This is a genomic window from Psychrobacter sp. UBA2514, from assembly GCF_002341255.1.
In the GTDB taxonomy this organism is placed as follows: Bacteria; Pseudomonadota; Gammaproteobacteria; order Pseudomonadales; family Moraxellaceae; genus Psychrobacter; species Psychrobacter pacificensis.
Genome location: NZ_DDNS01000012.1, coordinates 139,236 through 189,940, shown reverse-complemented (window position 1 = coordinate 189,940; position 50,705 = coordinate 139,236). Strand labels below are relative to the sequence as shown.

The following is a 50,705-nucleotide window of genomic DNA, read 5'->3' as shown; positions in this document are numbered from 1 at the left end:
CTTTTAATATTGATTGACTATATGATGAGGCTCAAAGCAAGTAATCATCAAGTCAAATAGCAAAACGAAAAACGGACTAATAAATAGTCCGTTTTTTTATATAATGACTTTATGAAAACGATCTAACCAAACTCTTTTAGTAAAGCTTTAGCACTCATTTTACCAAAGTCATTCGCTGCTAACGGCCCATCACCTGAGATCAGTTTTCTGTCTTGATGAGTGCTACCGGTGACCAGTTTATTGCTAATAGTGACACCTAGGTCTTCAAGCTTTTCACCAAAGTACCATGGCATCGTACCAGGCAGATAGCCAATTTTTGGCATTTGCTTATCCATCGCCGTTGGGAATGCGACCATCTTATAACCTTTAAAAATAAAGTCTTTATTAGCGTTATCGTCTTGCTTAGAGCTATCAGGACTTTCTAAATTAGCCGCTAGTAGAGCAGCTGGTCCATGACAAATTGCCAAAGTAAAGAGATCCTTTTTATGACCCCAGCGTAGCAATGCGCCAAGGTTTTTATCTTCCGGCAAGCCGAGCATCGCGCCGTGACCACCGGGAATAAAAATCGCCGCGTAATCAGTGCTGTCTGCCATATCGTTTTTGACAAAGTCAGCGATACTATTGGGATTGTTAAGCTTGGACTTATACTCGCTATAGATTTGTTTAACGTCGTCATCGTCCTCTGGCATCGCCCACTGCTCGACCTTGACCGCCTCGCCTGTTGGCGTAAACACATCGACATCAAAGCCTGCTTTTTTAAAATGTAATAACGGCACCATCATCTCCACCGGATGATTACCGGTATCAAATTTATTGCCGTTCTCCATAGTCATGTACTGCTCTTCGGTACAGACCATCATGATTTTCTTATCGCCCGTATAGGGATTATCGTAATTAGTATGATCGTAGTTGGTTTTATTCGGCGCAGCTATCTTTAGCGATGATGTTGAGGGGATATAAATGCCTGCTTCAGTTTCTTGCGGCTCTAAGCCTAGCGTATTTTTGGCGTTGTCTAAGGTGTCTTTAGCTTTATCTAATAGATCTTGCATATTCATAGTGGCTTCCTTTTTTATGATTTATATTTATTGAGTAGCTATTTATTAAGTAGCTAGAAATGATAAATCTAAGGTAACAAATGAAGACAGCATTAAATAGATGAGAATTTTTATGTTTCGTAAGCTTTGTAAAGCAGGATTGAAAAACTGTTTTAACGGGTTTTCTTTAGTAGCTTACTTGGTGAGCTGCTCGCTTGAAAAATCCTTGTCCACTTATTTAGAGCAAACAGCACGAAAGGCAGCAGGCAGGTATTAATGAGATCATGAATACTTGCTTTGATATCTGTACCTTTTAGAGCCAGAAGGCCTTTTGGCACAATGATGTGACGATTGTCGAAATATTCACCTAGCAGTGCTACGCTAATGACGACTAATAGTGCTAAAAAGGCTCTGATAGTCTGATTCTTAATGATAGGGCGTAAGATAAACATGCTGAGCAGATAGACGCCGACGCCGACGTAAATGTGTAACGCGTCTTTGGCAAGGCCAGTTGTTTCAACAACGTTTATTTTAAAGGCGCTAAAGTCCACTAGAGTATTCCAAATATAAGCGAGCAGAAAATGGTTGAGCGTATCATCGAACCATAATAACCAAAAATTGAAAACGTAAAATGAAAATAATAAGAAATAAAAAGGCAGACTATACAAGTGATAACCTACCCTATTCTGAAGCAAATGTGCAATTTACGTTTACTGCCTATCTACACATTCCACTCGACAAAATTCTTTAGCAGTTGCAAGCCTGCGGTATGGCTCTTCTCAGGATGGAACTGCGTGGCAAATAGGTTGTCTTTGATGATACTGGCACAAAACGGCTGGCCATAATCACAGATAGCGGCGACTTGAGAGTTATCGTTAGGCGCGCAGTAATAACTGTGCACAAAGTAAAAGTGCGCGTTATCCTCAATACCGTGCCAAAGCGGATGGTCAAAATCCATACCACTAATCGTATTCCAGCCCATATGTGGTACTTTTATCGTTGCGCCTTGTTTGTCTTTCCACGTAGGGTCAAACGCTTCTACCGTACCGTTTAAGATGCCAAGGCAATCTGTACCACCATTTTCAGCCGATTGCTCAAATAAGGCCTGCATACCCACGCAAATCGCCATCACCGGCTTGTTGAATATAGCCTTGCGCACGACGTCATCGATGCCAGCATCGGTCATGCCGATCATACAATCACGCATAGCACCAACGCCAGGGAAGACGATTTTATCAGCGGCAGCCACGACTTTGGGGTCGTTAGTGATGGATACCTCCGCGCCGACATTGGTGAGTGCCTTGCTGACCGAGTGCAAGTTACCCATGCCATAATCTAATAGTGCAATTTTGGTCATTAGAATGCCTCTTTGGTCGATGGCAAGGTATTCAATGCCCGCTCATCATACTCACAGGCCATACGCAGCGCGCGAGCAAAAGCTTTAAAGGTAGATTCGATTTGGTGATGGCTATTTTTACCTTTGAGATTATCCAAATGTACGGTCATCCATGAATGATTGACGAAGCCGTAAAAGAATTCGCTAAACAGATCGACATCGAAGGTGCCGACATGCGAGCGCGTAAACGGAATATCCATATGCAAGCCTGGACGTCCTGATAGATCGACGACCGCGCGCGTCAACGACTCATCAAGCGGCGCATAAAAATGTCCGTAACGGCGGATGCCTTTTTTATCGCCCAAAGCTTTGTTAAACGCTTGGCCCAAAGTAATACCGGTATCCTCGACACTATGATGATCATCGATAAAGGTATCGCCGACGCATTTGATGTCTAAGTCAAATAAACCATGACGCTTGATCTGATCAATCATATGATCCAAAAATGGCACGCCAGTATCGACCACACCTTGACCGGTACCATCAAGGTTAACGGTACAAGTGATTTGCGTCTCAGCAGTGTTACGTTCAACAGTGGCGGTGCGCGCTGGGCGACCATACAGGTTTGAATTTTGCGCTTGATTAATATCGGCAGACATAGCTACTCTCTATAAATAAAGGGTGGGGAGTAAATAGACACTTAAATAGACATTAAGGTAATGTAGATATAAGCTTATCATAGCAAAATGGCGTCATGACGGCTATGGCAGGACGGTAAAGCAAGGCGCTATTTGTCTCAATCTGTTAAAATACTGCCTTAAGTTTTATTAGGGCGTGTTGAACATTCACAAATGCGCACTGCTGATCGCTAAAATAGTTCTAGTCTAAGTGAAAATTGCAGGTAATGCTTATTGCATTGGCTAGATTTTCGCAACGACTAGGGCGATTTTAGCATCAGCCCTCACGACAACAACAGGGACAGGACTATTTTTTGCCGCTTTATTGATAAAAATAGACGCTTAGAACAACTAAACTTACCATTTTTATCTGCAAATCGCCTAAAAAATAGTCTCTGTCAGTGCCAAGGTCGAATGTTCAACACGCCCTAATGACGCTTGTTTAGTCGGTTGTTTTACTTAATACGGTTAGCACTCATAAGACAATAGGATACATCATGCCTTTAGAAGCCATTGCGATTAATGATTTAAATGCGCCTTTAATCAAAAAACCTGCTCGCGACAATGAGCTTGCCGAGCGCTTAGAGACCATGTATGACGCTGACGATACGCAGCCTAGCGGCGAGGAGGTATTAAATATCATCGAAAATGGCTTTAAGCGTGGTCAATACCTATATGTTGGCATGTTCAATGACAAGCCCATTGCCGCAGTTGGCTGCTTTGATGATGGGCAGACCAATGCTAAGCGCTTGCAATATCTAACTGTGCATGAGCAAAACAAAGGCCGCGCAATCGATGCGAAGTTCATCAAGATGGTCTATGACGCGGAGGTCAAAAAAGGCGTGCGTCAGTTTGTCCCTGTCGATAACGATATCCATCAGATCATGAGCGACTACGAATTAATCAGAGTTAAAGACTAAGATTTGCATCGAATCTGATTATTTAGCCACAAAAGATAAAAATGTCTTGACAGCACCGCTTATATTTAGTTTAATAGCGTCCTCAGCGAAGACGGCTCGATAGCTCAGTCGGTAGAGCAACGGATTGAAAATCCGTGTGTCGGCAGTTCGATCCTGCCTCGAGCCACCATTTCGTTGATCTCATTTAGCTTTTAAATAAGCACCTAAAACCTCAGACGTTCGCGTTTGAGGTTTTTTTATGCCTGTAAGAAACGCACCTATTCATAACATTTTTACGCTACTTCTCCTCGTGACTTGCTCAGTATACTGAGTAGCACTACTGACAAAGGGTACTATTGATAAAAAGGCAGCTATGATAGGAGCGTTTAGATGAGAGAGTTTGATTACGATTTGGATTATAAGAATCTAGATCTACGTAAGCATCCTGAGCTATACCGTGTCGGCCGCGGCGAGCAAGGCGTGTTGCTTGTTGAGCCTTATAAATCTGAGTTACTACCGCATTGGCGCTTTGCTACCCCTGATATTGCGCATGAGAGCAGTGAAACCATTTATCAGATGTTCTTAGATTATTTAGCAGATGATGACTTCGTTGGCGCGGATATGGCACGTAAGTTCATCCAGATGGGTTACACTCGTGCTCGCCGCTATGCCAACCATAAAGGCGGTAAAAAGTACAAAGGTCCTGTGCCCGATGATAAAAAAGGTCAAAGCGGCGCGCATGGTCGCGAAGAGTTACCACGACAAGCCGAAGACCCGATCAAGGCAGAATCGGCGCGTATTTTTAAGCAAAAATGGGACCAGTGTCGTGAGAACGAAGATTATCTAAGAATGAAAAAAGAACACCGCGCGCGTTATAGTTGATCCAATTTAAGAGTGGTACAAGGCAACCGAGTGCAGATGTATACGTCATACTTCAAGCGAGGTTAACGCTGTAACGCTTTTTAGTGGATTGACTATATAAAGATGTCGAGTAACTGCTAATGCTCATCACCTTGAGAATATAACAACACTAAATTGACCAGTCTTAAAATACTACCGTGCCAAGGTATAACACGGAATATCTAACACAATAAATATAATGATTTTTAATAGTGAGGAACAATGAATAAGCAACTCTTAATTTTTGATTTTGATGGCACACTCATTGATAGCGTGCCCGATTTGGCCGATGCCACCAATGCAATGCTGACCACGCTTGGTAAAGACACCTACCCTATCGAGACGATACGCAATTGGATAGGCAATGGTTCACGAATGCTTGTAGAGCGTGCTTTGGTCGGTGATATCACTGTCCCAGAGGGCGCACTGACCAAAGCCGAGGCCGATCACGCAGAGCAGATATTTTTTGAAGCATATACTAAGATTGGTGGTAGCAAAACCGTTGCTTATCCCGATGTCGATAGTGGCCTTAAACAACTTCACGCGGCTGGCTACACGCTCGCTCTAGTGACCAACAAACCGCTTCGTTTTGTCCCCAAAATATTGCAAACATTCGGCTGGCAAGATCTGTTTAGTGAAGTGATGGGCGGCGACAGTCTATCCACCAAAAAGCCAGATCCAGCGCCCCTACTGCATGTCTGTACTCAATTGGGGATTACTCCTGACCAAGCGATTATGATTGGCGATTCTAGAAACGACATCTTGGCGGGTCAAAACGCCAATATGGACACGCTTGGTCTGTCTTATGGCTATAACTACGGACAAGACATTCGTGAGCTAAATCCAACCGAGGCGTTTGATCATTTTGCGGATTTGGTTACTTGGATTATGAAAGATAACATCTAACCCATAAAAGCCTTTATCAAACGGATGTGATAGTTGGCTCAAACGAAGACTACTCCTTACTACGATAGCTGAGCGCCTCTGACACATGGGCGCTGTTAATATCTGTACTGTTGGCCAAGTCCGCGATAGTACGCGCGACTCGTAACACCCGATGGTAGCCGCGTGCGGATAAATTCAAGCGCTGCTGAGCAAGTTGCAATAGTTGTTTTTCGCTGTCGCCTAATTTGATGTATTCATCGATTTCGCTCGGGCTTAGCTCATTATTGACTTTTTGTTGTCGTTTTAATTGATGCTGATGCGCGGCTGCTACTCGCTCGCGTACTTGTTTGGATGTTTCGCCTGCCTGCGCGCTTTGCAAATCAGCAATCGGCAATGCTGGTACGGTAATATGCAAATCAATACGATCTAATAGTGGCCCTGAGAGTTTGTCTTGATAGCGTTTGATTTGCTCAGGTCGACAGCGGCAGCGCCCTGAGGTATCGCCATCATAACCACACGGGCACGGATTCATAGCAGCGACCAGTTGAAAGTTGGCTGGAAAGGTCATTTGCGAGTTAGCACGGCTAATAGTGATTTGCTTGGCTTCTAACGGCTGGCGCAATACCTCAAGCACGCTCCGATCAAACTCTGGCAATTCATCAAGGAATAACACGCCTTTATTGGCAAGCGTAATCTCGCCCGGTTTGGGCCGTGAGCCGCCGCCAACCAACGCCACGGCTGATATGGTGTGATGCACTTGCCTAAAGGGACGTGTGCCGTAATCGTAATCACTGTCTGCCACTGAATACGTACTAGCTACCTCGAGCGCATCCTCATCACTGAGATCAGGCAATATCGTCGGCAAACGTGAGGCCATGAGCGTTTTGCCAGAACCCGGTGGCCCTATAAACAATAACGAATGACCGCCAGCTGCTGCTATCTCTAGCGCGCGGCGGGCATGGTGCTGTCCTTTGACATCGGCTAAATCCACTTGATAGCCTACATGCTGCGGTGCTGGACTGGGTGTGACCACCTCCAAGCAGTCATAAGATCCGCTTGGATCCGCCAGTGACTGCAAGTGGTTACATACTGCTTTTAGACTCTTCGCTGCCAATATCGTCACACCATCAACGCGACTGGCCTCACGACCATTGTCAATCGGTACGATTAATTGTGGTGCGCTCTGTAAGGTAACATTTTGCTCATTTTTTACAGAGTCACTCGCCTTTGACAACGTTTTCGACAACGTTGATGTCAATCCTTCTGCCTTAATCGCGCGAGCGACAGCCAAGCTACCGGTCACCTGCCGCAGCTCACCGTTGAGTGCCAACTCGCCAATAAACTCAAACCCCGATAATACTTCTGGCTCAAGTTGTCCGCTTGCCGCCAATATCCCAATAGCGATTGGCAAGTCCAGACGCGCGCCATCTTTAGGTAAATCAGCAGGTGCTAAATTAATCGTTAGACGCCGATTGGGAAACTGAAAACCTGAATTAAGAATGGCAGAGCGTACTCTGTCTTTACTCTCGCGCACGGCCGCTTCAGGTAGACCAACGATGGTTAGTGCTGGTAACCCTTGCGATAAGTGAACTTCGATGATGACTTTAGGTGCATGCAAACCGACGACTGAGCGAGTATAGACTTGGGCAAACGACATCAGCGTTTCCTAATATTAGAGATTAATCGATGATAAAGTATTATTTATCAGCGTGCAAATGTCGTGTTTTATAAAAAATATAGGTAGGACATTAAAACAATCATCTCAAACCAAAGCCGTCAATATTAATGCTAAAAACCATCACGATATACCATACTAAAAGTAGGGATTTGGTATAATAATGACCATATTTTAAGACAGTTGCTATAATAGCCAAGCTGTTACTGCAAACGTTATCATCTGGCAGCACAAAAAAGCGATGCTATAGCCACTATGGGTCAAAACGAGGAGTACCGCATGACAGATTATTCAGCACAAACTAACCCGCAGCCCTACAATGATGCGGAAGCGCCGCCGTCGACCACGCGTCCTGTTATGCAACCAGACAACCCTTATGCCAGTACCCGCGGTAGTATTACTAGTAAGCAGCTACCAGCATTCGATGAAGCCATCATCAATAAGTACAATCGTTCAGGTCCGCGTTATACCTCCTACCCAACTGCTCTAGAGTTCACGCCGATACCTGAGAATATTGGCATAAATGGTTTTGAGGCAGTTAGTCTTGAGACGAAAATCTTGCAGAATCGTGAGTCACGCGCGCCATTGTCTTTATACTTTCACATTCCGTTTTGCCGTCACCTTTGCTATTACTGCGCCTGCAATAAGATTATTACCAAAAAAAATAGCGACTCTGGTGATTATCTGCAGTATTTAATGGCTGAGATTGCCCTTAAACGCCGCTTGCTGTCTGTACCAGAAGGTAGCGATAAGCCCTTGGTCAAGCAGCTGCATTTGGGCGGTGGTACGCCAACGTTTTTGCGTGATGAAGAGATGGTTAAGCTGTGGGAGTTTTTACAGACGCAGTTTGAGTTTCTGAGTGATGATGAAGGCGACTACTCTATCGAAATCGACCCGCGTGAGCTGAGTGATAATACGCTAAAGATATTACGAAACCTTGGTTTTAATCGTATCAGCTTAGGCGTGCAAGACTTAGATGAAACGGTACAAATCGCGGTCAATCGTGTGCACTCAGTAGAGCTTATTGAGAATGTATTAACAGAGGCGCGAGGGCTTGGTTTTCATTCTATCAATATCGATCTGATTTATGGTTTGCCGCATCAAACGCCTGACACGTTAGACAAAACGGTACAACGTATCATTGAGATGTCACCAGATCGTCTGTCTGTCTTTAACTATGCGCATCTACCTGAGCGTTTCAAAGCCCAACGTCAGATCAAAGATGAAGACCTACCTAGCCCAGCAGCTAAGCTCGCTATGCTCGGCAACACCGTCAACACGCTAACCGAAGCGGGCTATCAATATATCGGTATCGATCACTTTGCTAAGCCTGACGATGAGCTAGCGATCGCACAGCGCGAAGGCAAATTGCATCGTAATTTTCAGGGCTACACCATCATGGGCGATTGTGATTTATTGGGCTTTGGTGTCTCATCCATCAGTCAAATTGCCAATAGCAATACGCGCTATATCCTGCAAAATGATACTGATTTGCAAAACTATCAAGCTAAGATTGATGCTGCCAAAACCAATCCTACGGTCATGCCCGCGGTAAAATATATTAAGACATCCATCAAAGATCGCTTACGTGAATATGTCATCATGAACCTGCTCTGCCACGACTATCTCGATTTTAAAGATGTGAATCAAAAATTCGGTATCGATGCGATTACCTATTTTATTGATGAGATTCAACAGCTGGGAGAGATGCAAGCAGATAGACTGATTGATATGGATGCAGCAGGTATTCGTGTCTTACCTAGGGGCCGCTTGCTTGGTCGCAATGTTGCCATGGTATTTGATGAATATCTAGAAAAAAAACACAAAAACCGCTTCTCAAAAGTTATCTGACATAACGACTTGGCAGCCAATTATTAGCCATTAAAAAGACCTCAAACGAGGTCTTTTTTAGATATTACTGTGGATACTTATAGCTTTAATTTATCGCCTACCATCCCTTTAACAGTGCTCAAAATATCGGCTGGCAACACCACCATTTTTGAGTTGTCCGACTCTGCAAGCTGACGTATCGACTTGATGTATTGCTCGCCAAGTAAGTAGACAATGGGCATCTCTTCATCGCCCATCGCAGCGGTAATCAAGCGAATTGATTCCTCCGAGCCTTTGGCCAGTACCACTTGCGCTTCGGCATCGCGGCGTGAGGCTTCCAGACGTCCATCTGCTTCCAAAATAGCAGCTTGTTTTTGACCATCAGCACGAGTAACGGTCGCGCGGCGTAGACGCTCTGCCGCGGCCTGCTCTTCCATAGAGGCTTGCATGGTTTGCGAGGGGTTAATGTCTTGAATCTCTACGGTTTTAAGCGTAATACCCCAATCGGCGATGTCTTCTGAGATCGCATGTTTGAGCAAGGCTTTAATCTCATCACGACTCGATAAGGCATTATCCAAATCCATCTCACCAATAATAGAGCGCAAGGAGGTTTGTACCAAATTGCGGATACCATGTTCATAATCTTCAATACCGTAGACCGCTTTGTCTGGACGCAAGATGTTGATATAAGCCACGGCATTGGCGATGATCACAACGTTATCACGGGTGATGACTTCTTGAGATGGGATATCTAGTACGATGTCCTTTGTGGTGACTTTATAAGCGACTCTATCCACAAAAGGAATGATGATACTAAAGCCAGGCTCTAGAGTTTGCTGATATTTACCCAGCCGTTGCACGACCCACTTGTACCCTTGCGGAACAATACAAACGCCTTTAAAAACGGTAAAAATCACCAATGCTATTAATACCAGCATCACGATACCGACGCCATTTAAACTACTCAAGATACTACCCATGTGATTCTCCTTGACCCTTGCTTTATTTGCCAGCGACGTGATTTATGCCCTTTTTTTCTTAATTTAAAAATCTTTAGTACTTGATAACGTTTATTTGCTAGTACCTGACTCTTTGAGATCGGGTTTGTGCAAACTCAGTCTACCCGCTTTAGATTGTTTGGCAGGCACTTGACTGTTAATCGTCGGAGTAATGTTTGGCCGTATGGTTTTGGGTGCTTGGAGGCGCTGCGTGGGTGCAACCACCATCTCATCGCCGACCACCTTTATGACCACCACACGATCACCTGTCTCGACATTCACGCCTGCTGTGCGACATGGCCACTCATCTGCACCCCAAATAGGCACGTTAAAGCGCACCATACCTGAAATGCCTTTTTGCGGTTTGACCACGATCATGCCCGTCTCACCAATAATCAGATCGCTACTTTGCCCCATCTTTTTACGGCTCATTGACAGCGGCTTGATGTATTTGACCCAAGCAAACATAAACAAAACCGATAGCGTAAGCCAGATCAATACCTGAAATAATAGCGGAATGGGCAGCAACCATGCTAAGGCAGCAACGATCACCGCAGCCGCACCAAACCAGAGGCTAGCAAAGGTCGGAATAAATATCTCAGCAATCATCAAAGAGAAGCCTAACACCAACCAATGCCAAGGTTCAATCATCCAGATAGTCTCAATCATCGCTGTCTACTCCTGTATCTGCCTACCTTCCAATGTAGCACAGTTTTGTAGATAATATTATCTTAAAAATCAATTACCTATTATTATTTATGGTGTGGTATTTTGATAAAACAAGCACAATGAATGCTAAAATTGACACAAAAAAAACGACCATATATAATGGTCGTTCTTTATGTTCAACTATGTATGACTACATAATTTTATCTTAGAATTTCAAGTTAGCGCCTACAGTAAGCAGCTTAGTATCTGCATCACTATCCATCATGGCATATTCTGTTTCGACATTGAAGTTAGGATTCACTGCGTAACCAAGACCGATACCACCAGCAATGCCAGTATCACTGACTGAGTCATTGTTACCGTTATCAAAATCAGCTTCTAACTCTGTTTTGGCAACACCAAGTTTACCTTTGGCATATAGTGCAGTATTTGGGAACATATAACGATAAGTACCGTACGCACCATAAGTTTTAGTATCATAGTCGCCAGCATTGTTATCTAGGTCAGCATCATCTGAACCAACATATTCAACTTCCATACCAAAGTTAGGATCAAAGTTGTAACCAGCATATACACCATAAGCAGTTGGATCATCACCGTCTACATCATTGTCAAACTGACCAATCTTAGCACCAACATAAGGTTGGCCTGTATAGCCGTTACCATAGTTAACAGCGGCGTTTGCACCTACAGTAAGTAAAGAACCAGTTGCTAGTGCAAGTATAGTTTTTTGTAGAGTTTTCATTATTAGCTCCTTCAAGTAAATTTGGACAAACAAGTTATTTAGTTGTATTGACCATTTGGCCGTATCGCCTTGTTTGCTAACGATGGGTACATAGTAACAAACTATTTCAGACACTCTGTCAGTGTTTAATGGTATGCGAGTTAAGATTTGAAAGCGTTTATCAGTGCTTGAGTTACAAAGGCTGATATATGAAACTTTTTGTTACACATCCCGTTTTTGTGCAATAATCCCTACTCATTGTGTTCCGCATATACTGACGAATAAAGAAAAAGGACGGCTCTGTATGTCAGCTTTTATCGACGCGCAGCTACAAACTGCGCTCTTACAACTCAAAGACAAACAGCAGTATCGCAAATTACCAGATATCGAACACCACGGACGGTATGTAATCGCTGATGACCATACCCTATTAAATATTGCTAGCAACGATTATCTAGGTTTGGGCAGTGATGCTGAGTTGCAGCGTGAGTTTTTTGAATTTATTCAGCAATCAATGGACTGTTTGCCCAAAATGAGCGCAACATCATCGCGTCTGTTAACTGGCAATGATACACAGCTACAGGCGTTAGAGGATGAGCTACAAGCATGGTATGAAACCGCAGCTGGAATAAATCAAACCGCGACGAAATCTGCGTTGGTATTAAATAGTGGCTACCACGCCAATATCGGGATCTTACCTGCATTGACTGCACTACCAGTGAAGACGGTTATTTTGGCAGACAAACTGGTACATGCCAGTATGATTGATGGTATTAAACTCAGCGAAAGCAAACGCTGTCTGTATCGCCGCTATCGACACAATGATTATGCGCATTTGGCTACTATGCTTATGCAGGTTGAAGAGGATGTGGAGCGTATCATCATCGTCACCGAAAGTATTTTTAGCATGGATGGGGATCGTGCTGATCTACCCGCTTTAGTTAAGCTAAAAGCCACTGACAGTCGTATTGAGCTGTATGTCGATGAAGCCCATGCCGTCGGTGTCCTTGGCGCGCAAGGATTAGGGTTAGCCGAAGAAACAGATACGCTCACTGAGATTGACTACCTAGTGGGTACGTTTGGTAAAGCGTTTGCCTCGGTTGGCGCTTATATTCTATGTGATGAGGTGGTCAAATCATGGCTCATCAATCAGATGCGTCCGCTGATTTTTAGTACCGCGTTGCCACCAATCAATCATGCTTGGACACGGTTTATTTTGGCAAAAATGCCACAGCTACAGACGCGGCGACAGCATTTGGCGCAGATTTCATTACAACTGAGCCAAGCCATTAGCCCTGAATATCGCGTGGCATCGGCAGCAAAAGATCCTATTTACGAGTCACCCATTGTGCCTTATATTTTAGGTGATAATGCTCGTACGATGACAAAGGCAAAACAACTCCAAGACGCTGGATTTTATGCGCTGCCTATCAGGCCACCGACCGTTCCTACTAATACGTCACGTATTCGCTTGGTACTAAACGCAGCCATTACCCATGCTGAGTGCGAGCGCCTAATCATGCAATTATCCATATGACGGCAGCAGTTTTTGATGCTCATTATAAACTTTTATGCGAAAGAACGATTATGGAACACCATCCTGCTATCTCTAAGCTCAGTGCCCGCAAGCAGACCATTGCGCGGCATTTTTCTCAAGCCAGTCAGTACGATAAACATGCTTATATTCAGCAGCAGGTTTGTCAGCACTTATTAATGGCTATCGATAATACCAATCAAGACAGTGTGCTTGAGGTCGGTGCAGGCACGGGACAACTAACGCAGCTACTGGCAAAATATGTACAAAGTGAGCGATGGTCTATCAACGAGTTATGTGAGCAGCAAGCCACTCATTTACAGGAATTGTTGCCACAAGCACAAATCCTTATTGGCGATGCGGAAACCACGGATTTAGGCGGTAAGCATAGCTTAATCATTAGCGCCAATGCGATTCAGTGGTTTGACAATCCACTTAGCTTTATCGCACAGTCAGCCTCACGGCTAAAACCTAATGGACAATTATTACTAAGCACCTTTACCCCAGATAATTTCTTGCAAATAAAAACCCTAACAGGACAAGGACTGCATTATCCAGATATTAGTGAATGGCAATCAGCGCTAGATCAAGCGGGATTTCAACACATAAAGCTATCAACACAGCGTTTCAATGTGCCATTTGCCCAGCCTTATGATGTGCTCAAACATATGAAGATGACAGGTGTATCGACCAATCAAATAGATAGCAATCAAACCTATGACAAGCAAACCTATGACAAGCAAACGATTGGTAAGCAAACGTCTAACACACAGCCTTTTGTCTGGACCAAAACTCGCTTGCAAGCATTCGAGCGCGATTATTGGCAGCAATTTTCGGGCATAGATGAGGACGGTCAACCTTGCGTGTATCTGACTTATGACGTACTAATCGTTGATGCGCATTTACCATAATGGCACGCTTGAAAATATATACTTAAATATCAGGCATAAAAAAACGCATCTCGAAAGATGCGTTTTTTTGATCTAGCTAATTTAATCTAATTAACGATTAAATCAGCCTTAAACATCAAGTCATTGCTTACTTTTTGTCTTCGTCTACTTCAGTAAACTCAGCATCAACGACATCGTCATCCGCTTGGTTGCTACCAGTAGCGTCAGCACCTTGTTGGAACTGGCTTGGATCCATACCCTCGCTACCTGCGCCGCTGTCAGCATAAATCTTCTGGCTAACTGGCAAGAATGCATTGTCTAGCGCTTCAAGCTTGGCTTTGATTTCGTCATGGTCATCTTCTTTCGCCGCCGCTTCAAGCTCAGTGATCGCAGACTCTACTGTTGATTTTTCTTCATCAGTGACTTTATCTTCTGCTTCTTTCAGCGCTTTTTGTACGGCATGGATACGACCATCTGCTTCGTTACGAACTTGCGCTAGATTAGCGAACTTCTCATCTTCAGCAGCATTAGCCTCTGCATCACGAACCATTTGCTCAACTTCTTCGTCCGACAAGCCAGAATCCGCCTTGATCTGGATGCTTTGTGCTTTACCAGTACCTTTATCAGTTGCTGAGATGTTCATGATACCATCAGCGTTGATGTCAAAAGACACTTCGATTTGCGGTAAGCCACGTGGTGCTGGTGGGATATCCGTCAAGTCAAAACGACCAAGCAATTTGTTTTGGTTGGCGATTTTACGCTCACCTTGATATACCTGAATCGTTACTGCTGGCTGGTTGTCTTCAGCGGTTGAGAATACCTGTGATTTCTTGGTAGGAATCATGGTGTTTTTCTCGATAACTGGCGTCATAACACCGCCCATCGTTTCGATACCTAGCGTCAATGGCGTTACATCAAGTAGCAATACGTCAGTTTTATCACCAGACAATACCGCACCTTGGATTGCCGCACCAGCTGCCACAGCTTCATCAGGGTTCACGTCTTTACGTGGCTCTTGACCAAAGAACTCTTGTACTTTTTGTTGTACAAGTGGCATACGAGTCTGACCACCAACCAAGATTACATCGTTGATATCGCCAATTTTTAGGCCAGCATCTTCAAGGGCAGTTTTACAAGGGTCCATGGTGCGCTGTACTAGATCTTCGGTTAGACTTTCAAGCTTAGAGCGGCTGATAGTGATGACCAAGTGCTTAGGACCACTGCTGTCAGCAGTAATATAAGGCAAGTTCACTTCAGTGCTTTGTGCACTTGATAGCTCAATCTTCGCTTTTTCAGCTGCTTCTTTTAGACGTTGCATCGCAAGAGAGTCACCTTTTAGGTTTACATCTTGCTCTTTTTTGAACTCATCTACCAAATAATCGATCAACGCTGAGTCAAAGTCCTCACCACCTAGGAACGTATCACCGTTGGTCGCTAGTACTTCAAACTGTTGCTCGCCATCGACGTCTGCGATTTCGATAATTGAGATATCGAAAGTACCACCACCCAAGTCATATACAGCAACGGTGCTATCGCCTTGCTTTTTGTCCATACCGTAAGCAAGTGCCGCAGCAGTTGGCTCGTTGATGATACGTTTTACATCAAGACCTGCAATTTTACCCGCATCTTTGGTTGCTTGACGCTGTGAGTCATTGAAGTAAGCAGGTACGGTTACAACTGCCTCAGTCACGCTCTCACCAAGATAGTCTTCTGCTGTTTTTTTCATTTTTTTCAAGATTTCAGCAGAAACCTGTGGTGGCGCAAGCTTTTTACCGTTGATTTCTACCCACGCATCGCCGTTGTCTGCTTTAGCGATTTTGTAAGGTACCATACCGATATCTTTTTGCACGACTTTGTCATCAAAACGACGACCGATCAAACGCTTAATCGCAAACAAAGTGTTGCTTGGATTGGTGACCGCTTGACGCTTAGCTGACTGACCAACCAATGTTTCGTCATCTTTATAAGCGACGATTGATGGTGTGGTACGCGTACCTTCAGCATTTTCGATGACTTTAACCTTGTCACCTTCCATTACTGCTACACACGAGTTAGTCGTACCTAAATCAATACCAATTACTTTACCCATAATCAATTGCTCCTAATTTATTTTTAACTATAAATACTTATTTATCCAGACCGTAGTCGGTCACTTGTTGCTATATATCGGTTTGCTTGTTGTATTTTTCAAGGCGATAATCAAGCAAAAACAGTCTTTCATGTGATTTTTTGTGAAAAACCTTCATATTAGTAGGGTTTAACCCCAAAAAATATTATTGACCAACACGTACCATGGCTGGACGTAGTAGACGACCGTTTAAGCTATAGCCTTTTTGTAGGACTGTACCGACGGTGTCAGCTTCTGCTTCTGAATCGATACCCACTGCTTCATGGAAATCAGCGTTAAATTTCTCACCTTCTGGATCGACCACTTCTACGCCGTGACGTGTAAGTACAGAGACCAATGCTTTGTGGGTTAATTTCACCCCTTCAGCGACTGGGTCATTCGCGTCTGCGTTTTCGATAGCGCGCTCTAAGTTATCGACGATATCGAGTAGCTCTTTGGCAAATTTTTGAAGAGCGAATTTTTTACTCTTATCCGCTTCTTGCTCGGCGCGCTTTTGTGCATTGTAAGCTTCAGCGTTGGCGCGAGCAGTGCTTTCTTTGGCTTGCTTCACTTCACCTTCTAACTCAGCGATACGCGCTTTGAACGTATCAAGATCGATCTCGTTTTCGATAGTGGCTTCTTCACCTGAGTTGTTCTGTGGATCAAACTCGTTCATGGTTTCTTCTAAGATGCTGTCTTTGTGATCAACATTATCATGTGCCACTGTTTGATCAAAGTTTTCTTGGTTGGTATTTTGCTCGCTCATGATAGCTCCTTGGAATGTCAATAATAATTGAGATAAGACACAATAAATCAGCCAAACGCTGGCTGTATCATGCCTTTATCAGATACTTAACGGTTATCACTCATTTTTTTTATTAATACGCTCTAATAGCTGCTTGATAAAGGTAATAAGTATAAATTTCAAGCCTAAAGTAAAGGAATTTTTCGCATTTACGACAAATATGGTTAGATCTTTCTTTAAAACAAGTACTCAGCATTTCTGGGCTGTGTCAACTGGTCTCAACATACGTTAACAAAACGTACAAAAAACCGTCAATTACTCTAAATAGGTTACCGTTGCTACCCACGCCATTACTAAATAACACCCTGCTTTACGCACTACTGCCTTATTATTGCTACAAATATTATTCCTTATCTTAAAGTGTACGCTGATGTAACAGTAAACACTCAAAAACAGTTATGAGAGATATTATGTCTAATTTAACACTATCATCAATCAATACCTTACTGAACAAAACATTGATGACGCTGCATTTGGCGTCGAACGATGAGATGATTGGTGAAGTGAAAGACAACGGTGTACAAAAAAAGCGTTTGAGCGTGAAAGAAAAAATGCTCAGTTATAACCCAATGGCACATTGCCAACCACACACTCTGCACTATGCGATGAAAGGTCTTGGCTATCTACCAACACCAGTATTAGAAGGTTTGATTGGTTACTTAAAAGGGCCTCACTCAAAACAATATCAGCACGCCAATGCTCATTTGCGCCTGATCCTCGCGGTGAATAGTCATCTTAAGACGCCATTAGAGCTAACGCCCATGCATGAACTCCGTGAAAGGTTTGCTGCTGATGCGGTGGCGATGCAAGCACCAAGCGTATGGCACCAAGCAGGTGGCAGTATGCTAAGTAACATCAAACCTTTTATCAAAAAGGGTGAAACACCTGTCAATTGGGAAGATAAAACCATAGCCAACGCGGATGATGGCGATATGACCATTCGCTGCTATCAGGCAGGTACCAAGAGTATTGGCGCTAAAAAAAGACGTGCTCATAACCCTGACCAAACAGCCATGTTGTTTTTTCATGGTGGTGGTTTTTGTATCGGTAGTGTCGATACACATCACGAGTTCTGTCACGCAGTCTGTGAGCAGACTGGTTGGCCTGTGGTCAGTGTGGATTACCGCTTGGCTCCTGAGTGTCCTGCACCTGCAGCGTTAAAAGACTGTATCACCGCTTATGCTTGGTTGGCTGAGCATTGCCATACCTTAGGTGCCTTACCGTCACGCATCGTTCTTGCAGGCGATAGCGCAGGTGGTGGCCTTTCTACCTTGATTGCACAGCAACTCACCGCACCAAACGAAAACGCTTGGTTAGATTTGGGTGCAGATGGTCAGAAAATGTTTGATCTATTAAAGAAGCTGCCTGCGCCGCTAGCACAGATGCCGCTGTATCCTGTGACTGATATCGAGACAGATTATCCGAGTTGGGAGCTGTATGGTGAAGGCCTGCTATTGGATCATGCTGATGTGGCAGTATTTGATGCCGCTTGTCTTGAGAATAGTCCGTTGCCACGCATACATATACTCAATTCGCCAATGCTTGGTGATAATAGCAAAGTATGTCCCACCTATATCGTCGCTGCTGAACTCGATGTATTGCGTGATGAGGCATTTGCTTATGCCAAACAGCTAAAGAGTTATAAAGTTCCTGTTGAGACCCATACTGTGCTGGGCGCACCGCACGGCTTTATTCATTTTATGAGCGTGCATCAAGGACTTGGGCAGGAAACAAAAAATATTATTCATGGTTTTGGCGGCTTCGTCCGTGAGGTCATTAGTACAAAATCGCGGCTCGCGGCATAGCGGTTAACTGGAACTAGCTATTTATTAGTATGATCAGAAACGGTAATTAACCAAATCTCTGAGCGTGAGCCCAATCGAAACGGAATACCCCAAAAGCCATAACCCGAGGACACCACAAAATGTCCTCTGCCAATGGCCTCATACCCATAGCCTAATCGGTTGATGGCGCTCACGATAAAGTTGGCGGGGAATACTTGTCCATTGTGAGTGTGTCCTGATACCTGTAGATCGATTGGTAACTGGCTGTGCTCATCAATATCGCTTGGTCTATGATCCAGCAGTATCACTGGCTGTGAAGTATCAACGTTCGCGAGCAAATCCGTTGTCGCGACACGCTGGCGTTTATGATTATCAAAACGTCCAACCAGCCATATAGGCTGACCCTCATGTTCGATACCAAACACGTCATCATTTAATAAATGTACGCCTGCATCGACTAACGCTTGGCTGATTGGCTGTTCGTGCCCATACAAATCATGATTACCCAATGTTGCATAGACGCCGTATGGCAGGCTACTGCATAGCTCAGCTAAGTTTTTTGCCATATTATAGCTATTAAACGCATCTGTATTGTCATCCATGATATCGCCTGGCATAAGCAGCATATCAGCCTGCGAGTCAATCATTAGACAGTTCAACCTATCTATCGCTGCTACGCCAAATAGTCGTCCTAGATGAAGGTCACTCGCGACCGCAATGCGCAGTGGTTTAGCGAGCGGTTTGTTGATACTAATGGACAGCTTACGTACGACTGGCACATAAGCACTATATAAGGCGAAACCGAACAACCCTAAGAATATCACCAATGCAAGCGCTCGTAGGCCAATAAAAATCATATTAGATTCATATGACGAGGCGCCTAAGAGTGATGTTACTAGCCAGTATCCACCATAGAATAGGCTTATCAGCAATGCCGTGAGCAGCATAAAATGCATAACCAACATCCAACCGCTAACCCAGCGGTAGCTATTGGCAAATACTCTTTTGACACTTAATATCAACAATCCATTAGTAATAATAAATATAGCAGACCATATAGCGATCTGAAGCGTTGGCGTGATCCAAGGCTGTAACCACCACTGTAAGCTTAGAGCAGCACCCACACTAAACAGCTGCAAGAGCAAAAAAATGATGATGAAAAATGCGTAACGCATGGATTTTCCTTGAGCGCGATTGTTTTGAAGCATATGAAGTCAAAAGCAGAGGATATTCAGTATAGAAACAACTTCTAATGTTTCACATGAAACAATCATGATGTAACTATTTTTGATCCTCTAATGCCTGTTTGAGTGTCACGTGCTTGAATGCGTAACCTGCATCTGATAGCGCTTGTGGCAGCACCTTTTGACCATCTATTAGTAGCGTCGACATCTCACCAAACATGAGCTTAAGTAAAAACTCTGGCAAGGTAAAAAGTGTCGGCCGATGTAACCATGAGCCAAGCGTTTTAGTAAAAGTATGGTTACTCACAGGATTGGGCGCCGTGAGATTATAGACAAAGGCTGGCGTATCACTTCTTGTCTCTATGATATTATCGTTATGTGAAACTCTTTGTTTATGTCCAAATTGACTGACAAGATGCTGCTCAATAATAAAAATCGCCGCCCCCACCCAATCGTCACGGCTAATCCAGCTCATGATTTGTTGACCATCAGCCAACTGCCCGCCAACGCCAAACTTAAATGGCAGTAGTAATTTGGCCACCATACCACCTTCAGGATGTATCACAACGCCTGTTCGTATAATAGCGACAGGGACATCGTAATCAGTCGCTTTGAGCGCCAAGCTCTCCCACTCCTCACATAAGCGATGGGCAAAGTCTGTCTCAAAACTGCTGTGTTCAGTCAATGGCTTATCACCTTGCGTGCCGTACCAACCGATTGCTGAGCCGCTGACGACTAGTTTTGGCTTTGTTGCCGTACGTTCGATGAAGCTTAATATCGATTGAGTAGGCTTAATACGACTGGCTATTAATTGCTCTTTGCGCTCATCGCTCCAACGCGCGTCAGCAATACCTGCGCCAGCTAAGTTCATTATGACATCAAAGCTCATGTCAGACTTTTTAAGCTCGTCATAAGTCATCATATTAATGTCATCAGGATGAGCTTGATTGCTATCTCTGGTCAACCAAGTAATCATCACCTCTTTACCTTGTGTGCGATACCGTTCGATTAACTCTTGGCTAAATGCACTACCCAAAAACCCTGAGCCACCACTAATTAAAACCTTCATAGCCTACTCCCTATGTGTATCAAATATCGCAGCGATGACCTATTGCTGAAAGATTCATCGTTCAATAAAAATCAGCTCCTTTTAACTATCGTCTACTTTTTTGTCGTTTTTATCAAAATGACTTTTACATACTTTTAGTAAAGCAACGGGAACTAAGGAAGCGGCTTTAGCGATAGCTAGCGCTGAGACGGTATATTTTGCTATGGCTACAGAACGATAACCATAGTAATCTTCAGCTAGTGAAATATGGTTTATCGATGGCGACAGCACAAAAAGACAGTACAAAAGACTAGGCTATAATGGTATGAAAGGTCGTTTATTGCCTACTAACGAATGACTGAGCCTGTCGTTGCATCACGGATTTGGCTGGGTAAGATATAACCTAAAGTATCAGCCTGAAAATAGCCAATCTGCTCACCGAAATAACCATAGGCAGTGTCAAAGGTGCTAGCAGGCGCTTGACCTGATGGGTTGCAGCTAGTCGAAACAATGAAGCCAAATGGGTTATTTTCGCTGACCATCTGTTGGCACAGTTCTCGTATGATAGGATGGGCGATGACCCTGACTGCAATGGTCTGATGCTCACCCATTATCCATGAGGGCATCGTGGTCGAAAGTGTCTGAGGAATGGGTAATAACCAAGTATGCGCTTGGCGATTGTGTAGCTCGCTGTCATTAACATCTGACTGCCAGCTATCGATAATTTGCTGGCGCTGGGCATTATTTAAAGACGCTAGTAGAGGTGACAAACGCTCTACGCTATCGGTAATGACGATCATGCCTTTGGCTTGCGGACGTTGTTTAATATCCAAGATACGCTGCACAGCGGCTTTGTTATAAGGGTCGCAACCAATACCCCAAACGCTTTCTGTTGGGTATGCAAGTAGCTTTGCTTCTTTAAGCCAGTTTGCAGCTTGTGTGGCAGAGTCAGTGATAAAAGGTATAGATTGGCTCATAGCTTACATGATTCATGCTGGAATAGAGACACTAATAATAGCACAAGAGACAGTCTGACTAAGGTAGCGATATTTAGAACCCATTCTACTTATTCTTATGTGGTAGTTAGGAGTATCGATACGCTATACACGTAAATAGCGTCCGCCTTGCACACTGATGACGCCCATTAGTTCAAGTTCCATCAGCTGTCCAATGAGCTGTGGCGCGGATAGTTTGGTTGCGATAATCAGCGCATCTAAATCCTGTCCGTGCCAGTCAAGACGCTCATAAATGTCGATCAAATGCTCAGGTACAATAACCTCACTACGGCTAGATTTTATATTAGAAGATTTTTGCTCACTATGCGCGGTAAGCGAGCGTTTGTCTATATTTGACACAGCGAAGGGATGGCGAATGTCCGACTGAGACTTATCAGAGCGCATCGTTGCCTCCTTTTGTATATACGATCGACGATCATAATCAAGCTGACCATTGACGTCCTCTAACACCTGCTGAGGATGATAAATCAGCGTTGCGCCTTCACGTATCAGATGATGACAACCCTCGGCATTGCTATTATCAATATGACTTGGAATGGCAAAGACTTGTTTGCCTTGCTCAGAGGTTAAACGGGCGGTAATGAGCGAGCCACTTTTGATCGTCGCTTCGGTCACAATCGTGGCTAGACTCAGCCCAGCAACCAGACGGTTACGGCGCGGAAAGGTATGTTTGTGCGGCTGAGTATGCGGTAGTAGCTCACTAATAATGCAGCCACCTTGCTCGATGATTTGAGCAAATAACTGGTCACGATGATTGGGATAATTCACATCAATCCCTGTCCCCATCACGCCGATAGTACGACCTTGATATTCAAGATCAGTCTGCGCCAAAGCTCCTAGATGAGCCCGTTTGTCCACGCCTATTGCCAGACCACTGGTGATGACATACCCTGCCTGTGCCAGATATTGCGCCATATCGAACGTGATTTTTTGGGCATGGGCTGTTGGTTTTCGGCTGCCCACGATAGCAATTTGAGCCTGATGCAGACGCGCGCTATTTCCTCGAAAGAACAATAATGGCGGCGGATCATAAATATGAAGAAGCTGAGCAGGATAGTCGGGCTGACCGGCAAACAATAAACCATAGCGACCGTCTGTAAGTGCTTGCTGGATCTTATCAATAGCAGCACGTGTTTGCTCTGGCTGCTCATGGCGTTTGAGATGGGTATGATGGAGTCCTAACTGCTTCCAAGCGCCTACTGTAGCCTGCCAAGCAAGCTGCGCATCACCATAAGTCGTTATGAGCTTATGATAAGCAGACAATGATGCATTCACCTCATACCATAGCGCCAATATGGCGCGCTGATCATCGGATAAAGAAGAGGTGACTGCGGTCATTGTCATCTGTCTCGTTTGGGCAAACTTAGTAAAATCGCTTCACAAAGCCTTATGTGCTTATAGATAAGGGGGTGGCAATAGCTGATCGCCAACATTGAGTGGTAGTTCAGAGTCAAGTACGTAAGCATAGCTGATGTTGTCAAAGGTATTAAACACCATCACCATACCGCTTGGCTCATTGGGCAAGCGTACCGGCATGTCATTGTCTCTTACGTCCCTGACCAGCGGGCCTTTTTGATAAACGGTCAGTACATCACCTGGTTTGGCACCATGCAAGCTGCCTAAATTGATCGCTACCACGCTGCCTTTAGCGGCAGAGCTGATTGAGTCCATCACCCGCACAATCATACCACCACGACTGACGCTGGCAGGCGTTGGATAAAAGACAGGTGGGATAGCGTTGTCTAGCTCGACAAACACGCGATCGCCTTCACGTACTTCTTTGTCGTAGCTGTCCGTCAGCTGCAGGCTAGTGACGCCATTCGTTTCTGTCGATGTGACAAGACCAGTCGCTACCTGTGTAACCTCTAATCCGATAACCTCTTGAGTTTTGGGATCGACATACAGATCACCCTCGCGGTATACCCCGTAGCGCTGACCCACGATAAGCGGGACGCCTTTGGCATAGACTTTATCCCCGCTTGCGGTGATTAGATTGCGATTTTTGGACGCCAAAATATAAGGAGTAGTGTTGAAATCTTCTGGATTTACAATGAGGGTTTTATCCAGCCAATGCTGAATAGCAGACCATGGTACAGGCGGGATACTATTAGCAGTCGAGGTGATCGCGACGGTGCTGGCAACCACATTACCTGTTAGCTGCTTTTCGATACCTGCACAGCCCTCACCAGTATCAACCCCCACCAAAGTCTTGCCCTGAATCACACACAGAATAAGAATATCATCAGGATAAATAAGGTTTGGATTTTTGATTTGCTTGTTGGTAGCCCAAATCTCTTTCCAGCGCCATGGACTGTCGAGGTAGCGACCTGAGATATCCCATAGCGTATCGCCTTTTTTGACGATATAGCGATTGGGGGCATCTGCTTTTATGGTAGGTGGTGGATTATTGGCGTGGGCTGTGGTCATCAACATGGCACTGCTAAATGTCGTAACTAATAATCCTTTTGCCAGTGCTTTTGCTGTCTTTTTTAAGCTCATCTTCATCGTTATATCCACAATAGGTACCACTGTTTCGGTCACAATAAACCACGCTCGTTTTTTACCAAATCTATATTTTATTTTATAAAAATAACTTAGATTATCAGTAGTTTATAGGTGATTTTATCATAACAACGATAGGGCAGCTGTTCAGTATAATTGGCTAGAAATATTCCAAAAAAGCGTCTAGCAGCATGATGACTCGCCGACGCTGTTTCTAATACTACAATTATCTATACCATAACACAATCATAAACACTTTATTACAATGGTGTAACTTTTATACAAACGCTTCTATCTATAGAAGATGAACTCAAAACGTTTATCGCTTATGCTGGATTTGGCGCAATATGCTGACGAATTTGCTCAGCAACCAATTCAGCTTTGTTCTCTAGTACAGTCACATGTTGTGGCAGGCTCTCTAAGCCTTCCGTGTGAGCCGGACGCTGAATGTCGATTTGCCCCACTGCTTCGATGATAGTGTCTGCAAACTTAACAGGCAAGGCCGTCTCTGCACAGATAATGACTTCGCCTTCACGCTGCAATTCTTTGGCAACCTTTATCCCATCAGCCGTATGTGGATCGACAAGTTCGCCATGCTGTTCATACAATGCTTTGATCGTGTTTAAGCGATCGCTATGGGTTGATTTGCCAGCAGCAAAGCCATAACGCGTATTGACCGCCTCCATCAAATCAGACAAGTCAAAGCCTTGACCTGATTTTACACCGTCAAATAACTCATGAACGCGTGCGCTGTCTTTATCCAGCAACAAGTAAACAAAACGCTCAAAGTTTGAGGCTTTTGAGATATCCATTGATGGACTTGAAGTGACATACGTTTTGTCAGTAGGACGCGGCTGATAAGACCCTTGATTGAAGAAGTCATTGAGGACGTCGTTTTCGTTGGTGGCGACGATCAAACGCTCAACGGGCAAGCCCATTTCACGAGCGATGTGACCGGCACAAATATTACCAAAATTACCTGAAGGAACGCTAAAGCTGACTTTTTCATCATTGCTTGTCGTCACCGCAAAATACGCTTTAAAGTAATAAACGATCTGCGCGAGGATGCGTCCCCAGTTGATAGAGTTGACCGTGCCCAAGTCGTACTGAGCTTTAAAGTCAGCATCTTGTTGCAGCGCTTTGACGATATCCTGACAGTCATCAAACATACCGTCGATGGCGATATTATGAATATTATCGTCGGTCAAGCTGTACATTTGTGCGCGCTGAAACTCACTCATTTTGCCATGCGGTGATAGCATAAAGACTTCGACGTTTTCTTTACCGCGCAGGGCATACTCAGCTGCACTACCCGTGTCGCCACTGGTCGCGCCAATAATAGTGATACGCGCCCCTTTTCTTTTGAGGACATATTCAAAAGCATTGCCCAAGAACTGCATAGCCACGTCTTTGAATGCCAGCGTTGGGCCGTTTGATAATCCTAAAATGTATAAATTGTCTTCGAGCTTGCGGACAGGAACAATGTCATCAGAGCCAAATATATCAGCCGTATAAGTGCGATCAATAATGTCTTTTAGATCCGCATAAGGAATGTCTGTAGCAAAGCGCTGCATAATCGCAAGTGCCAGCTCTGGATAGCTCAGCGTACGCCACTCATCAAGGACAGCGCCGTCAACGGTCGGGTAATGCTCAGGCAACATCAAGCCACCATCTGGCGCAAGCCCCATTAATAGCACTTCACTAAAGTCCATTGGTGCTGTCTGACCACGAGTACTGATATATTTCATTAGATTGTCCTGTCTACAATAATGTTATTCAATAGTTAAAAGCGGTTTATTCAGCAGTCTTTTGCAATAACGCATAATAAAAACCATCGCCACTCTCGCTATCGATTGGCAAGCACTGGCGACCAATCGCTTGGGCAATACCCCAATTGCAGTCCTCAGTAAACTCAATCGCTACCGCATCATTATGATGAGTGATAAAGTCCTGCATTTGCTCGACGTTTTCTTGCTTTAAGATAGAGCACGTGACATACAGCAAATAACCGCCAGCTTTCAATTGTGGCCATAGGTTATGCAAAATATCGGCTTGTAGCAAGGCGGTTTGCTCGATGTCTTTTTCGGTACGCAAAATACTAATATCAGGATGACGGCGAATCACGCCCGTTGCGGTACAAGGAGAATCCAATAATATTGCATCGAATACTGGTTCATTTGTCGCAGCTTTTTTATTTTTACCATGCTGCCATCTGGTGGCATCAGCGCAGACAACGTTAAGGGCGATATTTTTTTCAGCTTGCTCTAAGTCTTGCTGTTTGAGATTGAGACGCTGTAGATTGTCATAGATGCGTTCGATGCGCGGTGCTTCATTATCGATAGCGGTCAGCTTGAGTTTAGAAGCTAAAGGCTTTGCTTCCGCATCATCTTGTTTCACGTGAAACAACGATGAAGAGTCATTTGAGCTGAGTAACTGCAACCAGTGGGCAAGCTTGCCACCAGGCGCCGCGCAAGCATCTAAAATATGTATCTCGTTATTGGTATTTTCCGTATCAGATTTTTCAGCGTTGAGCTTTGCCATTAACGCTTTATTGATGATAGGTGCCGCAAGCTGAGCATGCATATCTTGCACGCTGGCAATGCCTTCGAAAAAATGAGGCAAAGCATTGACAGCGGTAGTCTGATGCAGTCTTAAGCCTTTGGTCGATAGTATTGTAGTAGTCTCTGACGAGTTTGCTACGTTAAAACCAGTCGTTAGCTCAACGATATCTGCATCAATTTCTGCGCCATACAGCGACTGTTGATAATCCTCTACTGAAGTAACTGCAGAGTTGACTCGCAAAAACATCGGTGCCACTTGGCGTAAGCCTTGGGTCAGCGCATCGTACTGCTCACTCCAATCTTGCTTAAGCTGATAGGCAAGCCAATTCGGTAAGCTGTGTTTTTTATCGCACTTTTTACGAAATTTACTTGGGTTCTTAGCGACTTTGCGCAAAATAGCGTTGATTAAACCAGTTGCATGGGCAAACTCAATCTCTTTTGCCGCTTCAACCGTTTCATGAATCGCGGCATGATCTGCCACTTCCAAATACAGTAACTGCACCAAACCCACTTGAATTGTGGTACGAACTTCGACCTCGTCAATAGGGTTGTCCGCTAGCGTGTCGAGCAATCGTGCAAGGGCATGCCATTGGCGTAATGTTGTGAGCAATAAAGCATGCGCAAAACCTTTATCACCATCGTGCAGACTGTTTAGTAATGGGTCAAGCACGCTTGAGAGCGAATGACCATTTTGAATAGCAAGCAAGGTACGAATCACGCGAACGCGAACGCTGCCATTCATGATTAGATTGCTTGATGGCTTGAGCTTGTTGTTTCTAAGTGCATTGTTTCTAGGTGCATTGTTTTTAGACGCGCTATTGGTTTGTCTCATGAAGTTGTAGTTCCTTGACGTATGATTGATCGCGTCTTGTGCTAGTAGGGTTAAATGTCGTTAAAGCTATTTAGATGAAGCTATTTTGATTCTGCTGTGAATTGATCACCGTCGTTTAGCTGATTACCATGACAAAGCTGTTCCGCGGTCATCGGCTTACCACCAGCAAACTGTAATTTAGTTATCGCCAATGTGTTGCTGAGTTGTACGTCATGAGCGGCATTATCATTTGGTTGTTCATCCTCTTGGCCACAAGCGACTAAGATGGCTTTGCGCCCGACACTCACGACTGTACCCGCAGGCTTATCTGTTTTTTGTGTGGTATTGATGGGTAGTGCAGCGAGTATTTTGACGCGTTGCCCATTTAGAAAGGTATAAGCGCCTGGCCACGGCGTCAACCCACGAATTTGGCGCTCGATGGTAGCAGCGGGCTTTGTCCAGTCAACCTCGCCTTCGGTTTTTACGAGCTTTTCGGCATAATTTGCCTGACTGTCATCTTGGGCAACGGCCTGTGATTGATAATGTGATAACTCTTTTAATACTGTTGCGATAGCCGTCGCACCAAGCGCTGCCATCTTATCATGTAGGCTCGCTGCCGTCTCATCAGGCTCTATACTAGCGCTCACCTTATAGAGCATATCACCAGTATCAAGCCCTTTATCCATCTGTATGATGGTGATACCTGTCTCATCATCACCTGCTAATAATGCACGATGAATAGGTGCGGCACCGCGCCAACGTGGCAACAATGAGGCATGAATATTTAGACAACCATGCGTGGGTGTGGTCAATACACCAATAGGCAAAATCAAACCATAGGCGGCGACAATCATAAGATCTGGCTGATACGTACGCAACGTCTGTCGTGCTGCCATGCCCTCTGTGCTGGATTTTTTGAAGGTGACTGGCTGCTCTACCGCAATATCGTTCGCTAATGCCACTTCTTTGACAGCAGAGGCTGATAGCTTTTGGCCGCGTCCTGCTTTGCGATCTGGCTGGGTATATACTGCGACAATATCGATATTAAGGGCGTCTTGCTGGCGAATGAGCGCTTCTAGACTAATGGCAGCAAACTCAGGCGTGCCTGCAAATACCACCCTTAGTCGCTCGGTAGATAGTTTATTATTGTTTATAGATGTATTAGACAGATCAAAAGTGGCAGTAGTCATAGTCTTGCATTATATAAGGTTAATTTGCCCATTATAGGTGAGTTTACGATGTTGTGCCATAATTGTGGTAGTCTCAATCCAGTATGACTAATGACGATTTTTGCCTTTATAATATAAAAAGTGTCATTGCTCTAGTTATCGACCTTTTTATAGAATAAAAATACTTCTTCAGCAATACTCTATAAATAACACACTATTATTCTGCTATAGATAATAAAAAGGTATCAGCACCAAGGTTTTGAATAAATCAATTACTATAACAAACGATGATGATTTCACTATATGTTTTTGTGTCGATATAGGGCCATGCTCTCATGCAACAGTTTAAGTCCTTACAGCGATTATTGATCTTCTATGCATCGACCTTGCTGGTCATGCTATTGCTGTACTATGTCACGTTTTTTGATGGGTTGAGACATCATAGCGAACAACACAGTATAGATACTTTTCATGCATTACAGTACAGTATTACTGAGCATGCCGCGCCTATCGATGTAGAAATAGAAAAAATCCTAAAACAGCCTGCTTTTGACCATATCAGTTATCAGCTTATTTTGATGATGCCATCTGGGCAAACCTATATCCATCGTAAGACTCGACCTAATGAATCAGCTTTTACGACAGTAACGTTTCCAACAGTCAATGCCGCCACTTTTTCTAAGGACAATCAAAGTGCTTATACAGTCAGTAGTAGTGCTTTAACAGGAACGATAAAGCTCGAAAGTGGTCATCAGGTTTATATTGTGTTGCGCTATGAGCCTTTGACTGTCGAATGGACCTCGTACCGTTATTGGCTACCATTAACGGTGGCTCTGATACTATTTTTTATTGCTTTATTTTACATGCTCCACCGTCGAACCAACTGGGAGCAGCTAATAGCTTACACTGATAATTTAAGTGTTCATGCAAAAGAGTCTTATACGCCGCCGCCCTTTTTACAAGAAAAGTCCACCACTGAGTTTTTGCTGCTAGGTCATGCACTGAGCCGTGTCAGTTATCAGCTACACAACGACTATCGACGTATCAAAACATTAAATCATCGTTTGGAGCGCTTGGTTGATCAGGCACCACTGCCAATGCTGATGAGCTTACGTCATGGTCAGATTAGTTTCTATAACCAACGCTTTGAAACAATATTTACACCCTCTACCAAAAACGGACACAGGCATATAATCACTGATTTCGTCATGGGCAAAGACGAGGCTACTCAGCACATACTTCAAACGCTAGCTGGTTTACAAGTCTCGCGTACATTGACCGTCTACGGAATACAAAACAAACAAAACTACCAGTTGCATGCCACTCCATGGTTCGGTGAGCATGGACAAGTTCATGGTTTTACGGTAATGCTTAATGATATCAGTGAGCTAGTTAATCAGAACGAGCAGTTGCAACAGCAAAATAAACAGCTACAGCAAAAGGTTGATGAGTTCAATAAACTTAGGTTTGTCATCGGTCATAAGTTGCGCATACCGCTAGAAGCTATGATCGATATCCTTGAGCCAATCGATCCGAACACATTGAATGCAAGACAAAACAAAACATTAGATACTTTGATTACCACCAGTCAGAACATGCTCACCGCACTCAACGAGACGCTACATATAGGAAATATCGAGGTTAGAAAAACCCGCCTTAATATTGAGCCCGTCGATATTTATAAGCTTGGTCAGGAAGTTAATGAGCTAATCATAAATGATACGAGGCAAAGAGGGCTTGAGCTGATTTACTTTTTTGCCCCAGACTGTCCACGCTCTATTGGTACTGATGACGTGCGTCTCCGGCAGATTTTGCTGAATCTACTGCATAATGCCGTAAAATTCACCCCCTCCGGATATGTCGCACTTATTATAGAACAAACTGACTACGAGCAAATGTCAGAGGCTAACAAAGAGACCTTACAGTCTATCAATAAAAACCTTACCGCAGATGCAGTGAGTTGCTGGGTGCGCTTTAGTGTGCAGGACACTGGTATCGGTATCACATCTGCCAAACAGCATCAGCTCTTGTCGTACTTAAATAAACCCCATAGCCAAGATATCAACCCAGTAGCGCAAAATGCTATCGATGCAGGGTTGGGACTAAAAAACGTCAATAGCTTTGCGCGACTACTAGGCGGCTTTATAGAACTAACCAGTACCGTGAATGAAGGTAGCGTGTTCAACCTTTATTTGCCTTGCCGACGCCCAAACTATCAGTCGGTATATCATCCTAGTCAGCACCTAAATCATATTTGCCTAATCGCGGTCGTCCACCAGCCGCTTGTCGCGCAACATTTACAGCGGCTTTGTGAGCACTTAGCGATATCTAGCACTATTTATACTGCTGTAGACCTAGCGACTATAGAGCAATTAACAGAACGCCTAAGTCAAGATCAGCAAAGCTTGGCACCCATACTTCTACTAGATTATGAGTACTATGATACCAGCGCGATCTTAGTTGGTAATAAGCCCGATACTGACAGCTCAGCGAAACATCAAAACTCATTATCACAAGAGCAGGCTGACCTCACAAAACCCCATTTAACGCACAGCAATCACATAGTCATTAGCATCGATAGACGGCAGGCATTAAATAGCCTACTCGCTCATACATCCTTACCTAAAATACTATTTAGTATGAAACCTGAGCGCCGTATACCCTCTATGTTACTCGATCAATGCGATGGCTTTTTGGCAAAACCTTTAGATAGTGCGCTATTACTGTCTGAAATCCTGCGCTTGACAATGCCAGCTAGAAAAAAGCTAACACAAACACAAGATATTAAAGAGAACATTAGCGAGACAACTGCTCAAGAAGAAAGTTCACAGCCATTATCACCCCTTGTCTTAGTGGTGGAAGATAGTCCAACCAATCAAAAAATAGCCTGCAAAATGCTAAGTAAACTTGGCTATCGCAGTATCGTTGCAGAAGATGGTCAACAAGCGCTTGATATATTAGCCAGCCAGCGTGAGGAGATCTCCCTGATTTTGATGGACTGCCGGATGCCAGTCATGGACGGTCTACAAGCTACTCAGGCAATCCGCGCACAAGGCGACGATATACCTATTGTCGCGCTAACGGCGAATAATACAGAAGAGGATCGCAAGGCGTGCATGCAAGTGGGAATGGATGAGTTTTTATCCAAGCCTATCCATAAAAAGGATCTAGAAACCGTTCTACAAAGCTTTATACCCTAAACGTTAATAAAAAAATCACCCTCTCAACATTATAGTTGATCCAATTTAAGAGCGGTACAAGGCAACCGAGTGCAGATGTATCTGTCATACTTCAAGCGAGGTTAACGCTGTAACGCTTTTATAGTGGATTGACTATACTTTGATTTCGTAATATGGACAGGGTGAATATCTAAACAGGTAAGTACAGCCTCAAACGTTATTTCATAAAGCCATTATCTGCTAAAAAAGCTTCTGTAATTTGGCTTTGAGGATTTGCAGTATTCATACCACCAGATTGTGATTTATTTAGCAAACGCTCCAAATAGCGTGCAACGATATCCACCTCTATATTCACCTTACTGCCTACCAGCCAATGTTTCGCAATATTAGTCACTTGTGCCGTATGCGGGATAATATTTAAAGAAACGATATTGTCACGTACCAGATTGGTAGTCAAACTAATCCCATCTACCGTGATAGAACCTTTGGTCGCTGTATAGTGCGCCAACTCTTGTGGTATCTCAATCTCAATATAAATAGAACGTGCGTCTTGCTGTAGTTTACTGACGACACCTACCCCATCCACGTGACCGGCAACAATATGGCCACCAAAACGAGTCGTTGGTAGCATCGCTTTTTCTAAATTGACCGTATGACCTGCTTTTAATGCTTCTAGCGCTGTTCGAGCAATAGTTTCACGTGAAACGTCAACAGAGTAATGGTTATTACCTAGCTCTACAACAGTCAAACAGATACCGTTCGATGCAATAGAATCACCGAGCTTTACGTCGCTAAAATCTAGGTCGTTAGACTCTATTGTTAAGCGTATATCACCGCCCGTTGGTTGCATCGATTTTACGGTTCCAACGCTTTCTATAATTCCAGTAAACATATCATCCTCATCTCGTTATTATAATGCTGCTATAAACACATCACTTTATTTATCAAATACTTAACCAAATTTCTTAGTACTGTCTTTCTGAGTACACTTCGCAGTGAAACACACGGTAAATGCAGGCGGCCATAGGATAGATTGTGGATAAGTAAGTATAAGTCAATAGAATATTCTTAAAGTCTTTATTAATTATAGAGTTATCCACAATGAGGCTAAATTTAGTTTAGCGCTCGCAACGTAAGATTTAAAAAACATAAGTTATTGATTAATATATAATTTATCATAAAAACTCAAAAATAATCAGCTTTTATGTTTCATGTGGAACAAAGTTATACACAGTTTCATGTGGAACATTTAAAATGGTAACGTACTTATCCACATATAGTTCACATCATAAGCATATTGCGGATAACAAAAACACAAATAAGAAACCTACAAAGGCAATAGCGTTAATTTAAGGTCAGAACCAAGTTTCTCATAATTATAAATATCGAAGCGCAACTGTTGAGCCAGTGAGATAGGATTAAAATTGACCATTGGTCGCGCTTGATCACCAAGTAGACAAGGCGCCTGATAAACAATCAATTCATCGACGAGCTGCTGACTCAAAAAACTTCCCGCAACGCCAGCACCCGCCTCCACCAAGACATCATAACACTGATGGTCTCTGACTAATGTTGCTAGTAAATCAGTGAGATCGTCTGTGCGCCAATAAATCGTATCTGTACGGCGGCACAATTGATAATCAGACTGAGCACTGTGCTCTAAACGCTGACGTCTATCGAGCACTATAATCTGAGGTGATGGTATTTTTTCGGGTAATACGCCTAGTTGATTTGAACGCACGTTGAGCTGCGGATCATCAGCTATCACTGTCTCACTACCGGTTATGATTGCCCCACTTCGTGCGCGTATCTTTTGTACATCTTCGCGGGCTGCGTTTGATGTAATCCATTTTGACTCACCAGATGCCATCGCGGTGCGACCGTCTAGGCTAGTCGCTATTTTTAATCTGACATATGGCATCTGAGTCCGCATGGCTTTTAAAAACCCGCGATTTAATGCTTCTGCCTGCTCCGTCAGTATGCCAACCGTCACTTCAATACCAGCTTGCTTAAGTAGCTTTACCCCGCGACCTGCCACTTGTGGATTGGGGTCTAGACCGGCAATCACAACACGCTTTACATTAGCTTTAATAAGTGCCAACGCACACGGCGGTGTACGCCCTGTATGGCTGCATGGCTCTAGAGTCACATAAGCCGTTGCGCCCACTGCTCGATCGCCTGCTACTTTTAATGCAAATACCTCTGCATGTGGCTCACCAGCTTTCGGATGAAACCCTTGACCGACCACTTCTTCAGCTTGGACGATGACACAACCTACTACTGGATTTGGCCTAGTAGTATATAAACCGAGCTTAGCTTGTTCGATAGCAAGCATCATAAAGTAGCGATCTTGCGCATCTTGAGAGTGATTTATAGTTGGCATAACAGTAGGCTTATGAATGATTGATAATAATTACGGACAATTTTATTTAATAATCTAGGCGCTTTGAACTCAAAATCAGTTTAATAGTTAGACATATTTATTGATGTACCAGCTTATTTGTCATTTGGACGGATATTGGCAATTTCCTGATGAAAAGCATCAATGTCTTGAAAGTCGCGATAGACGCTAGCAAAGCGCACATAGGCAACATCATCTAAAGTTTTTAGCTCACTCATGATGATTTCGCCCAAGACTTTACTACTGATTTCACGCTCACCCATCTGTCTGACGCGTTTTTCAACTCGGCTGATCATTGCTTCTTGCTCATCGATAGTGATGGGGCGCTTTTGCAAAGGCAACAAGATAGACCGACGCAGCTTTTCATTGTCGTAAGGTTCAATCTTATTGCTGGATTTGATAATCCTTGGCATCACCACTTCTACCATCTCAAACGTTGTAAAACGCTCTTGGCAACTGTTGCATGAACGGCGGCGACGCACTTGCGCACCTTCTGCAGCAAGACGTGAGTCAATCACTTTTGTCTCTGATGCATTACAATACGGGCAGTGCATAGCAATTCCTTATTTTATGACTAAGAATAAAAGCAAAACTTATGAGATAGACAAATGTATTGAGTAATAGATAGAGTTATTCAACCGTTATTTACCAATACAAAAACTACCAAATATTTTGCCAAGCAAATCATCAGCACTAAACTCACCTGTAATCTCACCCAAACTCTGCTGGGCCTGACGCAAGCTTTCAGCAACCAACTCACCTGCTTGGAATACCGTCAACTGCTCATGCGCCTCTGTTAAACAGTTGGCTGTCCGTTTGAGAGCATCTATATGACGAGTACGAGCGATTAAGCTATTTTCTGGTGGATGAAAACCTACCTTAGCGCATAGTGCTTCGACTAAATTATCGATACCAGCGCCTGTTTCACATGAAACATTAACTTGTTCGTAGCCTCTATCTTTGATTTCGGCTTGCATCGTAGAGGCAGATTTTTCGCTACTATCATCGCTCAGTAGATCACTTTTATTGGCAATGATGAGTAAACGTTTGGCATCTGGCAGCTCGCCGAATAACTGCTCAGCCAATTGCAACGGCGTGCTTTCTTCTTCAACATCGCGAGTCACATCGTAAACCATCAGCAGCATATCAGCTTGGGTAATGGCGGTACGGGCACGTTCAATGCCGATACGCTCTACGGTATCCTCTGTATCACGTAGGCCTGCCGTATCGGTAAGGTGAAGTGTCAAACCATTGAGCACGACCGTCTCTTGTAACGTATCACGCGTGGTGCCAGCGACATCGGTCACGATAGCACGTTCTTGCCCTGCTAGACGATTTAGCAGGCTTGATTTACCAGCATTTGGCCTACCTGCTAGGACAACATGGATACCATCACGTAAGAGCTGACCTTGCTTTGCCGTAGCTAAGACTTGCTGTATTTTATCTTGCGTTTGCTCAAGTTTGCTCTGTATCACGCCGTCAGATAAAAAATCGACATCTTCTTCATCAGGGAAATCAATGGCAGCTTCAACGTGCAAGCGCAAATGAATCAACTGTTCTAATAGCTGGTTTATTTTTTGGGAGAACTCACCACTTAGTGAACGAATCGCACTACTCGCGGCCGCCGCACTGGTCGCATCAATCGCATCAGCGATCGCCTCTGCCTGCACCAAATCCAACTTATCGTTATCAAAAGCGCGATAAGAAAACTCTCCGGCATTCGCTTGTTTGGCGCCTAATTCAAATACACGTGCAAGCAACTGGTTCTGTAAAATAACGCCGCCATGCCCTTGCAGCTCAATCACATCTTCACCCGTGAATGAGTGCGGACCTTTAAAGAACAGTACGAGCCCTTCATCAATAACGGTGCCATCCGCCTGATAAAAACGGCAGAAGCTAGCCATACGCGGCGTAAAAGCAGATTTACCCGTCAGCGCGCAGGCCATGGCATAAGCACGGCTACCTGACAGACGTATAACACCCACACCCCCTCGCCCAAGTGGCGTTGCAATCGCAGCAATCGTGGCGAGTCCCGATGTATTAGATTTTTCAGAATGATTCGGTGTGGCTAATGCCATCTCTAAGGAATCCACAATAACTCTCAATAACTAAAAATCCCATTATAGACGTCTGTGCTCATAGTGACAAAGCAAACTTTGAAACGCGGCCTAATCGTTGATATTTTCTCTTTAATGTTGATAAGCTGTGGATAACATTTTAGCACTTATAAAAAAAACCACCGCTTGCGCGATGGTTTTTGTTTTTATCCTTCTGATAGAGCGTCAATTAGTCAACTATTTTTACCGTGCGACGTTTCTGCTCTTCTTCGACTTTCTTATTTACAATATATTGCTGAGTCATACTGAACAAGTTGTTCACTGTCCAATATAGTACCAAACCTGCTGGGAAGAATAGCATGAATGCGGTAAAGATAATTGGCAAGAACTTCATCACTTTTGCTTGCATTGGATCTGCTGGCTGCGGATTCAACTGCTGCTGGATGAACATGGAAACACCCATCAATAGCGGCAAGATGAACCAAGGATCCATGGCTGAAAGATCGCGAATCCACAAAATCCAAGGCGCATGACGCAGCTCGACACTCTCTACGAGCACCCAATACAAAGCTAAGAAAATTGGCATCTGCATCAAGATAGGTAGACAACCCGCCATCGGATTGACATTCTCTTCTTTGTAGATGGCCATCATTTCTTGCGACATTTTCATGCGGTCGTCGCCATGCTCTTCTTTTAGCGTTTTTAGTCTCGGCGCAATAGCGCGCATTTTTGCCATTGAATAATAGCTCTTATTAGAGAACCACATCAAAGCAATTTTGACTAAAATGGTGAGGATAATGATTGACCAACCCCAGTTACCCACAACTTTATGCACACCTTCCAAGATAGCAAACAAGACTTTCGATATTGGCCACAATAAACCGTAATCAACCGTCTTATTCAGACCAACTGCCACATCTTTTAGCTCAGACTGTACTTTTGGACCTGCGTACAGTGTGGCATCCAACGTCACTTGCTTATTCGGTGCGACATTGACTGGCTGACTGTTAAAGCCGATAAAGTAGTCGTTACCAGTCTCGCGGGTAAAGAATTTACCCGTGAAGTTTTCAGGCGTCCATGCAGAGACAAAGTAATGCTGTACGATGCCAACCCAACCTTTATCACTGGTCGTCGTCAACTCACCATCGCTGAAGTCTTTAAACTTCAGTTTATTGTATGGATCATCTGGCGTACCCCACGCACCACCTAGATAAGTCGCCATGCTCAGCGCGCCTTTATCAGACATGCCAGGATCTTTACTATCGTCGCGTTTTAGCTGCGCAAACATCTGACCTTGCCACGCATTGGTAGAGGCGTTTTGAATTTTGTAGCTAATATCGATCGGATATTTGTTTTCAGTAAAGGTGAATGTCTTGGTGATTGTCACGCCATCTTTTTTGTAAGTAAGCGGTACTGACAATGTCTGTTGCCCTGCTTCCATTACATAATTGTTGGCGGTGTGGCTATAAATCGCACGGCCTTCTGCCGTATCAATACCATTTTGACCAATCAAGCCAGACTGAGCCACGTATACACGGTTGCTGTTGTTTTCTAGCAATACGAAAGGCTTATCGCTATCGAGCGTCGCGTCATACTGCTTGAGCGCAGCATAGACAATATCACCGCCTTCTGGGTTGATTTTGATTTCATAGCGATCGGTTGTTACCGTGATTAATCCTGTGTCCTTTGCAGGGGTCGCTGTCACAGCTGCGTTATCCACAGGTAGGGTCTGAACCGGAATATCGCCTGCGGCACCAGTGGTAGAAGGAATGTCAGCACCTACTGAACTTGTAGTTTCTGGCACTGCTTCTACAGCTGGTGCATCGGCATAATCATCTCGCCATGCCAAAATCAGCAGATAAGCGGTAATTAGCATCGCAATGATGATCATCACCCGAAATATCTTTTGCATAAACCTTTCCTAGATTAAAAATTAGGGAATGAAAAATTAGGGCATGTGTCATGACTGTATTGCATAGTTATCATCATGATCGATAACCGCGTTGAGAGTCATTTACATAAAATGTGCATCATTTTACTAAAAATCTGCTTCAAATGATACCAAGAGTGTGGATAACTTGTGGGTAAGTCATTGAAGATGATATCTAAAGCCCGAAGTTATGATTTTTATGTTGTCTTCATTAAGTAGTTAAGACGTGGCACATACCCCTGACGATCTCGGTAAACACCCCATCCTCTACTATCGCTACTCGTTGTAGAAGGTATATATTGATACCGATAAGAAGATAAAGGGAGCGGGACAAAATCAATGCCGTGTCCACCAAGCGGATGACATTTACTAAGACGTTTTAACAGCAACCAACTACCTACACGAGTGCCATGCCACGCCAAAGCTTGTTTACCATAGTTTGAACAGGTGGGATAGTAACGGCAGCGAGCAGGTATGATAGGGCTAATTATTTTTTGATAAAATTTTATTATATTTAATATAAAAACAAAAATTATTTTATTTATTAAAACTAATAATTTTTTCATTTTATTTTTTTTCTATTTTTTTAAAAATATTATTTATTTCTTTTTTTAATTCTTTATTATCAATATCCTTTATCGATTTTTTTACTATAAAAACAATATCTTTATTTTCTAATTTAAAAGCTTTTGTACGGAACTGCTCACGGATATGTCGTTTAATCAAATTTCGAACGACAGCAGTAGGCACTTTACGCTTAGTAATCGCCATACCGATACGTGGCTTGTCACAGGCACTGGGTCTCACAAACGCCATCAAGTGGCTCTGATGTATCTTACGCTCAGGTGCGTCAAACACTTCACGAAAAGCTGCTGGTGTCAGTAGGCGCTGCTCTTTAGTAAAATTGGCTGTAGGTGTAGCTAAAAGAGATTTGGGCATGGTATGACCTAATATGATAGGGAATGGCGATATTAAAGATAATAGCAAAATATAGAAACAAAAAAAGCGCCGATGCGGGCGCTTTTAATATATGGCTAAGTGTCAGTTGTGATGATTGACTATTGCAATCTATAAACAATAGGAGCACAACAAGCAATATTAGCCATGCTTATCGCTATCTACTGATTATACAGTTAGACGATGACGTCCTTTAGCACGGCGACGAGCTAAGACCTGACGGCCTTTTTTAGTTGCCATACGAGCACGGAAACCGTGAGTACGTTTACGCTTGATCACGCTTGGTTGGAATGTACGTTTCATAACTCACCTATCAAAATAATGGACTAAATTCGTAATAACGGAGGATTATACCATCCAGTATAGTTTTGGTCAATAAACTAATTTAGCCTGTTTTCAGAGATTCAGTTTCTGCTATCAGATTGCTAGATATTATTTGTTCAATACTTCCGTTTTGTTTAATCAGTGTTTTTAGTTGACAGTAAATAATTTCTGAAGTTATCCACAGTTTTGCATGAAATCTATAATAATAATTAATTAATATATATAGAGTTGTTGTTATTGGGGCTTTACTTATCTGTGGCTAACTCCACTTTATCCTTATTTATCAAAACACTAGGCTATGGGTAAGGTTGTGGATAACCTGTGGGCTAAATATGGATAACTTATCTTGTAGAGTTATCCACAAAACTATCCACAGTCTTATCCCCAAAAAACAAGGTTTTATCCACAGGGTATTTATGTTAGATTAGCCCCTACTTCGTGTGTGGCTTCTCATAACTTTCCAGTGTGACTTTTAACATAGTTAATCACTGTTGATACCAAGTATTTCTGTAGAAGGTCAGGCTATTAAAGTTAATTATTATTGCAAATTATAGGGTTAGTATTTTTCATGATAGACACAGCAAATATTTGGGATAAATGTCTGAACGATTTGCGCTATAACGTTAAAGACAACGTTTTTACCATGTGGCTGAGACCTCTATCAGCTTATCAAGAAGCACAAACTCTGATCATTCTTGCGCCTAATGATTATTTTGTCACGTATATTAAAAAGAACCATCTTCAAGATATTCAGCAATTGGTTGCTAAGCACAGTCAAGGTAGCATTGAGGAGGTTGTTGTCCGTGTTGATAATGCTGGACGTGAGGTAGACGATAGTCAGCAGACAAAAACAGGATCATTATTTTTGGAGGATAAGCCCTCCCCTACTCCATCTGAGCATAAATTTGAATCTATCCATCATAATAATTCAAAAGCAGGTATCGACGCTAATATGCGTCAGGGAGAACTGATCGACTCAGTGGATGCCAAGTCATTAAGCTATCTCAACCCTGACTTTACTTTTGAGACATTCGTCACTGGTAAGTCCAACAATCTGGCCTACAAAGCTTGTTACGAGCTTGGTAAAAAACAATCAAAAAATCGACACAATCCTTTATTTATATATGGACCTTCTGGATTAGGAAAAACGCATTTAATGCATTCTGTAGCACATCGATATCTAAAAAATAATCAAAGTTTTTATTATTTTACTTCTGAAAAATTTATAAACCAATTGGTTTATTCATTAAGAAATAATAAAATAGAAGATTTTAAAAAGAAAATAAAAAAAGTAGATTTATTAATTGTAGATGATATTCACGTCTTAGCAGGAAAGACCAAAAGCAGTAATGAATTTTTAACATTGTTTGCAGATTTTACCAGTGGTGACAAACAACTGATTTTGGCTTCTGATCGTCATCCATCACAAATGACGGAATTTGATGAACGCTTTAGATCGCGATTTTCTTGGGGATTGACAGTCGCAGTTGACCCTCCTGAGATTGATACTCGCGTGCAAATTTTGCAGAAAAAAGCCGCTTCTTATGGCATGGTGCTGCCTAAAGAGTGTGCATTGTTTATCGCTCAAAACGTGGTATCCAATGTCAGACGTTTGGAGGGTGCTCTCAATCAAGTTTTTGCGAATGCCAATTTGACAGGTGCACAGATTACTCTTGAGATGGTGCAATACGCGTTAAAAGACATCGTTGCTATGCGTGTACAAGCCGTAAATATGGATAATATCCGAAAAATAGTCGCTGAATACTATGATGTAACGGTGAAAGACATTATGGGGCGTAAACGTACGCGTAGCATCGCCAGACCTCGCCAAATAGCGATGGCCTTATCGCGTGAGTTAACAGGTGATAGTTTTCCTGAAATTGGTCAATCATTTGGTGGACGTGACCATACTACAGTGATGCACGCTTGCGATAAGGTAAATGAATTACGAGCATCAGATCCAGCGTTTGACAAGGATTATAAGACGCTAGCGTTGATGTTACAGGCAGGTTAGTAGAGTGAGTCTTCACTGTATTTTAGGGAGAAAATATCGTTTATAATATTGAAAATATAAGCAGATAGATGCTCTGTAGATTATAGTCGGTAGACAAGGTATTATTAGACGATTACGTCAAATTTTTATAAAAAAATCATTCAAATAAGAGTAACTAAGCATGCAATTATCGATCAATCGAGAATCGTTACTAAAAGCTATCAACTTGATCGCCAAAGCCGCTGATAAACGCCATAATATGGTGATATTGGGTAATATTAAGCTGCAGTTATCAGAGTCCGAGCTTATCTTGAAAGCCTCAGATTTAGAAGTGGAGCTGACATCGACCTTGAAATTGCCTGCTGGTGCTTGTGTTGAAGCAGGAACAACGACGCTACCTGCAACAAAACTAAAAGATATTTGTAAGTCTTTACCTGCACAAGCCCAAGTTAACCTAGCGACTCAAGCGAATGAGCGTTGTTTGCTTACCAGTGGCAAGAGCCGTTTCACGCTAGGCACCTTACCAAGTGAAGACTATCCAAGCTTGGGCAATCCTGAAAATATCACGCCGTTGAACATCAGCCGTAGTCGATTGACAGATTTGATTCACAAAACTCAGTTTGCGATGGCAATTCAAGATGTACGTTATTATTTGACGGGTATGCTGTTTGATGTTTCACAGCAGCAGCTGACGACCGTTGCGACTGACGGACATAGATTGGCCTTGGCACGTAGCGTTATAGATGTGAGTGCTGATCTGAGCATGCAGGCTATCTTGCCACGTAAGGCAGTGATCGAGCTTGAGCGTTTGGCGACTGAGCTTGGCAAAATGCTAGGGGATAAGGACAATGCAGTGACGCTGAGTTTTGGGCGTGAGTTTTTGCAAGTGAGCTTACCATTTGGCGATGTAGATAGTGCAGGGCAAGTCAGCCAAAACCTAATGGTGACGTTTACTGCCCGTTTGATTGATGGCAAATTCCCTGATTATCGCCGCGTCATGCCAAGCAATACAGATAAGCTCGCGTTATTTAATCAAGAAAAAATGACTGACGTATTACGCCGGGTTGCGATTTTGAGTAATGAGAAGTCGCGCGGTGTGGTCTTTAATTTTGCCAGTGATGGTATGGTAGAGGTACGTGCCAACAATGCTGAGCAAGATGAAGCCGTGGAGATGATACAAGCCAAATATCAGGGCGAACCAATGGAGTTATCATTCAATGCTGCGTATCTACAAGATGTGCTAAGTGTTATTCAAGGTGATTTGCAGATGCATATGAGCCAATCGAATGCTTCAGTGTTGGTCAATCAGCTTAATGATGAGTTCCATCAATACGTCATCATGCCGATGCGTATATAGTCTGATTTTTTGCACATCATACAGCATTGAACCGCGCTAGCATCTTTTAAGTATTTACGCGGACAGCTTAAATTTAAATAAACTTTTGCTTGCTTTGAAAGCTGAAAATAATGGGCGGCTATCGATATCATGATTGAACGTCTACAAGTATCAAATCTGCGCAACCTCACACAAGTTAATTTGCAGTCGACCGTTTGCAACGTTGTCATCGGTGCAAATGGTAGCGGCAAAACCTCTTTACTTGAAGCGATATTCTTATTATCGAGAGGCAAAAGCTTTCGCCATCACCAGCCAAAACGTTATATACAGCATCATCAAAACCATGCAACGGTCTATGCTAAGCTCAATGATGATCGTACGTTGGCCATTCAAAAACAAGCAGATGCGACAACCATTCTGCGTCTTAATCAAGCGACTGTCTACAATCAAAGTATATTGACTGAGCAGCTGCCCACGCTATTGATAGATCCCTCAACGATGGATATGTTAGAGCAGGGTAGTGCCAGTCGTCGCCAGCTATTAGATTGGTTGGTGTTTCACATGAAACAAGGTTTCCACCCACAATGGGTCGCCTATCAACGCCTGTTAAAACAGCGCAATAGTTTACTAAAAAAGACTCGTCAATTGACGCAAGTCCAGCTAGCTGAGCTAAAGTCTTGGGATAAAGGACTAAGTAATCATGCGGCATTGATACATCATTATCGTGAGCAAGTATTTACTGAGTGGCAGCCTTATTTTGCCAAAAGTGTTCTGCAATTGTTGCCGTCTTATGCTGAGAAATTGAGCCTAAGTTATAACGCTGGCTATGACACTAATGTCGCGCTTGATGTACAGCTTAATGAGCGATTAGAGCAGGATTTACAGTTAGGATATACCCGTATAGGCAATCATCGGGCTGATATCCACGTACATTGGCGCTCTGATAATACTGTACGGTCTGATGATGTTATAGATAGTCAGGCGACAAATACAAATACAGCGTCCTCAAACCATGAGGTAAATGCTAAATTACCAACTCTAAAAGAGCAGGCAGCAAATGTATTGTCCCGCGGTGAAAAGAAGCTGCTTATTACTGCGCTACGCTTATCACAACTACCATTACTGCTCAATGATAATAAATATAGCGCTTCGTTCGCTAATAACTCAACATCGAGAGCGACTCCTGTCGTGCTACTAGATGACATCACCGCAGAGCTAGACGATAGGGCGATAGGTATTCTTTTATCAACATTAGCGCAGCTGCCTTGTCAGGTGTTCATGACCAGCTTGACGGATGATATCGTACATCTGGTTAATGAGTTATGGTCAAAACCTAGGTTGTTTCACGTGAAACAAGGTCAGATATGGTCTGTTGATTAATTCCTGTTGATTAATTCTTAATCGCTTATCATCACTTTAAGCATTTTCCTGCCTACTTATAACGCCTTTTATGCGTCCTTTACTGAGTATCACAGTCACGACTATTACTTATACTAGCTATTAGACAAAGACACCGACTCATAAGTCGTAAAACTCCCAGTAAACAGTGACTTACAGACAAAAAAATGCTAAAATAACCCTTTATTTTTGTCCTGTTCTCAGCAATTTATTCGATAGCATCATATAACAGACTTCTATTTTTTATTTCTTTATAAGTAATTGATAATTAAATATTTTATTTATTTCAATAGTTTTAACAATGGCTAGAAAAACAAAGACTATTACTAATAAGTAATTTGCCAATTTTATCTCTATGCAGCCTTTTTTAGGCTAACGGTGGTTAGTAGTTTAGCCGCTCATATGCACTCTAAGTGATGAATAATAGAAGTTGGTTTTAAGATGCCATCATGAGGTGCATTTTTATAAGTGCGCTGATAAAAACGGCTGATTATGGCTAGATTAAGGAATGTACATGAGTGATTCATTACCTATTGACCACGAGCAATTGATAGACGACAGTGCTACTGAAGCCGCTGTATCTACTGTAGTTTCAGAAGTATTACCTTCTGATTATAGTTCTAAGGATATCCGTGTACTACGTGGGCTAGAGGCTGTACGCGTGCGCCCTGGTATGTATATTGGTGACACTGACGATGGCACAGGCTTGCATCATATGGTCTTTGAGGTCGTGGATAACTCTATTGATGAGGCGCTGGCCGGTCACTGTGATCAGATTGATATCATCATTCACGAAGACGAGTCTGTCAGTGTGATGGATAATGGCCGCGGTGTACCAGTCGATATCCATCCAGAGGAAGGGGTGTCAGCGGCGCAGGTCATCATGACAGTCCTGCATGCAGGCGGTAAGTTCGATGATAATAGCTATAAAGTCTCAGGCGGTCTGCATGGTGTTGGGGTATCGGTCGTCAATGCGTTGTCTAAAAAGCTTGAGATGAATATCTGGCGTGAAGGCTATCATTACCGTCAGACCTATACTGATGGTGTACCTGACGCTGATATTCAGCAGATGGAAGCGACCGATCAAACCGGTACGCAAATCCGCTTTTATCCAAGCAGCGACGTATTCACCGGCACAGTCTTTGAATATGATATTTTGGCAAAACGCCTACGCGAGCTGTCATTTTTGAACTCCGGTGTGCGTATCGTTCTGACCGATGAGCGTATTGATAAGCGTCGTGAGTTTGAGCATAAAGGCGGCTTACTAGAGTTTGTCAGCTATATCAATGCAGGTAAAGACGGTATCAATGAAGTATTCCATTTTACCAGTCAGCAAGACGATGGTATCAGTGTCGAAGTCGCGCTGCAGTGGACCGATACGTATAACGAAAAAGTATTGTGTTTCACCAATAACATTCCGCAAAAAGATGGCGGTACGCATTTATCAGGTTTCCGCTCAGCCCTGACACGCGGCTTAAACAGCTACATGGATCGTGAGAATTTATTCAAAAAAGAAAAAGTCGCGGCGACTGGCGATGATGCTCGTGAAGGTCTAACGGCTATTGTCTCGGTGAAAGTGCCTGATCCAAAATTCTCAAGCCAGACCAAAGACAAGCTGGTCTCAAGTGAAGTGAAATCTGCTGTCGAATCAGCGATGCATGATAAGTTCAATGATTATCTGCTAGAAAACCCAAGCGCTGGTAAAGCCATTGCTAATAAAATCATGGAAGCTGCTCGTGCGCGTGATGCGGCCCGTAAAGCGCGAGAGATGACTCGCCGAAAGACGACTCTGGATATTGCAGGTCTGCCGGGTAAGTTGGCTGACTGCCAAGAAAAAGATCCAGTACTATCTGAGCTATATATTGTGGAGGGTGACTCTGCAGGTGGCTCAGCGAAGCAAGGTCGTAGCCGTAAGACTCAAGCGATTTTGCCGCTAAAAGGTAAAATTTTGAACGTTGAGCGTGCACGTTTTGACAAAATGCTATCGTCCGCTGAAGTGGGTAACCTGATCACGGCACTTGGCTGTGGTATCGGCCCTGATGAGTATAATCCAGATAAAGTACGCTACCATAAAATCATCATCATGACCGATGCCGATGTGGATGGCTCACACATTCGTACCCTGCTGCTGACATTCTTTTTCCGTCAAACGCCTGAGCTGATCGAGCGTGGCTATGTATATATCGCCCAGCCGCCGCTATATAAAGTGAAAAAGGGTCGTCAAGAGCTTTATCTCAAAGATGATGAGGCGCTAAAAGCGTATCTATTGTCATCAACCATTGATAGTACCAAGCTACATGTTAGTGCGGATGCGCCTGCTATTACAGGGCAAGCGCTTGAATCATTGCTGAATGATTATAACCAAACTCAGCTGATCAAAGCGCGTTTGCAGATTCGCTTCCCAGCGGTCATCTTGGATGCGTTGACGCATACGCCAAAGCTATCCGTTGATATGACTTATGATGAGTCTGCGATGCAGGACTGGCAAAAAGCCATGCAGGCTCAGCTTGACGTCTTTGGTAGTGAGTTAAATCCTGAGATTGAGTTGGTCAATATTCATGCACCGCAGTCACAAGATATGGATTCAGCGGCTGCCGATCTATTGGGTATGACACCTGCAATTGGCACTGAGGCCACAAGCACCGCAGAAGGCGAAGCATCAGACAATGAGGCTTTATCTACTAAGGCGCAGTGGCTACCACGTGTCACAGTCTATGTGCATCAACTGGCACACCATTATCTGTTAGATGCTAGCTTTATCAACTCAAGTGAGTATGGCAAACTGTTACGTCTATCAAGCGAATGGAACACCCTGCTTGAGAGTGATGCCTTTATCCGCCGTGAAGCAAGTGCGGGCACGACTAAAGATATCCCAGTACGTGACTTCGATTATCTCTGGCAGCAAATGATGCTCGACGCGCGTCGTGGTCTGGCTATCCAGCGCTACAAAGGTCTAGGTGAGATGAACGCCGACCAGCTATGGGATACCACGATGGATCCAGAAAACCGTCGTATGCTACGTGTCACTATCGAAGATGCGATTGCCGCTGATCATATGTTTACCTGCTTGATGGGTGATCATGTCGAGCCGCGTCGTGTCTTCATCGAAGAAAATGCGTTAACCGTCTCAAATCTAGATATCTAATTTTGAAACTGATCAGTAACAATGTATAAAAATACCGCTTCGATAGACGAAGCGGTATTTTTGTTTCACATGAAACCTTTTTTATAAAGCTAATCATACCTACTATTCGAGTTAAGAGAAAATACCATGATTGAAGTAGTGCTGCTCGCGATTGCACTCGCGATGGATGCGTTTGCTGTATCGATAGGACTGGGCGCAAAGTCACAGAAACAAAGCCAGCAATATGTACGTCATCTCGCTATTTATGCCGCATTATATTTCGGTATCGCGCAGGGTGTGATGCCGTTCATTGGGTATTTATTGGGTGCAGCGCTACTGGGTTGGTTGGCGGCGGCCGCGCCTTGGATCGGCGGTATCATCTTAATTGCGCTGGGTGGCAAGATGCTGTACGAAGTGCTCAGTGGTGAGGATGACGAAGACGATATTGACGTGGGTAGTAGTGTCATTAATCATCGCACGATGTTTACGCTAGCGATTGCCACTAGTATCGATGCCATGACAGCTGGATTTACGCTAAATTTATTGGCCTTGAACGCGTGGTTCGCTTGCTTGATTATCGCGGTCGTAACGGCTGTGTTTGGCTGGCTTGGGGTTTATTTGGGACGTCGCTCAGGCACATGGCTAGAGGATAAAGCCGAAGTATTGGGCGGTGTGGTACTGATTGCGATTGGTATCAAAGTCATGTTCTTTGGCTAGTCTATTTATAGTCAATCAATATTAAAAGTGGTACAAGGCAGACGAGTGCAAGTACTACAGTAGTAGGCTAAACGAGTCTAACGCTGTAACACTTTAATAGTGGTTCGACTATAGAGTTTCACTTAGCCTTTATGCAAAAAGCACCGCCTTGAATATCAAAGCGGTGCTTTTTTGTTTCACGTGAAACTTAGGCGTATTATGTATTCAACGACTATTCTTCGTCGGTATCAAAGCGCCACGCGAGTACACGAGTGCTCTTTTGACCTTGGCTCATCTCAATGATACGCATTTGCGCGACATTAAGCTGCTTTAATAGTAGTTGTAAAGGTTTCACGTTTTCAGATTTTGATACTAACGTCGTGAACCAGCCGACATGCTCAGCATAGCTTTGGCTCTCTTTTGCCATCTTGGTCAAAAACGCAATCTCGCCACCTTCACTCCACAGCTCTTTATGCTGACCACCGAAGTTTAGGTTTTGCGCCGCGTTACCTGACTTGGTTGAATGACGGCTGATTTGCTCGCTTTCATTTTTGCCGCGATGACGTTGCAGGTTGTGCTGCTTACGACTGTTGGCTTCCATCGCTTCTTCTAATGAGGCGTGAAACGGAGGGTTACACACCACCACATCGAAATAATCTTGACGATCAATGATGTTTTTAAAGATGAACTTAGGCTCAGGCTGTAGCTTTACTTTGACCGCGCTTTTTAGCTTAGGATTGGCGTCACAAATGAGGGCGGCAGTATTGACCGAAACCGGATCAATATCGCTTGCGGTAAAGCGCCAGCCGTAGCTTTGGCTACCGACAATCGGATAGATCGCACTGGCACCCGTACCGATATCAAGGGCGTAAATCTCTTTACCGATCGGCGGTGTGTTGTCGGCATTCACGTGCGTGGTCTGCGCGAGTAAATCCGCAATATAGTGAATATAATCGGCACGCCCAGGGATTGGCGGACACAGATAGCCGTCAGGAATATCCCAAAACTTCACGCCGTAATAGTGCGCCAGTAGTGCTTTGTTGAGAGTACGAACCGCCTGATGATCCGAGAAATTAATCGTCGGCTCGCCTTTAGGGTTAGTGATGGTATGCTCAGCAAGCTCAGGCAACGCGCGAGTCAATACGGCAAAGTCGTAACGACCTTGATGTGGATTGCGCGGATGCAATTGGCCGAGTTTTTTGGCGGTCGCAGGCGATCGGTTTCTGTGTTTACTATTGGCAGGATTACGGGTCATGGGCTTACTTGTCATAATGTCAGGCTACGATATATGGATATAAGTCAGCAGTGTAGCAGATTTCACCGCTCGCAAATAAGTTATCGATGGCCTATCGATGACGCAAGATCAGGTTGAGCCCCAATACGATCATCGCAGACCCCAACACACGGTCGATCCAATGCTCAAAACGCTGAAATCGTCGATGAATTGCAGGGACAGAGAGTAGCATCACCACGGTGCTAAACCATGCCATCTGTAAGACCATCATCCAGACGCCATAAATCGCCAATTGCCAAAGTGGGATGTCTGGCGATAGCACAAGGGTAAAAATCGCCACAAAATAGACAGGCGCTTTTGGGTTGAAGACATTGCAGAAAAATCCACGGCGCAATGTGGTAAAAGTATCGTTAGGCGTTGTAAATTTGGTATGAGTAGAGGCGTCTTGCTTTGCTTGTAAATGCTCAATAGGTGCGTTTTCCTGCGTTACTGACGCTGTTAGTTCTACTGGCTTTTTAGGTTTGGCCTGAATACCTTGCCACCCCAGATAGATCAGATAGCCACCGCCCAGCCATTTGATCGCGGTCAATAGCGGCTGCGAGTGGGCAATCACCGTTGCCAATCCCAGCACCGAATAAATGATATGCACCGACAGCCCCAAGGTAATACCCAGACTACAAATCAAACCAGTACGCCGACCCTTAGCTAAGGTCTGTTGTGAGACCAACACAAAATCAGGCCCTGGTGAGGCGGCCGCCAGCAAGTGAACGCTAGTGATTAGCAAAAACCCATGCCAAAACTCCATAAAACCCTCTATACCTTGATATTTTACCCAACCTAGTCTGAATCATAGTTGCACTTATCACAAATGAGTTCAACTTTTATCTATTATCGCGCCATTCGAGTCATTGCTATCGCTTGTGTTATGGTTATATGCTGTCTATATTAAATGAAGTATTAAAAATAGTCCTATCGACAAATCGCTATAAATAAGCGAGCAAGATTCGACGATATAACTAGGGCGTGTTGAACATTCGC

41 protein-coding genes and 1 tRNA gene are annotated in these 50,705 nt (G+C 43.7%); 14 read left to right on the top strand and 28 right to left on the bottom strand.

What is annotated here, in order from left to right; all coding sequences use genetic code 11:
* Positions 1-122: 122 nt before the first annotated feature.
* The 4 genes from hchA to hisB all read right to left on the bottom strand — a co-directional run bounded on the left by hchA (position 123) and on the right by hisB (position 3,029).
* Complete coding sequence (hchA, locus tag B3V51_RS04925; protein WP_286708064.1) at positions 123-1,055, bottom strand: glyoxalase III HchA; 933 nt, start codon at positions 1,053-1,055, stop codon at positions 123-125.
* 152 nt (positions 1,056-1,207) lie between these two features.
* The gene (locus B3V51_RS04920) at positions 1,208-1,585 is read right to left on the bottom strand and encodes a hypothetical protein (protein ID WP_212564073.1); all 378 of its coding nucleotides are present in this window, start codon (positions 1,583-1,585) and stop codon (positions 1,208-1,210) included.
* A 170-nt stretch (positions 1,586-1,755) separates the two neighbouring features.
* Positions 1,756-2,391: an imidazole glycerol phosphate synthase subunit HisH gene (gene hisH / locus B3V51_RS04915; RefSeq protein ID WP_286708063.1), complete on the bottom strand. Its 636-nt coding sequence runs from the start codon at positions 2,389-2,391 to the stop codon at positions 1,756-1,758.
* Positions 2,391-3,029, bottom strand: coding sequence for an imidazoleglycerol-phosphate dehydratase HisB (gene hisB, locus B3V51_RS04910; RefSeq protein ID WP_286708062.1), 639 nt, complete (start codon positions 3,027-3,029; stop codon positions 2,391-2,393). Before hisB ends, hisH begins: the two co-directional genes overlap by 1 nt.
* A gap of 515 nt (positions 3,030-3,544) precedes the next feature.
* On the opposite strand from hisB, the gene B3V51_RS04905 reads away from it, so the two are divergent.
* From B3V51_RS04905 to B3V51_RS04890, 4 genes are all read left to right on the top strand, one after another.
* Positions 3,545-3,967: a hypothetical protein gene (locus B3V51_RS04905; protein ID WP_201556975.1), complete on the top strand. Its 423-nt coding sequence runs from the start codon at positions 3,545-3,547 to the stop codon at positions 3,965-3,967.
* Between the two features lie 93 nt (positions 3,968-4,060).
* Positions 4,061-4,136 (top strand) — tRNA-Phe (locus B3V51_RS04900).
* A gap of 200 nt (positions 4,137-4,336) precedes the next feature.
* Positions 4,337-4,828: a DUF4385 domain-containing protein gene (locus tag B3V51_RS04895; protein WP_286708061.1), complete on the top strand. Its 492-nt coding sequence runs from the start codon at positions 4,337-4,339 to the stop codon at positions 4,826-4,828.
* A 240-nt stretch (positions 4,829-5,068) separates the two neighbouring features.
* Positions 5,069-5,752: a phosphoglycolate phosphatase gene (locus B3V51_RS04890; protein WP_186475356.1), complete on the top strand. Its 684-nt coding sequence runs from the start codon at positions 5,069-5,071 to the stop codon at positions 5,750-5,752.
* 49 nt (positions 5,753-5,801) lie between these two features.
* Here the strand turns inward: B3V51_RS04890 and B3V51_RS04885 are convergent, their stop codons facing one another.
* Entirely contained in the window at positions 5,802-7,388 is a 1,587-nt protein-coding gene (locus tag B3V51_RS04885; protein ID WP_286708060.1) for a YifB family Mg chelatase-like AAA ATPase, read from the bottom strand.
* 375 nt (positions 7,389-7,763) lie between these two features.
* Here B3V51_RS04885 and hemN point away from each other — a divergent pair, with 375 nt between their 5' ends.
* The gene (gene hemN, locus B3V51_RS04880; RefSeq protein ID WP_414706364.1) at positions 7,764-9,257 is read left to right on the top strand and encodes an oxygen-independent coproporphyrinogen III oxidase; all 1,494 of its coding nucleotides are present in this window, start codon (positions 7,764-7,766) and stop codon (positions 9,255-9,257) included.
* A gap of 77 nt (positions 9,258-9,334) precedes the next feature.
* Here the strand turns inward: hemN and B3V51_RS04875 are convergent, their stop codons facing one another.
* From B3V51_RS04875 to B3V51_RS04865, 3 genes are all read right to left on the bottom strand, one after another.
* Positions 9,335-10,216, bottom strand: a complete 882-nt coding sequence (locus B3V51_RS04875; RefSeq protein ID WP_093070296.1) for an SPFH domain-containing protein — start codon at positions 10,214-10,216, stop codon at positions 9,335-9,337.
* A gap of 90 nt (positions 10,217-10,306) precedes the next feature.
* A complete protein-coding gene (locus tag B3V51_RS04870) occupies positions 10,307-10,903 on the bottom strand; it encodes an NfeD family protein (protein WP_339605588.1) in 597 nt (198 codons plus the stop codon).
* Between the two features lie 205 nt (positions 10,904-11,108).
* Entirely contained in the window at positions 11,109-11,648 is a 540-nt protein-coding gene (locus B3V51_RS04865) for a porin family protein (protein WP_186475351.1), read from the bottom strand.
* Between the two features lie 283 nt (positions 11,649-11,931).
* On the opposite strand from B3V51_RS04865, the gene B3V51_RS04860 reads away from it, so the two are divergent.
* Together B3V51_RS04860 and B3V51_RS04855 are read left to right on the top strand one after the other, a co-directional pair.
* Positions 11,932-13,164 carry an 8-amino-7-oxononanoate synthase gene (locus B3V51_RS04860; protein WP_277077582.1) on the top strand — a complete coding sequence of 411 codons (1,233 nt, stop codon included), beginning with the start codon at positions 11,932-11,934 and terminating at the stop codon, positions 13,162-13,164.
* A gap of 50 nt (positions 13,165-13,214) precedes the next feature.
* The gene (locus B3V51_RS04855; protein WP_286708058.1) at positions 13,215-14,072 is read left to right on the top strand and encodes a methyltransferase domain-containing protein; all 858 of its coding nucleotides are present in this window, start codon (positions 13,215-13,217) and stop codon (positions 14,070-14,072) included.
* A gap of 127 nt (positions 14,073-14,199) precedes the next feature.
* Here the strand turns inward: B3V51_RS04855 and dnaK are convergent, their stop codons facing one another.
* Both dnaK and grpE read right to left on the bottom strand, forming a co-directional pair.
* Complete coding sequence (gene dnaK, locus B3V51_RS04850) at positions 14,200-16,140, bottom strand: molecular chaperone DnaK (protein WP_071002680.1); 1,941 nt, start codon at positions 16,138-16,140, stop codon at positions 14,200-14,202.
* Between the two features lie 184 nt (positions 16,141-16,324).
* The gene (grpE, locus tag B3V51_RS04845; protein WP_071002679.1) at positions 16,325-16,924 is read right to left on the bottom strand and encodes a nucleotide exchange factor GrpE; all 600 of its coding nucleotides are present in this window, start codon (positions 16,922-16,924) and stop codon (positions 16,325-16,327) included.
* A 449-nt stretch (positions 16,925-17,373) separates the two neighbouring features.
* Here grpE and B3V51_RS04840 point away from each other — a divergent pair, with 449 nt between their 5' ends.
* The gene (locus B3V51_RS04840) at positions 17,374-18,768 is read left to right on the top strand and encodes an alpha/beta hydrolase (protein WP_071002678.1); all 1,395 of its coding nucleotides are present in this window, start codon (positions 17,374-17,376) and stop codon (positions 18,766-18,768) included.
* Positions 18,769-18,785: 17 nt separating this feature from the next.
* On the opposite strand, the gene B3V51_RS04835 is transcribed toward B3V51_RS04840, so the two are convergent.
* From B3V51_RS04835 to fmt, 8 genes are all read right to left on the bottom strand, one after another.
* On the bottom strand, positions 18,786-19,922 hold the full coding sequence (locus tag B3V51_RS04835) for a metallophosphoesterase (protein WP_286708057.1): 1,137 nt from the start codon (positions 19,920-19,922) through the stop codon (positions 18,786-18,788).
* Between the two features lie 106 nt (positions 19,923-20,028).
* A complete protein-coding gene (locus B3V51_RS04830; protein ID WP_286708056.1) occupies positions 20,029-21,000 on the bottom strand; it encodes an epimerase in 972 nt (323 codons plus the stop codon).
* 326 nt (positions 21,001-21,326) lie between these two features.
* The gene (locus tag B3V51_RS04825) at positions 21,327-21,956 is read right to left on the bottom strand and encodes an L-threonylcarbamoyladenylate synthase (protein ID WP_071002675.1); all 630 of its coding nucleotides are present in this window, start codon (positions 21,954-21,956) and stop codon (positions 21,327-21,329) included.
* A 123-nt stretch (positions 21,957-22,079) separates the two neighbouring features.
* The gene (gene dprA / locus B3V51_RS04820; RefSeq protein WP_212564474.1) at positions 22,080-23,333 is read right to left on the bottom strand and encodes a DNA-processing protein DprA; all 1,254 of its coding nucleotides are present in this window, start codon (positions 23,331-23,333) and stop codon (positions 22,080-22,082) included.
* A gap of 57 nt (positions 23,334-23,390) precedes the next feature.
* Positions 23,391-24,500: a LysM peptidoglycan-binding domain-containing protein gene (locus B3V51_RS04815; protein ID WP_212564063.1), complete on the bottom strand. Its 1,110-nt coding sequence runs from the start codon at positions 24,498-24,500 to the stop codon at positions 23,391-23,393.
* A 323-nt stretch (positions 24,501-24,823) separates the two neighbouring features.
* Complete coding sequence (thrC, locus tag B3V51_RS04810) at positions 24,824-26,245, bottom strand: threonine synthase (RefSeq protein WP_212564062.1); 1,422 nt, start codon at positions 26,243-26,245, stop codon at positions 24,824-24,826.
* 46 nt (positions 26,246-26,291) lie between these two features.
* Positions 26,292-27,890 carry a transcription antitermination factor NusB gene (locus B3V51_RS04805; RefSeq protein WP_212564061.1) on the bottom strand — a complete coding sequence of 533 codons (1,599 nt, stop codon included), beginning with the start codon at positions 27,888-27,890 and terminating at the stop codon, positions 26,292-26,294.
* Between the two features lie 80 nt (positions 27,891-27,970).
* Positions 27,971-29,059, bottom strand: a complete 1,089-nt coding sequence (gene fmt / locus B3V51_RS04800) for a methionyl-tRNA formyltransferase (RefSeq protein WP_286708054.1) — start codon at positions 29,057-29,059, stop codon at positions 27,971-27,973.
* A 314-nt stretch (positions 29,060-29,373) separates the two neighbouring features.
* Between fmt and B3V51_RS04795 the strand changes: the two genes are divergently transcribed.
* Positions 29,374-32,238, top strand: a complete 2,865-nt coding sequence (locus B3V51_RS04795) for a response regulator (protein ID WP_286708053.1) — start codon at positions 29,374-29,376, stop codon at positions 32,236-32,238.
* A 196-nt stretch (positions 32,239-32,434) separates the two neighbouring features.
* Here the strand turns inward: B3V51_RS04795 and B3V51_RS04790 are convergent, their stop codons facing one another.
* The 8 genes from B3V51_RS04790 to rpmH all read right to left on the bottom strand — a co-directional run bounded on the left by B3V51_RS04790 (position 32,435) and on the right by rpmH (position 39,865).
* A complete protein-coding gene (locus B3V51_RS04790; RefSeq protein ID WP_071002669.1) occupies positions 32,435-33,109 on the bottom strand; it encodes a riboflavin synthase in 675 nt (224 codons plus the stop codon).
* 435 nt (positions 33,110-33,544) lie between these two features.
* The gene (ribD, locus tag B3V51_RS04785) at positions 33,545-34,600 is read right to left on the bottom strand and encodes a bifunctional diaminohydroxyphosphoribosylaminopyrimidine deaminase/5-amino-6-(5-phosphoribosylamino)uracil reductase RibD (protein ID WP_212564058.1); all 1,056 of its coding nucleotides are present in this window, start codon (positions 34,598-34,600) and stop codon (positions 33,545-33,547) included.
* Between the two features lie 113 nt (positions 34,601-34,713).
* On the bottom strand, positions 34,714-35,172 hold the full coding sequence (nrdR, locus tag B3V51_RS04780) for a transcriptional regulator NrdR (protein ID WP_071002667.1): 459 nt from the start codon (positions 35,170-35,172) through the stop codon (positions 34,714-34,716).
* Positions 35,173-35,259: 87 nt separating this feature from the next.
* A complete protein-coding gene (mnmE, locus tag B3V51_RS04775) occupies positions 35,260-36,696 on the bottom strand; it encodes a tRNA uridine-5-carboxymethylaminomethyl(34) synthesis GTPase MnmE (protein WP_286708068.1) in 1,437 nt (478 codons plus the stop codon).
* Between the two features lie 208 nt (positions 36,697-36,904).
* A complete protein-coding gene (gene yidC, locus B3V51_RS04770) occupies positions 36,905-38,587 on the bottom strand; it encodes a membrane protein insertase YidC (RefSeq protein ID WP_093070251.1) in 1,683 nt (560 codons plus the stop codon).
* Positions 38,588-38,802: 215 nt separating this feature from the next.
* On the bottom strand, positions 38,803-39,171 hold the full coding sequence (gene yidD / locus B3V51_RS04765; RefSeq protein WP_093070248.1) for a membrane protein insertion efficiency factor YidD: 369 nt from the start codon (positions 39,169-39,171) through the stop codon (positions 38,803-38,805).
* Between the two features lies 1 nt (position 39,172).
* Complete coding sequence (gene rnpA / locus B3V51_RS04760; protein WP_093070245.1) at positions 39,173-39,544, bottom strand: ribonuclease P protein component; 372 nt, start codon at positions 39,542-39,544, stop codon at positions 39,173-39,175.
* 186 nt (positions 39,545-39,730) lie between these two features.
* Entirely contained in the window at positions 39,731-39,865 is a 135-nt protein-coding gene (gene rpmH / locus B3V51_RS04755; RefSeq protein ID WP_007394757.1) for a 50S ribosomal protein L34, read from the bottom strand.
* A 589-nt stretch (positions 39,866-40,454) separates the two neighbouring features.
* On the opposite strand from rpmH, the gene dnaA reads away from it, so the two are divergent.
* The 5 genes from dnaA to B3V51_RS04730 all read left to right on the top strand — a co-directional run bounded on the left by dnaA (position 40,455) and on the right by B3V51_RS04730 (position 48,454).
* Positions 40,455-41,900, top strand: a complete 1,446-nt coding sequence (dnaA, locus tag B3V51_RS04750; protein WP_093070242.1) for a chromosomal replication initiator protein DnaA — start codon at positions 40,455-40,457, stop codon at positions 41,898-41,900.
* Positions 41,901-42,060: 160 nt separating this feature from the next.
* Entirely contained in the window at positions 42,061-43,236 is a 1,176-nt protein-coding gene (gene dnaN / locus B3V51_RS04745) for a DNA polymerase III subunit beta (protein ID WP_093070240.1), read from the top strand.
* A gap of 129 nt (positions 43,237-43,365) precedes the next feature.
* Positions 43,366-44,595 carry a DNA replication/repair protein RecF gene (recF, locus tag B3V51_RS04740; RefSeq protein ID WP_093070238.1) on the top strand — a complete coding sequence of 410 codons (1,230 nt, stop codon included), beginning with the start codon at positions 43,366-43,368 and terminating at the stop codon, positions 44,593-44,595.
* A gap of 532 nt (positions 44,596-45,127) precedes the next feature.
* Positions 45,128-47,758 (top strand): DNA topoisomerase (ATP-hydrolyzing) subunit B, encoded by a 2,631-nt coding sequence (gyrB, locus tag B3V51_RS04735; RefSeq protein WP_212564055.1) that lies wholly within the window; start codon positions 45,128-45,130, stop codon positions 47,756-47,758.
* A 126-nt stretch (positions 47,759-47,884) separates the two neighbouring features.
* A complete protein-coding gene (locus B3V51_RS04730) occupies positions 47,885-48,454 on the top strand; it encodes a manganese efflux pump MntP family protein (protein WP_212564054.1) in 570 nt (189 codons plus the stop codon).
* Between the two features lie 211 nt (positions 48,455-48,665).
* Here B3V51_RS04730 and rlmF read toward each other — a convergent pair whose 3' ends face one another.
* Together rlmF and B3V51_RS04720 are read right to left on the bottom strand one after the other, a co-directional pair.
* Positions 48,666-49,703 (bottom strand): 23S rRNA (adenine(1618)-N(6))-methyltransferase RlmF, encoded by a 1,038-nt coding sequence (gene rlmF / locus B3V51_RS04725; RefSeq protein WP_212564053.1) that lies wholly within the window; start codon positions 49,701-49,703, stop codon positions 48,666-48,668.
* Positions 49,704-49,779: 76 nt separating this feature from the next.
* The gene (locus B3V51_RS04720; RefSeq protein ID WP_212564052.1) at positions 49,780-50,472 is read right to left on the bottom strand and encodes a LysE family translocator; all 693 of its coding nucleotides are present in this window, start codon (positions 50,470-50,472) and stop codon (positions 49,780-49,782) included.
* Positions 50,473-50,705 lie beyond the last annotated feature (233 nt).

Excerpts from the sequence above, each read along its gene's own strand:
- hchA (WP_286708064.1), bottom strand. The coding sequence starts at position 1,055 with ATGAATATGCAAGATCTATTAGATAAAGCTAAAGACACCTTAGACAAC.
- hisH (WP_286708063.1), bottom strand. The coding sequence starts at position 2,391 with ATGACCAAAATTGCACTATTAGATTATGGCATGGGTAACTTGCACTCG.
- hisB (WP_286708062.1), bottom strand. The coding sequence starts at position 3,029 with ATGTCTGCCGATATTAATCAAGCGCAAAATTCAAACCTGTATGGTCGC.
- B3V51_RS04905 (WP_201556975.1), top strand. The coding sequence starts at position 3,545 with ATGCCTTTAGAAGCCATTGCGATTAATGATTTAAATGCGCCTTTAATC.
- B3V51_RS04895 (WP_286708061.1), top strand. The coding sequence starts at position 4,337 with ATGAGAGAGTTTGATTACGATTTGGATTATAAGAATCTAGATCTACGT.
- B3V51_RS04890 (WP_186475356.1), top strand. The coding sequence starts at position 5,069 with ATGAATAAGCAACTCTTAATTTTTGATTTTGATGGCACACTCATTGAT.
- B3V51_RS04885 (WP_286708060.1), bottom strand. The coding sequence starts at position 7,388 with ATGTCGTTTGCCCAAGTCTATACTCGCTCAGTCGTCGGTTTGCATGCA.
- hemN (WP_414706364.1), top strand. The coding sequence starts at position 7,764 with ATGCAACCAGACAACCCTTATGCCAGTACCCGCGGTAGTATTACTAGT.
- B3V51_RS04875 (WP_093070296.1), bottom strand. The coding sequence starts at position 10,216 with ATGGGTAGTATCTTGAGTAGTTTAAATGGCGTCGGTATCGTGATGCTG.
- B3V51_RS04870 (WP_339605588.1), bottom strand. The coding sequence starts at position 10,903 with ATGATTGAGACTATCTGGATGATTGAACCTTGGCATTGGTTGGTGTTA.
- B3V51_RS04865 (WP_186475351.1), bottom strand. The coding sequence starts at position 11,648 with ATGAAAACTCTACAAAAAACTATACTTGCACTAGCAACTGGTTCTTTA.
- B3V51_RS04860 (WP_277077582.1), top strand. The coding sequence starts at position 11,932 with ATGTCAGCTTTTATCGACGCGCAGCTACAAACTGCGCTCTTACAACTC.
- B3V51_RS04855 (WP_286708058.1), top strand. The coding sequence starts at position 13,215 with ATGGAACACCATCCTGCTATCTCTAAGCTCAGTGCCCGCAAGCAGACC.
- dnaK (WP_071002680.1), bottom strand. The coding sequence starts at position 16,140 with ATGGGTAAAGTAATTGGTATTGATTTAGGTACGACTAACTCGTGTGTA.
- grpE (WP_071002679.1), bottom strand. The coding sequence starts at position 16,924 with ATGAGCGAGCAAAATACCAACCAAGAAAACTTTGATCAAACAGTGGCA.
- B3V51_RS04840 (WP_071002678.1), top strand. The coding sequence starts at position 17,374 with ATGTCTAATTTAACACTATCATCAATCAATACCTTACTGAACAAAACA.
- B3V51_RS04835 (WP_286708057.1), bottom strand. The coding sequence starts at position 19,922 with ATGCGTTACGCATTTTTCATCATCATTTTTTTGCTCTTGCAGCTGTTT.
- B3V51_RS04830 (WP_286708056.1), bottom strand. The coding sequence starts at position 21,000 with ATGAAGGTTTTAATTAGTGGTGGCTCAGGGTTTTTGGGTAGTGCATTT.
- B3V51_RS04825 (WP_071002675.1), bottom strand. The coding sequence starts at position 21,956 with ATGAGCCAATCTATACCTTTTATCACTGACTCTGCCACACAAGCTGCA.
- dprA (WP_212564474.1), bottom strand. The coding sequence starts at position 23,333 with ATGACCGCAGTCACCTCTTCTTTATCCGATGATCAGCGCGCCATATTG.
- B3V51_RS04815 (WP_212564063.1), bottom strand. The coding sequence starts at position 24,500 with ATGAAGATGAGCTTAAAAAAGACAGCAAAAGCACTGGCAAAAGGATTA.
- thrC (WP_212564062.1), bottom strand. The coding sequence starts at position 26,245 with ATGAAATATATCAGTACTCGTGGTCAGACAGCACCAATGGACTTTAGT.
- B3V51_RS04805 (WP_212564061.1), bottom strand. The coding sequence starts at position 27,890 with ATGAGACAAACCAATAGCGCGTCTAAAAACAATGCACCTAGAAACAAT.
- fmt (WP_286708054.1), bottom strand. The coding sequence starts at position 29,059 with ATGACTACTGCCACTTTTGATCTGTCTAATACATCTATAAACAATAAT.
- B3V51_RS04795 (WP_286708053.1), top strand. The coding sequence starts at position 29,374 with ATGCAACAGTTTAAGTCCTTACAGCGATTATTGATCTTCTATGCATCG.
- B3V51_RS04790 (WP_071002669.1), bottom strand. The coding sequence starts at position 33,109 with ATGTTTACTGGAATTATAGAAAGCGTTGGAACCGTAAAATCGATGCAA.
- ribD (WP_212564058.1), bottom strand. The coding sequence starts at position 34,600 with ATGCCAACTATAAATCACTCTCAAGATGCGCAAGATCGCTACTTTATG.
- nrdR (WP_071002667.1), bottom strand. The coding sequence starts at position 35,172 with ATGCACTGCCCGTATTGTAATGCATCAGAGACAAAAGTGATTGACTCA.
- mnmE (WP_286708068.1), bottom strand. The coding sequence starts at position 36,696 with ATGGCATTAGCCACACCGAATCATTCTGAAAAATCTAATACATCGGGA.
- yidC (WP_093070251.1), bottom strand. The coding sequence starts at position 38,587 with ATGCAAAAGATATTTCGGGTGATGATCATCATTGCGATGCTAATTACC.
- yidD (WP_093070248.1), bottom strand. The coding sequence starts at position 39,171 with ATGAAAAAATTATTAGTTTTAATAAATAAAATAATTTTTGTTTTTATA.
- rnpA (WP_093070245.1), bottom strand. The coding sequence starts at position 39,544 with ATGCCCAAATCTCTTTTAGCTACACCTACAGCCAATTTTACTAAAGAG.
- rpmH (WP_007394757.1), bottom strand. The coding sequence starts at position 39,865 with ATGAAACGTACATTCCAACCAAGCGTGATCAAGCGTAAACGTACTCAC.
- dnaA (WP_093070242.1), top strand. The coding sequence starts at position 40,455 with ATGATAGACACAGCAAATATTTGGGATAAATGTCTGAACGATTTGCGC.
- dnaN (WP_093070240.1), top strand. The coding sequence starts at position 42,061 with ATGCAATTATCGATCAATCGAGAATCGTTACTAAAAGCTATCAACTTG.
- recF (WP_093070238.1), top strand. The coding sequence starts at position 43,366 with ATGATTGAACGTCTACAAGTATCAAATCTGCGCAACCTCACACAAGTT.
- gyrB (WP_212564055.1), top strand. The coding sequence starts at position 45,128 with ATGAGTGATTCATTACCTATTGACCACGAGCAATTGATAGACGACAGT.
- B3V51_RS04730 (WP_212564054.1), top strand. The coding sequence starts at position 47,885 with ATGATTGAAGTAGTGCTGCTCGCGATTGCACTCGCGATGGATGCGTTT.
- rlmF (WP_212564053.1), bottom strand. The coding sequence starts at position 49,703 with ATGACAAGTAAGCCCATGACCCGTAATCCTGCCAATAGTAAACACAGA.
- B3V51_RS04720 (WP_212564052.1), bottom strand. The coding sequence starts at position 50,472 with ATGGAGTTTTGGCATGGGTTTTTGCTAATCACTAGCGTTCACTTGCTG.